We start from the raw sequence: 55,939 nt of genomic DNA, 5'->3' as shown, positions 1-55,939 counted from the left end.
AAGCCATCGACTGGGACCAGGCCCAGGCTGCGCAGGCAGCGTTCTCGGAACGTTACCTGTCGGAAGTGCGCTGACGGGCGACCCCCTCCCGGGAAGGGCTGGTCCCTTCCCGGCAGGATTTTCTCATCGATTTTCGCCGGAGGCTTCGTTGAACAGCAGGCGCTTTGATTTTTTCCTGATTCTGCCTCTCGCGATTTTCACGCTGGCCTTTCTCATTCTGCCCGTGGCTCGGCTGATCGCTGAGGCCGGCAGCGGGCCGCAAGGTCTCGCCGGGTTCTTGGTCATCCTGACCGAGGCCCGCTTTCGCAACAGCCTGATCGTGACCCTTCTGCTTGCAATCGTCACAACCGTCGCGACGCTGGCAGTGGCAACGATCGCCGCCCAGACGCTTGCCAACAGGCGATTCACCGGCCGTGGGTTGCTCCTGTCAATGCTGACATTCCCGCTGGCCTTTCCAGGCGTGGTGGTCGGCTTCATGATCATTCTGTTTGGCGGCCGCCTCGGACTTGTAGGCAGCGTCACCAAAAGCCTGGTCGGCACGAACGTGGTCTTCGCCTATTCGCTGTTCGGGTTGTTCCTCGGCTACCTCTACTTCTCTGTGCCGCGTGTTCTATTGACCATCCTCGCGGCGGCAGAGAAGCTCGATCCCTCGCTGGTCGAGGCCGCCCGCTCGCTGGGCGCCAGCCCCTTCGCCATACAGCGCGACGTCGTGCTGCCGGCGCTGTTCCCGGCCATGTACACCGGCGGGGCGCTGTGCTTCGCCACGGCAATGGGCGCCTTCGGCACCGCTTTCACGCTTGCCACCAACATCGACGTGGTGCCGCTGCTGATCTACACCGAGTTCACGCTCGCCACCAATGCCAGCATGGCCGCCGCGATCTCCATCGCGCTCGGCCTGATCACCTGGGCCGCGCTGGCCATTGCCCGCAACCGCGCCATGCGCGACGTGAAGGGGGGCTGAGATGCGCCGCCAGTGGACCTCGACCGCCGGCATCGTCATCACGGCCTTGCTCTCCCTGTTCCTCGTCGTTCCCGTGCTGCTTTCCGTCTATGCGGGCCTGGCCGTCAACTATGCCCGCGGGCCCTCCGCCGGATTTACCCTCGACTGGGTAGGCCAGGTCTGGGGGCTCTATGCCGATACCGTTTGGCGCAGCCTTGTCGTCGCGCTGCTGACGCTGGTGGTGACGCTGCTGATTGGCGTTCCCGGCGCCTACGCGCTGGTGCGCAAGGGCGGCCGTTTCGCGCGTGCCGTCGAAGAGATCGTGACGCTTCCGGTCGCCGTGCCCGGCCTTGCGCTCGCGCTGGCGCTTATCCTGAGCTACGGCGGCGCGGGCGCCTTCCGGCAATCGACGCTGTTCGTCGTGGTCGGCCACGTCCTCTTCACCCTGCCTTTTATGATGCGCTCGGTCATCGCCGTGCTCGAGACGATAGACTGGCGCACGCTCGACGAAGGCGCGGCAAGTCTCGGTGCTCCGGCCTGGCGACGCTTCATCGACGTGATCCTGCCGAACGTGCGGCCGGGCATCGTCGCGGGGGCGCTGACGGTCGTGACGCTCTCCATCGGCGAATTCAATCTCACCTGGATGATGCACACGCCGATGACCAAAACCCTGCCTGTGGGCCTGGCCGATGCCTATGCCTCGATGCGGCTCGAGATAGCCTCGGCCTACACCATCGTCTTCCTGGTCATGGTCATCCCGCTGCTGATCGGCGTCCAGCTGGTCGCCGACTTCACCGAAAAACGGACCGCATCATGAACACTCACGCCCCTATGGTGACCACTCGAAGCGGCGCGTCCATTGCGACGCGTCGGCTCAGCAAGAGTTTCAACGGAACGACGGTTCTGCACCCTACCGACCTGGAAATCCCCGCCGGCCAGATCCTGGTCCTGCTGGGTCCGTCCGGCTGCGGCAAGACCACGCTCCTGCGCCTGATCGCCGGACTGGAACAGCCCGACGGACCGGACATGATCCGCTTCGACGGTGAGGATGTCAGCGGCGTGCCGATCGAGAAGCGCAACGTCGGCATGGTCTTCCAATCTTATGCGCTGTTTCCGAATATGACCGTCGCCGAGAACGTCGGCTACGGTCTGAAGGTGCGCAAAGTGGAGCGTGCGCAGCGCGAGGCCGAGACCCGTCGCCTCTTGGCTCTGGTTGGCCTGGAGGAATACGCCGATCGCCGCATCTCGGCGGTCTCCGGCGGCCAGCGCCAGCGCACTGCGCTGGCTCGGGCCCTGGCGATCAAACCCCGTGTCTTGCTCCTCGATGAGCCGCTGGCCGCGCTCGATGCGGTGCTGCGCGAGCGGTTGCGCGTTGAGATCGGTCTTCTGCTGCGCGAGTTCGGGATTACTGCCGTTTATGTCACCCACGATCAGGCAGAGGCCATGGCGATCGGTGACCGCATCGCCGTCATGGAGAAAGGCCGCATCGCGCAGATCGACGTGCCGAAGGAGATCTACCATCGGCCGGCAAATGATTTCGTTGCCGACTTCGTCGGAACGATGAACCGGATCGCCGGGCGCGTGGAAAATGGGCTGCTCAACATCCACGGCGGCGAAACCATGGCGAGGCTGAATGTCGGCGGCCCGGATCGTGCGACCACGCTCTGCTTCCGGCCAGAGGCCGCGCGGCTGGCTTCCGCAAACGGAGCCATCAGCGCCCGTGTTGCCGCGACGACCTTCTTCGGCGCGACGCAACGGCTGGTCGCCGAGGTTTCGTCCGAATGCCGGCTGCAGCTCGATTTGCCGTCGAATGTTTCCGTCACACCGGGCCAGATCCTCGCTTTCGAGATCGACCCTGCTGCCATTATCGAATTCCAAACCGAGGCCTGAATGCTTATCGCCCAGATCTCTGACCTGCACATCCGGCCCAAGGGTCAGCTCGCCTATGGTGTTTCCGAAACCAACCTCTTTGCCGAGCACGCCATCCACGCCTTGCTTCGGCTGGACCCAAAGCCGGATTGCCTCCTGGTCACCGGCGACCTCACCGACTGTGGGTTGGACGAAGAATACGCCATCGTCGCGGAACTCCTGGGCCGCATGCCATGCCCGGTCTATGCGGTGCCGGGCAATCACGACCGGCGCGAGTCCTTCCGGCGGGCTTTCGCGCAAGGAGGCTATCTCCCCGTAAGCGGCCCCCTGAATTTTGCTGTCTGGTGCGGCCCGATCCACGTCATCGGCCTCGACAGTCTGGTTGCCGGATCGAGCCACGGCGCCCTTCGATCCGAAACGATCAGGTTCCTCGAAGAGACCCTGGCTGGATCTCCCGATGCACCCACCCTCATCATGCTGCATCATCCGCCTTTTGACACCGGCATTGCGCATATGGACGCGGCACGGCTGCTGGAAGGGTCTGAGCAGCTGGAAAGGATTGTTGCCGCCAACCGCCAGGTGCGGCGTATCCTGTGCGGGCACGTCCATCGCTCCGTCCAGCACATCTTCGGCGGCACGCTGTGCCAGATCGCGCCTTCGGTCGGGCATCAGGTGGCCCTGGATCTGCGGCCGGAGGGTCCGTCCTGTTTCGTGCTGGAGACCCCGGAGTTCCTCCTGCATCGCTTCGCACAGGGTGACGTTGTCACCCACACGGCGAATGTGAACAGGGCACCTGGCCCATTTCCGTTCATTCTGCCTGCCGATTACCCAGGACAAAGCCGGGAACGGTCGGCGTTTGCGTTGAGCTCGGACGCGTAGCGAATAGCGTCCGGTTCTACTTCATGAACAATGACCCGGATGGCACGCGGCGTTGAGGTGATCGCCTCGGCAACCTCTGTGATCGGGCTTGACGCTTCGATCCAGAACATCGTCCCTGTGGCTGCGCGGAATGTTCTCAGCATCGCTGATGAGGAATCGGGTCTACCCAACCTTGCGAAGAGCTGATCATGCAGATGCTTTAGGTCAGCTATTTGTGGGATCGTGATTCGATCTCCTTCTACGGTGACCGTGAATCACAGCTCAAGCGGAATTAATAAGTCCTGAGACCAGTCAAATGAGATCTCGAATATGTTCTTACTCATAGCACGTCGGCGGGATTTGCCGTGGTCGGTGCTATCATCGACGAATACCTCGGCTTCTCCGCCGGTCTCGGGCATCTCATCGCCCAGGCGGAGGGGAATTTTCGACACAGTCGAGGTTTTCGGCGGAATTCTCGTCCTCGCCGTCTTCGTGCTCCTGATCGACAGCATCCTCGACATGGTCGAGAAGCGCTTGATCAAGCGGCCAAACGTGGCGGAAAAGCCGGCGTGACGGGGAGGGGCCGCGCCAACGAACGCGCCACCCCACATGGGCGCTAGGCCGAATCCAGATTCAGCGCAGGACAGTCGTAACCCATGGCGAAGGGGCGGAAGTGCTTGAGCTTGTTGAAGCAGCGGATGCGGTTGCGCTGCGTGTGATGGTCTCGTCGTGCGGGATCGGGAGCTTGCGGGAGCGGGTCGAGGGGATTACAGCCTGAGCCTCCATCTCGGCGATTGTCCAGCGGACGTCCGGCGGACGTCCTCGTCGACGTCATGCAGCGCGGTTTCGGCAAGCCTGGACAGAAAGCGATCAACACGCTCTTGCGCGATCAAAAAATATCGCTACGAATCCGAGCGTGAAAATTTCTGATCATCCGCCGGTCGCGCCGGCAAGGTGAACGACCTGCGATGGCCACGGCTTTCGACGAACCCTCCATAGCGCAGCGCATTTCCCGCGCCGTTCTGTCGCCGTCGCATCGCCAGATCGCCAATTACGTCCTCGACCATCCGCTGCGCGTCGCGGCCATGCCCATCGATGAACTGGCGTCGATCGTCGGCGTGTCGGTCGCCACCGCCAACCGCTTCGCCCGCGCTCTCGGCTTCGACGGCTATGCGCAGTTCCGCACCGCGCTGGTGCTCGGCTTCGAGACGGCGCTGGCGCCGGTGGAGAAGCTGCGCGGAAAGCCGGAGCAGCCGGCGAGCGCCGCCGACATCCTGGCCGCGACCCTTGCAGAGACGGCGCACAACATCGACCGGACGCGGCAGGGCCTGGATACGGAGGCCTGCACGCGCGCCGTCGCCGCCATTCTCGGCGCCCGGCGCGTCTTCATCCTCGGCCTTGGCAGCAGCGTCTGGCTCGCCGGCCTTCTCCTGCGCAAGCTCGAACTCTTCTGCGACCGGGTGCAACTGCTCGCCAGCATGGAGGGTTCTTCGCACGCGGCCCGCATTCTCCACCGGGCAAAGCCCGGCGATCTCGTCATCACCATCGCCTTCCCGCGCTATCTGTCGGACACCTTGCTGCTGACGCGGCGCGCCCGGGAGGCGGGCGCCGACGTGCTGGCCCTCACCGAGAGCCCCAGCTCGCCGCTCGCCTCGCTCGCCACGGTCGCGCTTTTCGCCCATGGCGACAGCCAGTTCTTCGCCAATTGCGAGGCGAGCTCACTGGCTCTGATCGAGGCCTTGAGCAGCGCCGTCGCCCACGCCTCCGGCCGATCCGTGGAGGCGGCGGCCGAACTGGCAGAGGCCGTGCTGCCCTGGCTGCACGGCAACCATGCGGGGGCGCTGAGGCCATCAAGCGCGTGGGACAGGCAGGCGCCGTCTCCTCCCACGCCCCGGCGGGGCCAGAAGCCACGCCAGGGCCGCTGACCGTGCGCGACCACCCCCTTGCCATCTTCGCCAGCCCGGCCTTCGCCGGCCACCCAACTTCGTGAGCGAGCTCACCTTGCCATGACGTCCTCCGCGACCCTGATCGCTCCCGCGCCGGCCCCGACGCTTCACCTTTCGGACGACCGGGTCCTCGCCGTCGATGGCCTGTCGGTGAGCTTCTCGACCTCCGAGCGGACGGTCTCGGCCGTGCGCGATGTCTCCTTCCACGTCGACCGCGGCGAGACGCTCGCCATCGTCGGCGAGTCCGGCTCGGGCAAGTCGGTGACCTCGCTCGCCATGATGCGCCTCGTCGAGCACGGCGGCGGGCGCATCGATGCCGGGCGCATGCTCTTCCGCCGCCGCTCCGGCGCGGTGCTCGACCTCGCGACGGCCGGGCCGAGGACGATGCGCGCCATCCGCGGCGCCGACATCGCCATGATCTTCCAGGAGCCGATGACCTCGCTCAACCCGGTCTTCACCGCCGGGGAGCAGATCGCTGAATCGATCCGCGTGCACCAGGGCAAGGGCATGGCGGAGGCCCGCGCCGAGGCGCTGCGCATGCTCGACCTCGTGCGCATCCCGGAAGCGCGCAGCGTGCTCGACCGCTACCCGCACCAGCTCTCGGGCGGCATGCGCCAGCGCGTCATGATCGCCATGGCGCTGTCCTGCAAGCCTTCCCTCCTCATTGCCGACGAGCCGACCACGGCCCTCGACGTCACCATCCAGGCGCAGATTCTGCAGCTCATCCGTGCGCTGCAGGACGAGATGCAGATGGGCGTCGTGTTCATCACCCATGACATGGGCGTGGTCGCCGAGGTCGCCGACCGCGTGCTCGTCATGTGCCGTGGCGAGAAGGTGGAGGAGGGCGCCTCCGCCGGGCTGTTCGCCACACCGCAGCACTCCTATACGCGCGCGCTCCTCTCCGCCGTGCCGAGGCTCGGCGCCATGGCCGGCACCGACCTGCCGCGCGAGTTCGCGCTTTTGCGCATGGATGGCGAGGCGCCGGTCAAGGAGGCGGCCCCGCAGGCGACGGTGAAGCCGGATGCGGCGCCGATCCTGCGCGTCAAGGATCTCGTCACCCGCTTCGACATCCGCGGCGGACTCTTCAACCGCGTCACGCGCCGCGTGCACGCGGTGGAGAAGGCGAGCTTCGATCTCTATCCCGGCGAGACCCTGTCGCTCGTCGGCGAGTCGGGCTGCGGCAAGTCCACCACCGGCCGTTCGCTGCTGCGCCTGGTCGAGAGCCAGAGCGGCGCCATCGAGTTCGACGGCCGCAACATCCGCGAACTGCCGCCGAGCGCCTTCCGCGACTTGCGGCGCAACATCCAGTTCATCTTCCAGGATCCCTTCGCCTCGCTCGATCCGCGGCTCACCGTTGGCTATTCCATCATGGAGCCGCTCCTGGTGCACGGCGTCGCGAAAGGGGAGGCGGCGCGCCAGCGCGTGCACTGGCTGCTCGAGCGGGTCGGCCTCACGCCGGCCCATGCCCAGCGCTATCCGCACGAGTTCTCCGGCGGCCAGCGCCAGCGCATCGCCATCGCCCGCGCGCTCGCGCTCAACCCCAAGGTGGTCATCGCCGACGAGTCGGTCTCGGCCCTCGACGTGTCGATCCAGGCGCAGATCGTCAACCTGCTGCTCGAACTGCAGCGCGAGCTCGGCATGGCCTATCTGTTCATCTCGCACGACATGGCCGTCGTCGAGCGCGTCAGCCACCGCGTGGCGGTGATGTATCTCGGCCAGATCGTCGAGATCGGCCCGCGCCGCGCCATCTTCGAGAACCCGCAACATCCCTATACGCGCAAGCTGATGGCCGCGGTCCCCGTCGCCGATCCGGCGCGCCGGCACCTGCGCCGCGAGCTGGTGACGGACGAATTGCCGAGCCCTGTGCGCGCGTTGGGCGACGAGCCGACGGTCGAGCCCCTTGTCGAGGTCGGCCCCGGCCATTTCGTCGCCCGTCACCCGATCGGCGCCTTCGGCCGATGACTGCCCCTCTTGATCGCTTCACTGCAACGGGAGCCGTTCCAATGAAAAGTTCACTTCCACGAGGTTTGACAATCGCTTCCGGCCTTCTGGCCCTCATGCTCGGCACCGCGCCGGCGCTCGCCGCCAAGGATGTCGTGCTCGCCATCGGCGGTCAGCCGGAGACGCTCGACCCCTACAACACCAACACGACGCTGACGACCGCCGTCACCAAGTCGTTCTACCAGGGCCTGTTCGAGTTCGATAAGGACCTCAAGGTGCGGCCGGTGCTGGCCGAGAGCTACACCGTCTCGGATGACGGTCTCGTCTACACCTTCAAGCTGCGCGAGGGCGTCAAGTTCCACGACGGCACCGACTTCAACGCCGAAGCCGTCAAGGTGTCGTTCGAGCGGGTGCTCAATCCCGAAAACAAGCTCGCCCGCTACAACCAGTTCAACCGCATCGACAAGGTCGAGGTCGTCTCGCCCTACGTCGTCAAGATCACGCTGAAGGACGCCTTCGGGCCCTTCATCAACTCGCTGGCCCACGCTTCGGCCGCGATCATCTCGCCGGCGGCCCTTGCCAAATACGGCAACAAGGACATCGCCTTTAACCCTGTCGGCACGGGTCCCTTCGTCTTCGAGGACTGGAAGCAGACCGACTACGTCAAGGTGAAGAAGTTCGACGGCTATTGGAAGAAGGACTTCCCCAAGGTCGATTCCATCACCTGGAAGCCGGTGCTGGAGAACAATACCCGCGCCGCCATGCTGCAGACGGGCGAGGCCGACTTTGCCTTCCCGCTGCCCTATGAGCAGACGGCGGCCCTGCAGGCGAGCGACAAGCTCAACGTGACGATCAGCCCGTCGATCATCGAGCGCTACGTCAGCTTCAACACGCTGCAGAAGCCCTTCGACGACATCCGCGTGCGCCAGGCGATCAACTACGCCATCAACAAGGAAGCGCTCGCCAAGGTCGCCTTCAACGGCTTCGCCTCGCCGGCCGAAGGCATCGTGCCGGAGGGCGTGCTCTACGCCCACAAGATGCAGCCCTGGCCCTATGACCCGGCCAAGGCGCGCGAGCTGCTCAAGGAAGCCGGCTATCCGAACGGTTTCGAGTCGATCCTCTGGAGCGCCTACACCACCACGACGGCGCAGAAGGCCATCCAGTTCCTGCAGCAGCAGCTGGCGCAGGTCGGCATCAAGGTGCAGATCCAGGCGCTCGAGCCTGGCCAGCGCACCGAGTGGGTGCAGTCCGCGCCCGATCCGAAGACGGCCAAGGTGCGCATGTACTACGCCGGCTGGTCGTCCTCGACGGGTGAGGCCGACTGGGCGCTGAGGCCGCTGCTGTCGACCGAGGCCTGGCCGCCGAAGCTCAACAACACCGCCTACTACAGCAACGAGGAAGTGGACGCCTATATCGCCAAGGCCCTGCGCTCGGTGAAGGACGAGGAGAAGGCGGAGCTCTACAAGAAGGCGCAGGAGCAGATCTTCAAGGACGCGCCGTGGGCGCCGCTGGTGACGGAGAAGAACCTCTACGCCACCTCCAAGCGTCTCTCCGGCGTCTACGTCATGCCCGACGGCAACATCGAGGCGAGCGAGATCGCCGTTTCGGAGTAAAGGGTAGCCCCCTCCCCGCGCAAGTCGGGTTTACCCGACTTGCGCAAGAATAATTCGGATCTCGGGCAAGCCCGAGATCCGTTGCGGCGAGAGGGAGCGCCGCCCGCCCGCAACACTTCTCGTCCCTTGTCCACCCAGGCCGATCCGGAACCATGCTGCACTATTTCCTCAAACGGCTGTTGGGGCTCCTCCCCACACTCCTGATCGTCTCGGTGCTCGTGTTCTTCTTCGTGCACATGCTGCCGGGCGACCCGGCGCGGCTCGTGGCCGGGCAGGATGCGGACGAGCAGACGCTCGCCCTCGTGCGCAGCGAACTCGGCCTCGACAAGCCGCTGCCGCAGCAGTTCGTCACCTATTTCACCCATATCTTCGAGGGCGACTTCGGCCGCTCCATCCGCACGCGCCGGCCGGTCTCGACCGAAATCGCCGAGCGCTTCATGCCGACGCTGTTGTTGACGCTCACCAGCATGGTCTGGGCCGTCATCTTCGGCATGACGATCGGCATTGCCTCGGCCGTCTATCGCAACCGCTGGCCGGACCGGCTCGGCATGACATTGGCGGTCTCCGGCATCTCCTTCCCCGCTTTCGCGCTCGGCATGCTGCTCATGCAGATCTTTTCCGTCGGGCTCGGCTGGCTGCCCACCGTCGGCGCCGACAGCTGGAAGCACTACATCCTGCCGTCGCTGACGCTCGGCGCGGCGGTCGCGGCCGTCATGGCGCGCTTCACGCGCGCCTCCTTCGTCGACGTGCTGCATGAGGATTTCGTCCGCACCGCCCGGGCCAAGGGCCTCAACGAGCGCATCGTCATCCTGAAGCATTGCCTGCGCAACGCGCTCATCCCCGTCGTGACCATGATGGGCCTGCAGTTCGGCTTCCTGCTCGGCGGCTCCATCGTCGTCGAGGCGGTGTTCAACTGGCCGGGCGTCGGCCGCCTCCTCGTCGATGCCGTGGCGCAGCGCGACTATCCGGTGATCCAGGCGCTGGTGCTGATGTTCTCGCTCGAATTCATCCTCATCAATCTCGTCGTGGATCTGCTTTACGGCGTCATTAACCCCACCATCCGCTACAGTTGAGCCGGCCATGACCGATACCGCGACCGAGCTCGTCTCCCCCGCTTCCGCCACAACGGGCGAGGCCGTGCGCACGCCCCTGAGGGAGTTCTGGCGCCGCTTCCGCCGCCAGCCGGTGGCGCTCGCGGCGCTCACCTTCGTGGCGCTGCTCACGCTGCTGGCCGTGCTGGCGCCGTGGATCGTGCCGTTCGACCCGGAGAACTACTTCGACTACGACCAGCTCAATGCCGGCCCGTCGTGGTCGCACTGGCTCGGCGTCGACCCGCTCGGGCGCGACATCTTCAGCCGCATCCTGATGGGCGCGCGCATCTCGCTCGCCACCGGCCTTGCCTCGGTGGCGCTCGGCGGGCTCGTCGGCACGACGCTCGGCCTCCTCGCCGGCTATTACGAGGGCTGGTGGGACCGCATCGTCATGCGCATCTGCGACGTGCTCTTCGCCTTCCCCGGTATTCTTCTCGCCCTCGGCATCGTTGCCATTCTCGGCGGCTCGCTGTTCAACGTGGTCGTCGCCGTCTCCGTCTTCTCCGTGCCGGCCTTTGCCCGCCTCGTGCGCGGCAATACGCTGGTCCTGAAGCGCATGACCTATGTGGAGGCGGTGAAGAGCATCGGCGCTTCCGACTGGACCATCCTCGTGCGCCACATCCTGCCGGGCACCGTCTCGTCCATCGTGGTCTATTTCACGATGCGCCTCGGCACCTCGATCATCACGGCCGCGAGCCTCTCCTTCCTCGGTCTCGGCGCCCAGCCGCCGACGCCGGAATGGGGCGCGATGCTCAATGACGCGCGCGCCGACATGGTCAACGCGCCGCATGTGGCGCTCTTCCCGAGCCTTGCCATCTTCTTCACGGTGCTCGCCTTCAACCTGCTCGGCGACGGGCTGCGCGACGCGCTCGACCCGAAGATCGACCGCAAATGAGCATCATGTCCGTCCGGGATACCACCCCGCCGCATGTCGGCACGCTCACAGCCGGCCCGCGCAACGCGATCACCGACGTTGCCGGCGTCAGCGTCGGCCATGCGACGCTCGCCGACGGTCCCGTGCAGACCGGCGTCACGGTCGTGCGCCCGCACGCGGGGGACTTCTACCGCGACCGGGTGCCGGCGGCGGTAAGCGTGATCAACGGCTTCGGCAAGAGCATCGGCCTCGTGCAGGTGGAGGAGCTCGGCGTCATCGAGACGCCAATCGCGCTCACCAACACCTTCTCGGTCGCCGCCGTGGCCGAGGCGCAGATCCACCAGACGATCGCGGCCAATCCGCAATGCGGGCGGCGCCTGCCGACGGTCAATCCGCTCGTCTTCGAGTGCAACGACGGCTACCTCAACGACATCCAGGCCATGGCGGTCGGCGAGCCGCATTACCGCGACGCCTGCGCCGCCGCCGGCCCGGATGTGGCGGAAGGGGCGGTCGGCGCCGGGCGCGGCATGGCGAGCTTCGGCGTCAAGGGCGGCATCGGCACGGCCTCGCGCCGCGCCGAGGTGGCGAAGGGCCGCGTTTTCACCGTCGGCGCGCTGGTGTTGGCGAATTTCGGCCGGGCGGCGCAGCTCACCCTCGCCGGCCGTGCCATCGGACCCGTGCTCGCCGAGCGGCTCGCCGCCGTGAGGGAAGACGCCGCCGGAGGGGAGGGCGAGGCACAGGAGAAAGGCTCGATCATCCTCCTCATCGCCACGGACGCGCCGCTCGACACGCGCCAGCTCGGCCGCCTCTCGTTGCGCAGCGCCGCCGGGCTCGCCCGCACCGGCTCCGTCTTCGGCCACGGCAGCGGCGACATCGCGCTCGCCTTCTCCACCGCCTATACGCTGCCGCAGGATGCGGCTCGCCCCATGCCGGCCATCGCCATGCTGCACGATGCGCTCATCGATCCGCTGTTCCAGGCCGTTGCCGACAGTGCCGAGCAGGCCATCATCCATGCGCTGTGGCGGGCGGAGACGGTCACCGGCCGTGATGGCCACCGGCGGCAGGCGTTGCTCGAGCTGATGCCCGATCTTCCCTCCCTCCTTTCGGAGCGCACCGCATGAAGGTTCTCATCTCCGTCGACATCGAGGGCGTTGCCGGCGTCTACCACCCCGAGCAGACGCGCGCCGGCAACGGCGAATACGAGCGGGCTCGCCTGTTGATGGCGGAAGAGGCGAATGCGGCTGTCGCCGGGGCCTTCGAGGCCGGCGCGAGCGAAGTCATCGTCAACGATTCCCACGGCGGTTTCCGCAACATGCCGGCCGAGCGGCTCGACGCGCGCGCCCGGGTCGTGCAGGGCAAGCCGCGCTATCTCAGCATGGTGGCGGGCGTCGAGGAGGGGGTGAATGCCGTCTGCCTCGTCGGCTATCACTCGCGGGCCCACGGCCGCGGCATCCTCGCCCACACCATCAACAGCTTCGCCTTCGCCCGCATCGCATTCAACGGGCTGGAACTCGGCGAGGCCGGCATCTACGGCGCGCTTGCCGGCGAATATGGCGCGCCCGTCGTCATGGCGAGCGGCGATGACGTGTTCATCGGCGAGAACCGCGAGCTGTTCCCGCACACCGTCTTCGTCGAGACCAAGCGCGCCACCGGCTGCAACAGCGGCATCAGCCTCTCGCCGGAGCGGGCGCGCGAGGCGATCCGCACCGGCGTGAAGGAGGCGCTCGCCCGCCCGCCAGCGCCGCCGTTCCGTCTGCCCGGCCCCATCAAGACGCACATCCGCACGCAGACGCCGGCGCTTGCCGATCTCTTCTGTCAGTGGCCGACGCTGAGCCGCCTTTCCGGCGACGAGATCGGCTTCGAGGCGCCAACCGTCGAGGCGGCGGTGCGTATCGTCAATTCGCTTTCGGCGATGTCGACCATGCTGCGCTGACGCGCCGCATTCCCCTTGCAAGGACGCAGATCTTCCCTTTCCGCTCCACGCCCGCCAACAGATCGGACATTCCAGCCATGGCAGAGACTTCCGCGCCGCGCATTGTCTACGTCAACGGGGCCTTCCTCCCCATCGAGACCGCTTCCATCCCGGTGATGGACCGCGGCTTCCTTTTCGGCGACGGCATCTATGAGGTGACGGCGGTCCTCGATGGGCACCTGATCGACAACGAGCCGCATCTGGCGCGGCTCGAGCGCTCGCTCGGCGAGATCGACATTCCCAATCCGCATTCGCGCGAGGCGTGGACGGAGATCCAGCAGGCGCTCGTCGCCCGCAACAATCTCTCGGAGGGCCTCATCTATCTCGAGGTCACGCGCGGCGTTGCCGAGCGTGACTTCCTCTCTCCCGCCGGCCTCACGCCGACGGTGGTGATGTTCACCCAGGCAAAGTCCGTGCGCACCAGTGCAGCGCTGGCGAAGGGTGCCGCCGTCATCACCGTGCCCGACCTGCGCTGGGCCCGGCGCGACATCAAGTCGACCTCTCTCCTTGCCCAGGTGCTCGCCAAGCGCGCGGCGGCTGCCGCAGGCGTGAACGAGGCCTGGATGGTCGAGGGCGGGACGGTCACGGAGGGCGCCTCCTCTACCGCCTTCATCGTCACCAAGGCCGGTGAGATCGTCTCGCGCCCCCTGTCCCACGCCGTGCTGCCGGGTGTGACCCGCCGCGCCGTGCTGCGTCTCGTCGCAGAAAAGGGCCTGACCTTCGTCGAACGTCCCTTCACCGTGGAGGAGGCGCTCGCGGCTGAGGAGGCGTTCTTCACCAGCGCTTCCAGCCTCGTCATGCCGGTCACGTCCATCGACGGCCGGCCGATCGGCGGCGGCAGCCCGGGGCCGCTCACCCGCGAGCTGCGCCAGCTCTACATCGAGGCCGCGCTCGAGGGCCGGTGACCGGCCCCGCTCTCGCCCGGCCTCAAGGCCGGGCGAATTCTTCCGTCACCTCGAACACCTCTGCGTGGGACGCGACATGGAAGCGTCCCTCCGCCGTCACCCAGCCACGGAACATGCCGTCTGTGTTGTAGGGTGCCGTGACGGAGCCATCGGCCGCGACCGCGACGAGGCCGGCGCCGATGCCGTAGGGCGCGAGGTCCTCGTGGATGACCTTGGCCGCCGCAGCCGTGAGGCTTTCGCCGAGATAGGCCATGCGGCTCGCCACCTCGTGGCCGACCGCGTGGCGGATGAAATACTCCCCCTTGCCCGTGCCCGAGACGGCGCAGATGCCGTCGCGCGCATAGGTGCCGGCGCCGATGATGGGTGAATCGCCGACGCGCCCGACGGGCTTGTTGGTATAGCCGCCGGTCGAGGTCGCTGCGGCGAGGCGGCCAGCGCCGTCGCATGCCACCGCGCCGACCGTGCCGTGCTTCTCCGCCTCGCTCGCCAGTTGCGCCGTACCGGCCGCGGCGCGGGCCTTCATCCGGGCGAGCGCCTCGAGGCGCCGCTCGGTGGTGAAATACGAGGGATCGACGACGGCGAGGCCGGCCTCGCGCGCAAAGGCGTCGGCCGCTCCGCCGGCCAGCATCACGGCCTCGCCGCTCTCCATGACGGCGCGTGCGGCCTTCACCGGGTTGCGGATGCGCCTGGCGGCCGCCACCGCCCCCGCGGCCAGCGTGCTGCCGTCCATGACGGCGGCGTCGAGCTCATGCTCGCCCGCAGCGTTGAGCGCCGCGCCATGACCGGCATTGAAGTGGGGTGAATCCTCCATCACCACCACCGCGGCCTCGACCGCATCGAGCGCGCTGCCGCCGCCCGCCAGGACCGCCCAGCCCGCCTGCAACGACCGTGCAAGATCGGCGCGGGCGGCGACCCATTCCTGCTCGCTCAGGTCGAGCTTCGCCATGACACCACAGCCGCCGTGGATGGCAAGCGCGATCGGCCTCATCAGTGACCTCGTTGTTGGATGAATTTTCGGCAAGGGCCGGCAGCGGGCGCCAGCCGCGATTCGTCCCGCGACAATACTACTTCGGGCGCGGATGTTCATGACCGTCTGCGCGCGCAGAAGTGCCGACGCCCGAAGGCGTTGATCCTCATCGCCCGCGTTCCTGCGACGGCCGGCAGTTGATGCTTCAGGGAACAAAAGGTCCGTGCAGCCCGTTGGTTTCGGGCTGCATGGAGGTTGGAGGACGATATGGCTGATCTCATGAGCAGCGTGCCCCGGCCCATGCGGTTGGCGCGAAGGGCCTGGCTGGCGACTGCACGAATGGTGGCCGCTTACAGCATATTTGCACTGGCCTTCGGCTTTGCGCTTGCGATCATCCTCGGCGTCGTTCGCTGAAAGATAGCGAGGGCGGTCGCGGTTGCCTTGGGCTCACGAGCACGTCTGCGGCTCGCGCCCCGGGCCTCACCCCGCTATTGACCCGGCGCGCGGGCAAAGGCGTGCGGCAGTGCGGGATTGAGCCAGTGCATGCCAACGACATCACCTCTGTCGTCGCGCTCAAAGCGGATCCGGGTGAAGGGCGCATCGCCGGTCATGGCGATGATCGGTTCATAGACTCCCTCGGGTGACAGCCGCGCTGAAAAGACGTTCGGATCGTCCTTGCTGGCGTCGAGCTGGACGATCGCCTGCGTGGCTTCGAGCGTCATCCGGAGCTTGCCTTCGGCGATCGCCACCGACGCAGTACCCAGGACCGGCGAGACGTAGCGGCCTGCGAGGGTATTCGCATTGGCGGGCAACGGCCCCGTGGCAGATGACGCAGCGTCCTGCCGCTCCCGCTCCCGGCTCTCCCGCGCCGCCGCGGCAGCGAGCGCAATGTGGTCGACCTGCGGGTTGTCGAGAACACGGTCGTAGAACCACTGGGCAACGGCATCCGCCATCGCCGGGCTGCCGAGGTTGGTCAGGATGACGATGCCGGTCTTCGCATCCGGCAGGAAGCCGACATGGGCGCCAAACCCCGTGGTTCCGCCGTTGTGCCAGATCACGCGGCCGCGCGGCGTGGCGGCCACGGCCCAGCCCACGGCGTAGCTCGTGCGGTCGTTCATCGCGACGCGCGGCGTCCAGATCACGTCGAGATTGGCCTGCGAGACCAGAGCCTTGTCCCCGAAATGTCCGCGCCCGAGCTGCAGGCGAAGCCACTGCGCCATGTCAGGCACGTTGGAGTTGAAGGCGCCGGCCGGGCCGAGCGCATAAGGGAAGGACACATGGAAGGGGATCGCGATCGGGCGTTCGTCGGGCCTATGGCCCGTCGCGTGGTCCGCGGCCTGCATGATGGCTTCCGGGCTGGCCGTCGTCGACGTCATGCCGAGCGGGTCGAGCAGCGTCCGCTTGACCGACGCGAACCATGACGCCGCGGCGTCGACCTTTGCCACTACTTCGCCGCCGACCACGTGCGGGATGTTCAGATAGCGAAAATCCGAGCGGAAGATGCCTGTCTGCGGCGCAACGCGCAGGGATCGGATCAACGTCTTCGTGTCATAGCCGAGAAGCGCCAAGCTATCGTTGACGTAAGACGTGAGGCCGGAGCGCTGTGCCGCCAGGTCGAGAATACGAAAGTCGCGCGAGACCCAGGGGTCGGCGAGCTGGAAATCGGGCATGTGATCGGTGACGGGGTCGGTCCACTTCAGCTTGCCGGCATCCACCGCCTGGGCGAGCGATGTAGCGAGGAAGGCCTTGGTCGTCGAGCCGATCTGGAAAATGGTGCCGGGCGTGACAGCATCGCTCGTGCCGATCGTCTTGACGCCAAAACCCTTGCTGTAGATCAGCTTGTCGTCGAAGACGATGCCGATGGCGAGCCCGGGGACCGAGAGCGCCTCCATCCCGGCGGCAACCTGCTTCTCGAGCTCCGGCACGAGCGCGTGCAGCTTGTCGGCGGTGACTTCGGCTCGGGACGGATGAACGGCAGCGAGCGTGGCGAACGCGGCGGCGATCAGACCGCCGCAAGGTTTCGCGATGCTTCGCTTTCCCGGAATACGCGCAAGAATACGCGCTCGTGCGGCCTGTGACAGGATCATTGCAGCTCCCCAGCGCAATCGTGTTTCTGCAGCCTCAGGATGAATGTATCCGACGCTTGGCGCTTGGCGTCCAGCAGCAGAATTGCTCCCCGATCGATGGGCTGGGGGGTTCGAACGTTGCAATGTTCAGCCATGGCTGGCGGGCCGCTCTGGATCCGTCCCGGTGCGCGTGGTCACGGAGCCGTTTCCGCGGCAACTCACATCTCTTGCGGCGCAGCTGCTTTGAGCTTGTGGCCGACTTCGACGATGGCGTCCAGCGCTGGCACCAGTTGCTGGCCGAGCGGTGTAAGGGCGTATTCCACCGAAGGTGGCTTCGTTGGCTGGATGGTGCGCGTGATGACACGGCGGCTTTCCAGCTCACGCAGCCGCTGCGACAGCACCTTGGCGGAAATCGGCGGGATGTCGAGGCGCAGTTCGTTGAAGCGCCGCGGACCCGCGCGCAGGTGCCAGATCACGTTCGGTGCCCAGGCTCCGGCGATGATCGCCATGCATTCGGTCAAAGCACAGGTCTGCGGCGGCGGCGCACTTCGGTTCTTGCGGACTTTGAGGCTCATGCTCTCGACCGGTTACTGCAGGGAAACTCGTTTATTTAGTAACCAGCGGAAACTTGGTTGGCAAGGGTAACTACGCTGAATAGTGTCCGGCGATCCCCGCAACCAAGGAGGCTTTCATGCGGCTCTATTTCAAACCCGGCGCCTGTTCATTGTCGTCGCGGATCGCGCTGACCGAGATCGGCCTGGCCTACGATGCCTTGAGGGTCGACACCGAAGCCGGCCTGACGGAAACCGGTGCCGATTATCGTGCCGTCAATCCCAAGGGCTATGTGCCGGCTCTCGAACTGGACGACGGCACCATCCTGACCGAGAACCCCGCGATCCTTCAGTTCCTTGCCGACACCCATCCCCAGGCAGGTCTCGCGCCCGCCTACGGCACCCTGGAGCGGGCCCGACTGCAGGAATGGCTCAACTTCACCTCTTCCGAGCTGCACAAGGCATTCGGCCCCTATTTCCGGGGGCACCCGCTCGAGGAGGCGGAAAAGGAGCCGGTCCGACTACGCCTGGCCCGGCGTATGGGAGATGTGGAGCACGGCCTTGCCGATGGCAGGGAGTTCATCCTGGGTGACAGCTTCACCGTGGCGGACGCCTATCTGTTCGTCGTCCTGAACTGGTCGGGCTTCATCGGGTTTGATCTCGCCCGCTGGCCACATGCGGCGGCCTATGTGGCGCGCATCGCGGCCCGGCCCTCTGTCCGCGATGCCATGCGTCAGGAAGGACTTATCGCTGACGAGGTCGTGGCATGACCCAGGCCTTGAACGACATCTGCGCAGTCCTTCAGGACTATTTCGACGCACTCTATTTCTGCGACGTCGACAAGCTTCAGAGCGCCTTTCATCCTAGGGCGATCTACGCCACCGCTGACGAGACGCCGCTGCTCTATCGCACGATGGAAGACTATGTGCCTATCGTCGCCGCGCGCCAGTCGCCCGCCTCCCGCAACGAAGTGCGGGGCGATCATATCGACGCCATCGATCTGGCCGGCGAAAATACCGCGTTCGCCCGTGTGCGCTGCTCGATAGGCCAGCGCGATTTCGTCGATTTCCTCACCTTGGTGCGCACGGACGGCCGATGGCGGATCATCGCCAAGGTCTTTCAGATCATCGAACGCCAGCCATAGGAAGCGAGCGACATGCCGTATGTGAACATCAAGATCACGCGCGAAGGCGCAACGCCGGAACAGAAGGCCGAGCTCGTCAAGGGCGTGACCGACCTTCTGATGAACGTGTTGGACAAGGACCCGGCAACCACCTTCGTCGTCATCGAGGAGGTCGCGCTGGAAGATTGGGGAGTCGGTGGTCTTCCCGTCGCGGAATACCGGAAAACGCTCGCCGCGACCCCGGGCCCTCGGCCTCGATAAGCACGGCCATTCCGCGGTCACCCATGAGGGTGTAATCGCCGACGGAAAGGGGAGTCATGGATCCGAGGCGTGACTCAGCCTGATGCGGTGGCCGCCCGGCGGTACGGTTCGATCGTCACGCGCTGCCTTCGGCGGTTCTGATCAGCGGAAGTCCGCTCTCCTCATCCTTCACCCGATGCAGGTGGACGGGGGTCTCGGTGATCACCACTTCCAGGGTGGGCCTAACCTCGGCGCGCGCGAGATGCCCCGCGACGGCGGTACCGTCCCTCTTGCCCAGCACCGCGTGGATGTGGAGGACGGGCGAACGCTCGCTGTCGAGCGCAATGTTGCCGACCATGGCCGCCACCTCGCTCTGCTCCTCGACCGGGATCGGCAGGTATTCCTTCGTCTCCCATTCGAAGAAGGAGAGTTCAGCGCTTCTGAAGGCACCAAGTGCCGTCAGCTGTGCCGCTGAGAGTTTTTCAGCCTCTGCCAGACCCCGCAGGCTCTGCATCACCTCCTCGCCGGTTTTCAAGACGGCGAGGATGGTGCGCAAACCGGCCTGTTCATTAAGCAAGCGCGTCTGCATGTCTTTTCCCTTCCATGTGCTTCACCGGGGACGCGTGGCGGCATGGGTCCTGTAACGGGCCTCATCCCGTTTGGTTCCGCGCCAGGCGATCGAGGGTGTCCGATGACCGATGGCTGCGCACGAAGTGCCGAATGCTGCGATATCGCCTGGACGGATGCGGCGACTGATCGCCGATATGGCCGCGGAACTGCGCGCGCTGATGAGCGGGCCAAGCAGCTCAACCGCCGCTTGCCGCTCCCGGACCTTGTTCCTTGAGATCCGGCGGCATAACTTGAATGGTCGACTTGGAGCGCGTTCCGCCAGGTCCTGGCTCGCTTCGACGGCCGCGATCTTACGCCCCCTCAAGGCTCCGCCTGGGCCTGCGAACGACTCTCACTTTCCCGCTGTTTCCGCCGCCGCAGAAAAAGCGGTCGCCGCCGTCGGATTCCAGCCCTGAAACGCCGGTCCCCGGGGGCATGTCCAGCCGCTCGAGCACTTCACCCGTCTCGGGATCGATGCGGCGGACCTCGCTCTGGCTGTCTTCCCATGTGCCGTGCCAAAGCTCGCCGTCGACCCATGTGACGCCGGTGACAAATCGATCGGACTCGATCGTGCGCAGCACTTTTCCTGTCTCGGGATCCACCTGATGGATCTTGCGGCCGCGATGCTGCCCGACCCAGAGCGAGCCCTCTGCCCAGGCAAGACCCGAATCCCCGCCATTGCCGGGCGCCGGTATCGTGGCGATCACCTCGCCGGTCTTGGGATCGATCTTGCGGATCACGGCATCGGCAATCTGGAACAGGTGCTCGCCGTCGAAGGCGGTCCCGGCATCGGCCGCGATGTCGAGCGATCGTGAGACTTCTCCGCTTTCGGGATCAAGAGCATTCAGCCTGTCGCCGGTGGCGAACCAGACCTGATGGCCATCGAAGCTGACGCCGGCGACGTCATCGATATCGGGAAAGGGCCCATATTCCCGGATGATTTCGGCTGCCGAATGTCTCATGGGCCGATCCTAACCGGAAATTCCCGCGACGGGGAGCAACAAGCTTGTCGGGAATCCCGGCACGCGCGACGCGATCCAGCGGCAGGCCCGCCCGCGCCCGAAGGCCTCGACCTTGTTGTCCTGGGCAAGTTCTTCGAGCGCCCGCTGCACCGTACGCGGGCTCACGCCGAGCGCCAGCGCCAAAGCGGAGCTGGACCAGGCTTCGCCGTCGCCGAGCAAGGCGAGCACTTCGGCATGGTTGCCTTCGACGGGCGGCGCCAGCACGGCAACATCACCTGCCGCGTGAGGCTGCAGGACAAACCCTTGTTTGGTCGCGCTCAGGGCCGCCAGAGGCTTGATCGCCTCACGCAGCCGGGCGATTTCGACACGCAGCCGCGCACGCTGTGTCTCGTCGGCATGCCGCGCCCGGAACACACGTTCGAGAAGCGTTTCGCGCGGTACAACCTCCGGCCACCTCTCCGCAAGAGCGCGGACGAGGGCGAGCAGCACCGGGCGGGTAGCCAGCGGAAGGACCATCGTGCCTGCACGCACGACATTTCGGCAGGCGTCCACAAGCAGCGCATCCGAGGCCAATAGCGTTTCGACCTCGTCGAGATGGAGCAACCGCGCTCCGTCTCGCGTGATGCAACGCGCGGCCGGCGCCTCGAAGGTTCGCGCCGCCTGGTCGACCTCGGCCGCGAGCGCGGGAATGCGTGCGATGTCCGCTGCCCGCCGGGCCCGTTCCAGGGCGGCTCTTGCCGGCCCTGTCCTGATGCGCCGGATGGCTATGCCCGCCATCACCAGTTCGCGCCCGACGCGCGACGCGCGCGGCAGAATGTCGACGTCGACCTCGCCGAGCACCTCTTCGGCCTCATCGAGGCGGCCGATCAGGAGAAGGCGCCGGGCTTCGAGATAGCCGGCGTGCGCGGCGTTCGTTCGGTCACCCGACGCTGCGAGCACCGCCCGCGCTGCATCGAGCGTTTGCAGGGGCCGGCCCAGATCACGCGATACGAGCGCGATTTCGGCTTCGGCGACGATGCAACGCGCGCGGGCCACGGGCTCTTTCGGGCCGAAGGTACGGCCCGCGCGCCGCAGGAGTTCCCTGGCGCGCGTGAGGTCGCCGAGCTGCGCCATCGCGATGCCGCGTAGCGCCAGCGCCGGAGGATCATCGCGCAATGCGACCCTCTTCAACGCGGCGAGCGCGTCGCCGGCCGAGAGGGCGCGTGCCGCGGCCGTGATCAGCGAGTCCATCGAAATCCCGTCACACTTGTAACTCTCACCCGGCCCTTCGCCCGCGATAGCGTCTTCCTATCGCAACCGTCGGAAACGGCGAATTCGACGAGAGGGCCGGAAATGATGATGTTTGCAGCAACAGGGAAGATTGTTCCACGGCCCGGGCGGGCGGTCGATATCGCCGGCCGGCTCGGGCTCGCGGCTGCCCCGACCTTCGCGCTGATGGCCTCGATGTCCGCCATCGGCTCGCCGGGCATGGCGATGTGCTCCGCCGCCTCGGCCTTTGTGGCGATCAACGACATGGCGCTGATGTACCTGCTGATGAGCGTCTTTCACCTGTCGCCGTGGCTGAAGCTCCTTTGCGCCCGTTCGCAACGCTCCGGCACCCCCGTCACCCAAACCGAAGGAGACTGACAATGCAACACGCCGTTGTTTCACGCGAAGACTGGCTGACCGCCCGCCGGGACCTCCTGAAAGCGGAGAAGGAACTCACGCGTCTTCGCGACAAGGTCGCCCGACAGCGGCTCGCCCTGCCGTGGATGCGCATCGACAAGGAATACGTGTTCGACACGCCGGATGGCCCGCGCACGCTGGCCGATCTCTTTGACGGCCGGTCGCAGCTTCTGGTGCAGCATTTCATGTTCGCGCCGGGGTGGAAGGAAGGCTGCCCGAGCTGCTCCTTCATGGCCGACCACACTGACGGCATGAACGTGCATCTGGCAAATCACGACGTCACCATGATCGCCGTCTCGCGCGCGCCGCTGGCCGACATCGAGCGCTATCGCAGGCGCATGGGCTGGCAGTTCAAATGGGTGTCGTCCTTCGGCAACGACTTCAACTACGATTTCCGCGTCAGTTTCACACCCGAGGAGGTCGCCACCGGCCATATCGACTACAACTTCGGCGAATGGCGGGAAACTGGCGAGGAATGGCCCGGCGTCACTGCCTTCTACAAGAATGAGGCGGGTGAGGTCTTCCGCACCTACTCCACCTATGGGCGCGGCGTCGAGGTGATGATGGGCACCTATAATATGCTCGACCTCGCTCCGAAGGGCCGCAATGAAGTCGCGGGAATGGACTGGGTGCGCCGGCACGATCGCTACGCGTAGCCGTCCTGGAGAGCAGTGGCCGATGACAGGCTAGCAAGGGAGAAATGAGGTGATTGCCGGGCCCCACCAGGACCCGGCAATCGCGATTTCTGGTGCTTGAGGCAGACGGCGGCCCTCATACCCCCGACGATCCGCCGCGGACCACGTCCTCAGTCTGCCTGCGAGAACGCAAATGCTCCGCGCGCGTCGATCCATATCAGCTCATTTTCCGCGGCTTTCGTTCCGCCCGGGTTGTGGACCACGGTCCCGCAAAACCTCACGCCCTCTGACCAGACGTAACAAACCGCATCGTCGTCGATCTCGACCTTGCCGTTGATGATCGTGCCCCAGTCGCCGGACAATGTGGCGATGCCTTCCGCCGTGATCGACGCGGCACGTTCCTCGCCGGTCGCGAGCGAGCGTCCGTGCAATCTGTGACCGAGGAAAAGGTCGCGCACTGCAGCGGGCGGCAGCCTGTTCTTGGCGAGTTCGTCCAGAGACTTCGGCACACCGGCCAGAGCCAGGCCCTCTTTGAGGCGCTCGCGATCCCCGAAGGCGGTGTAGTCGAAGCTGACCGCTGTGGCGATGGTGACTGGAACGCCGCCGCGCCTCAGCCTGATATCGTTGAAACGAGACAGCGCAGACCTTGCGTCCTGTCCGCGGCCGAGATGCGCATAAGCGGCCGCCAGCAGCAGCAGGCACTCCGCATCGGGGCTATATTCGACGACGCGCTCCAGAGACGTCGCGGCTCCCGCGAAATCGTCCAGGCTGAACTGCACCAGCCCAAGCACGAACCAGAAATAGGGCGGAGAATGAGGGTCGAGCCGCATGGCCGTCCGCATATGCGGAACCGCGTCGCGCGGTCGACCGGCCGACGTCAGTATCAACGACATGACCGCATAGTTCCAAGGCTCTCCCGGGTCGAGTGCAATTGCTTGCTGGATTTCCTCGAGCGCCCGCGCGTGCTTCCAGTTCATCTGCAGCAGGGTTGCCGCCACCTGATGCGCCAGAGCCGTTGGGCGCTTCTGCGCCTCCAGAAGGTACCGCCTGGCGCGAGCCAGGGATTCGCTGGCCGGAATGCCCAGTCTGTAGCTCCAGAGCGCATTGGCGGCCTGTGCGTAGACGAGCGCGAGCGCGGCGTATGCACGCCCATAGTCGGGGTCCAACTCGATCGCCCGCTCGAAGTAGGGAACTGCCGCCGCATAACCCTCGGGGGTCGTCCGCCTGTAGTGGTTCCAGCCCTGCAGGAATGCGTCGTATGCCTCAGGCACGCCGGTTTCCGCCCGATGCAAGGTGGTGCGTTCGGCGTCGGTCAGCCGCAGCGACAAGACGCTGACGACGGCGCGGGTCACCTTGTCCTGCAAGGCAAAGATATCGGCGACGGGAGCGCTATATCGCTCGGCCCACTGCTGACCGCCGGTCGCAGCATCGACAAGGTGGACGTTGACGCGAACCTGGTCGCCCGCGCGCTGAATGCTGCCCTGCAGCACATAGCGCACGCCGAGCTCCTGCGCGACGTCCCGAATTTCGACCGGCTTGTCCTTGTACGCAAAGGTCGAGTTGCGGGCGATGACGAACAGACCAGAGACCCGGGACAAGTCCGTGATCAGGTCGTCGACAATTCCGTCGCTGAAATAGTCGTCGGTCCGGTCCAGGGTCAGGTTCGTGAACGGAAGGACGGCGATTGAGGGCTTGTCGGGCAGTGGCAAGCGCGGCTCGAAATCCTGGCTCCACGGGCGAAGCCAGCCCGCCGTGCCGGCCACCATAAAAAGCATGGCCAAGGCCATTGCCGCAGCGGTCGCTCGCCATTGCCACCGCCGCGGAATGGTGCTGGCCGGGGCGATCGTATGTCGGGCGACAGCCGGCTCGGTCGGCATACGGTCCATGGGCGCGGGCCCGGCAATCGCAGCGGCTATTTGCGCGCCCGGTGAAGCGGAGAGGTCCGGCTCAATATCCGCCGGCCGAGCAGGCGTGCTCGCAACCTCGCCTTCCTCAACCGCAAGCGGACCGGCGAACCGATAGCCGACCCTCGGGAAGGTCGCGATCCATTCCTCACCAAGCCGCTTCCGCAGTGCGGCGATCTGGACCGTGAGGTTGCTCTCCTCCACGCAGCTATTCGGCCATGCCGCGTCCATCAAGGCGGACTTGGTCACCACCTGCCCACGCGCTTCAGCGAGAGCCCGGAGCAGCGCCAGCGGTTTCCTTCCCAGGGAAACGGGAACGCCGCGCTCCAGCAGAACACCGCGCCCTGTATCGAGCAGAAAGGGACCGAACGAGAAGCGCTGAGACGCCATAGGCCATCATACCGCTTTCGGGAAAACTTCGGGATCATTTCGGAGGGATTTCAGGACGGGCCATGGCGGATGGCGGACCTTTGTCGACGGTCGGGCGGACGACGACAGCCGTCCGAATCCGTTCCTAACAACGCATGAGGTTGGCCATGATGAAGGAAGCATTCGCGACCATCGTAGCCGCCGGCATCACGGTCATGTCCAGTTCCGCGATGGCCGATGCGTCAAAGGGCGCTCCGATATACATCGGCGCCCGATCGACGGCACCCGAGCAGGAAACGTTCGGCTATCTAGTGAGACCCGGGGACACCCGCCGGCTGGCTTTCATTGGCCCCGCTCGCCATATCGATCGCGTCACAGGCGACCCCGAGAAGGACACGATCGCTTACACGCCCGTGCTCGAAGTGCTGGCGTCATTCTGTGTCGAGCGCGAGTAATCGGGGCCCGGCCAGAACGAATGGCTTGCCTAGCGCATGATCGCCAGGGCCATCGACAGAAAGGCGAGCGTGGCGAGGCAGGCACGTGCGACATGCGACCATTCCCAGATGTCGCGCATCTGCCGCCAGTCTGCATCGGGCGAGGCGAAGAGTCCGAAGAACAGCTTGCCCGCGCCGACAAGCTGCGTGTCCTTCAGCCAGGCATTGTTCACAGGGTGGGTAACGGCCCAGTAGACGGCGTGAGCTGCCAGCAGGAAACCGAGCGCTGCAGCGATCCACCAGAAGCGCTCGGTGGCGGCCGGCGTCAGGAAGAGCAGGACGGCGAGGGCAAGCATGCCCCCGAACTCGCCGATCAGACCGCCGATCGTAAATCCGGGATAGTAGATCGCCTGGACCGCGCGATAGGTGGGCTCGTCCAGGCGGGTTTTTCCAGGGAATTCGAGTGCATGAGCCAGGGCGAGGCCCATTGTCACCGCCACCAGGAGAAGCGCCAGCAGGGAGAAGGCAGACATGGCACCAGAACCGCTTTTCAGGGACCTCGACATGCAGTCTCGCAAGCCATTCTGCTATCGGAGCTGGCACGACAGCCGCTGCTTCAAGCACCCTAGCGAGCGAGCTGGCTGGCAATAATGACAAAAACACAGAGAATTCTGCCAAGTTCCGCGCAAATGAGGCGGCGGAAGGATTCTACGACTATCCTGATTGCGATCGCAGTCCTCTCCCGCGCGGATCATTCGGACGAATTACGCTGCTGGTCGATGCTGCCGATCCCATGCGCCGGCCGGTTCGGGCGAGGGAGGCGACCCTCGATGGCCGGGCGACGCCGCGACGAACGGCTTCGAGGGACTGGTCAGGAACGGTCGAGATCTTCCATGGACCGTTCCCGCTGTCCTTCGTCTGGCTGCCGGCTTTCCGCGAGGCGAAGCAAGGAGATGAGAGATGAGCAAACTCGTGACCTGTCTGTGGTTCGACTATGGCGAAGCACTCAAGGCGGCGGAATTCTACGCGGCTACTTTTCCTGACAGCCGCGTCGGTCGCGTCAATGCGGCGGCGGCCGATTATCCCGGCGGCCGCGAAGGCAATGAGCTGACCGTCGAGTTCACGGTGCTGGGGCGGCCGTTCCTGGGCCTGAACGGCGGCCCGAATTTCAAGGCAAACGAAGCCATCAGCTTCATGGTCCTGACCGAGGATCAGGAAGAAACCGATCGCTACTGGAACACGATCGTCGGGAATGGCGGCGCCGAGAGCGCCTGCGGCTGGTGCAGAGACCGGTGGGGCTTCTCCTGGCAGATCACGCCGAAGCGGCTGATGGAGCTGACCACGAGCTCGGACCGGGCCAAGGCCAAGCGCGCGATGGAAGCGATGATGACGATGCGGAAGATCGACATCGCCGCCCTCGAAGCCGCTGTGGGAGAAGCGACGTAGCACGGGGTGTCAGGTCATTTGCGCGCCGATCGTTCCCGGCGAGCGGCTCGTCGATAGCGCCGGCCGCCGGCTTGATCTGCCGGGGCGTCAGAACCTGTAGCCGATGACGGCCGAAACGGAAGGCTGCAGCTTCTTTTCCACGATCGGGCTGTCGGCGGCGTCGCCGGCCAAAATCCCAAGCCCTGTCTGGCCGCGCACGAGCCAATGTTCGTCCAGGAGATAGGTCGCGGATGCCGAGACATTGATGCGCTTGAGGCCGGCCTTGGCCTTGTACTCGGGCAGGCCGGAAGCTGCCGCCTGCATGGCATTGACGCCGAAATAGGCCTCCATGTGCTTGTCATTTGCCACGATCGCCTCGGCTTTGGCGCCAAGGATGAGCTTTTCGGTCACAGGGGCCGAATAGCCGATCCCCAATGTGCCGATAAGGCTTTCGCTGCCGTCGATCGTCTGATCGACTGTGGCATAGAACTCGAGCGGCCCCCACTTGTAGGCCGCCTTGAGCCCGACCGTGGCGGCAAAGTCGATGTCGCCCAGGCCTCGGAGCCGGGCATAATCATCGGCATCTCTGCCCGACTCGTAGCCGACCTTTCCGGACAGCGAGAAGCCGCTGTGCCTGACGGGTGTGACGGTGACTCCCTTGGGATCAATCTGGAGCCATTCGCCATAGGTCAGAAGGACGAGAGGAACGGGGCCGATCTCGAAATCACCGCTGCCTTCATATTCAGGTTCATACTCGCCGCCGCCCCCGATGATCAGGCTCCATTTCCGGCTGGTCTGCTTCTGGACGGGGCGTTGGTTGAACCGTTCCTGGTCGAAGACCGGTTCCGGTGCCCGTCCCGGAAGATCGGCGGCCGTTGCGCCGGCCGCCATCCCCATGACCCCTGCCGCAAGGCCGAATGCACGAGACGACAGGCGCCAATTGTTCCGAACGATCAAGGACATGGGTGCTCCAAAGCGAGATGCCGTGCCGCACGGGTTCCACCGGCGGCGACACGCGACATCACTTTTCACGGGGCACCCGCTCCAAGCGTGTCTTTATGTTTCGCTTTGTTGCGAAGGAGAAATCGGAGGCCGAGCCCAGCGGGTCGCAAGGCGTGCTCTGCCGTTCCGCGTGCTTCAGTCAGGCGGCCCACGCATTCATGAGGTCAGCGGCCGGCCTCGAAATAAAACTTAACAACCATCCTCGCTCGGGCGCGAACCCGTCGTGCTATAAAGCCCGAGCTTTTCCGAAGAAGCGGGCAGCCGACGAAGGGGTCGTGAGATTGCGTGTGCCTCCCGGCCTGAGGACCATCCATGGGCAGATCACGGCTCTCGCCATACTCGCTCTGCTGATCATCGTCGCCCTGGCGGGGCCCATGCTCGAGCGCTGGGTTCGGAATGACGACAGGGAGCTGGATATTGAACAGGTCGCTGAACATATCCAGGCCATAAGCGGGCTTTTGGCGGTCGCGGCACCAGACGAAAGAGACGTCATCCTTGGCGCCGCCCGGCGGGCGGGTTGGGAAACGACGCTGCAGCCTTTGTCTCTCAGCCAGGAATTCACGACGTCGTCGCCTCGGGAGGCCATCCGGGATCGGGCCATCGAATGGCTGTTTCCTCCCCATAGTTCGATCTCCCCGCTGGGGGGCTGGAGAACCTTTCTGAACGGAAATCGCGTCGTGGCGATGCAGGTGGACGATGCAACGATGCTGGTTGCGCCCATTTCGTCCGACCCGTTTCTGACGAGCGACTTCATCGGACGCGGATCATATTACCTGGTCGCGCTGGTCACCCTGATCTTCCTTTTCTCCGCCTTTGCCGTCTGGGCGATTATGCTGCCGCTCCGGCGGATATCCCTGGCAGCCATGAATGCCGATATCTCGCAGGACGGAGAGGTGTTCGAAGAGCGCGGCAGCATCGAGATCGTGGCGTTGGCCAAGGCTCTGAACAGCATGCGCAAGCGGATCGCCATCATGGTCGAATCCCGAACCCGCATGTTGCGTGGCATCAGCCACGACTTGCGGACGCCGCTGACGCGATTACGCCTCAAGGCTGAACGCTTGCCGGCGGACGCCGCTCGGGACGCAATGCTCTCCGATATCAGCCATATCGACCGGCTGCTGGGGGAAAGCCTCGATTATCTGCGCGACACTTATCGGAAAGAGGATGTCGAGCGGACGGACATCGCCAGCACCCTGCAGACGATCTGTAGTGAATTTGCCGACGTCGGCTTCGATGTCACCTATCGGGGGGCGAAAAGGCTGGTCGTGGACTGCAAGCCGCTCGCAATCACGCGTGCCGTTACGAACCTCTGCGACAATGCGACCAAGTTCGCGAATACGGTCAAGGTCGAACTGGGAACGCATGCCGGAAAGGTCATCATCGATGTCGTCGATGATGGCCCGGGTATCCCCGAAGCGGACCGGAGGCGTGTGCTGGAACCGTTCTTCAAGGGCGATGCCGCCCGCAATGATGCGAACAGCGGCTTCGGGCTGGGGCTTTCGATCGTCGCCGAGATCGTGCAGGCCCATGGGGGCGAACTGGAGCTTCGCGACCGCCAGCCCAACGGTCTTGTCGTCAGACTGATGCTGCCCACGCGTTAGGGCGTGGACCGTGCACCAGGTCCGCGAGCCGCCAGTCGCCGCTCACGCTTCTTCGACCGCCGCCGTGAACATATAGCCACCAAGCCTGACCGTCTGCAGCAGCGCTGGCGCTCTGGCGTTGATCTCGATCTTCTGTCGAAGACGGCTGATATGGACGTCGATACTGCGTTCGATCGGTCCGGCGAGGCCCGAATGCGTCAGCGAGAGAAGTTCCTCGCGCGTGATGACGCGGCCCGGGTTCCGGCAAAAGGCCAGCAGGAGGTCGAATTCCGTGGTCGTCAACGCGACGCGGGCATTGCTGGGGTCGTGAAGCTGGCGGCGCATGGGATCGAGTTGCCAGCCGTCAAACCGCAGCCTTCGTTGGCTGGTATTCTTGACCAGCCCATAGGACGCACGCCGCAACAGGCTGCGCACACGCGCGACGACCTCCCTGGGGCTGAACGGCTTCGTGACGTAATCGTCAGCGCCGACCTCAAGTCCCACAATCCTGTCGACCTCCTCGCCAAGCGCCGTCAACAGGATGATCGGGGTGGTCTTCTCGGCGCGAATTTTCCTGCAGATGTTCAGCCCATCCTCTCCCGGCAGCATGACATCAAGGATGATGAGATCAAATGAACCGTTGCGCAGGAGCGATTGCATCACCCGGCCATCTTCGGCAACGGTCGGGATCATGCCGTTGTCCTGCATGGTCAGGGCGAGCAGGTTTGCGATTTCAGGATCATCTTCAACGATCAGGATCTGCGCGTTGTCCATAGCCGGGTGCATGAAGCCTCTTGCCCTGTCCCATATGATGCACGCATCGACCAGAGTGCGCGTGTTTCGGTATATTAAGATTTGTTGCAGCGTTGCAGAACGCCCCGTGCCTCCAGGATGAGGCGGTTGAGGTTCTGCGCCCGATGGCTTGCCAGCCGGCAGCGACAGCTGGCGAATGGGATCGGCCGCAATACAATTTAATAAAAGGACATGCCCTCGCAGGGCGGCAAAGTGACACGATGCGCCATGACGGTGGTCGGGTTTGGCGCGACGTGAAGATCCTGAGTTGCGTTGATTCCTTTCCGTTCCGTGCCTGAGTTAGCTGTCCGGATCGGGGAAATGATGAGCGCAAAAGCTGTCAATATACTTGTTCGTGTTTGTGTCTGTGCTCTTCTCATGCCCGCGATATCGCCGGCACAAGATGTTGGCGGGAACCTCGCAACGGGCGGGACGCTTCCAACCGGCCCGACAGCGGGCGATATGGACCTGTCGCCGTTCTATCGATGGGCTGCGGCATTCCCCGCCAAGCCCGGCGCGATGCTGCGTGAGGAAGCGGTGGCGAGCCAGCCGGAGATGACTTCAGCCAAGGAGGCGTTCCGTATCCTCTATGCTTCGAGCGATGCGCGCTGGCATTCCGGACGCATCCCGGTCAGCGGCATGCTCTATCTTCCCGACGGTGCTGCTCCGAAGGGAGGCTGGCCGCTCGTCGCCTGGGGGCATGGCACGCTGGGCATAGCCGACATATGCGCCCCGTCGTGGACGGGCTTCAAGCCGCGGGATGCTTCGTACATCAATCGCTGGCTCGAGGCGGGCTTTGCAGTCGTCGCGACCGATTATCAAGGTCTCGGAGGGCCCGGCCCTCATCCCTATCTGCATTGGGGGGCAGAAGCCCGTTCCCTGCTGGACGCGGTCCGTGCAGCGCTTGGGGCGAAGCCAGGCCTGATCGCGAATGAGGTGCTGGTCGCTGGGCACTCGCAAGGATCCGGTGCTGCCCTGGGTGCTGCGACGATCTGGCGTGACTATGCGCCCGAACTCAACATCCTGGGGGCCGTCGCAACCGCGCTCAACACCACTTTTCCGGAAGGCCCTGTGTCGCTTCCGGTCCGCAACTCCAGCAACATGTTCCTGAGCCTCGTGGCCGGTGGTCTTCATGACGACGGGCCGCGGATCGACGACATCGTAAGTCCTGCGGGAAAACAACTCCTCGATATGGCGCGGCGCGGTTGCAGCAGGCAGATGGGGGAACTCGCTCGCGAACTGAAGGTTCGGTCCCTGGCCGAGACCCTCTCCATCTCGCAGGAGGAATTGGACGATCTGCGTATTCCTGTCACCGATATGCCGATGGGATCGTTGAGCGTCCCGCTGTTCATCGGGACGGGATTGGCCGACACCACGCTCCCTCCGCATCGGCAGTATGCCGCGGTCTTGGCCCTATGCGCGTCCCGGAATATCGTCGCCTGGCATCGCTACGAAGGTTTGACGCACGATGGTGTCCTGCATGGATCGTTTGCGGACGCGCTTGCCTTCGCGCGCACCGTGATCGAAGGCGGGGAGGCGAAGTCTCAGTGCCACGATGTCGTCCCGCCCGGACCTCCCGGTGATGCCAGGCCGGGGGCGATCTTCAATTCGGACTGACGCGGGACCGCGACGCTACAGGCCGGCGTCGACTGGTTCGGGCCGGAGCGGGCCTCATGGTAGCCCGAACCGCTCCGATCGACGTGACCGCAGCGCGCTCGTTCCGATGACCGTCGCCATCATGACCCTCTTCGTCCTGATGGTCGCGCTGCTCATCAAATTTGCCTGAGGTCGTCGGCGGAGCGGAAACCACGACGTCCATTTCGGAGTTGTTCATCCATGGGCTGAGCTGGAGAAAGCCATGCTGAACGACCTGCGTACCCGGCCCAAACCTGTGACGACCCGGGCCCAGTCCGAGGCCCGGGAGAATGCCTTCAGGCGTTTTTTGTTCGACACTCACCCGGCCTACCATGAGTGGCGCGAGAAGCGCGATGCTGCGAGCTTCGAGTTCCAGATTGAGGCTGAGAGGAAGTTCCCGAACCCAGCGTCCGCCGACAAAGCGGAAAAGGAACACCTGCGCCTTCTGCGGGCTTGGGTGCGTCGGAATCCGAACCCTCTCTATCAGGAGGAAATCGAGCGCTTAAGGGAGGAGTTCGACCGAGCCTACCGGCCGACCAGGTGGGATGCCATTGGATGAACGCTGCTCCTTTCCAAAGGGCGGCCTTCGCCCTGCGCATCCCGAAGGGTGCGCAACTGCCTTGTTACGGCACGACCTCACCCAGAAAGTCGCGCTCGTCTTCGTCGACAGCCGCGCGCCAAAGACCGCCGATCATCGCATAGGAGGTGGCTCGCAACGCTCGCCCGCGCCCGGCGAAGCAGGGCGTTGTCAGGCCGGCAGCCCGTTCTGCTTCCGCAGGCTTTTGTCGAATGCGGCCTCGGGGACGAAGCGGCGCAGGAAGCTGACCTGGCGCGCCATTTTTCCCGCCGCGTAGCGCCGCCTCGGAACGGCAGCGGTCGCGGCTTCCAGGACTGTTCCGGCGACGATTTCGGGTGCATCGCCTGCTGCGATCGCTTTCCGCATGATCACATCCATGCCGGCGCGCGCGGAAGAGTAGACATCGAGCAACTGATCCGGCCGGACGAGATTGTCGTCGAACGACGTACGGGTATAGGCCGGCTCGACCAGCACGACGCGGATGCCGAACGGGCGCAGTTCGTGGTCGAGCGATTCGGAATAGCCTTCGACGGCATGCTTGGTCGCTGCATAGAGCGCGGAATAGGGCGCTGGAATGAAGCCGAGCACCGAGCTCACATTGACGATCCGGCCCTTTTGCTGGCGCCGCATGGCCGGCAGCACCGCGCGGGTCACGCGCAGGACGCCGAAGACGTTCACGTCGAACAGTGCCTGAGCCTGGGCAAGCGAGGATTCCTCCGCGCCGCCGACGAGGCCGATGCCGGCATTGTTGACGACGAGGTCGATGCGTCCGGCCCTGGCCAGCACCTCATCGACCAGCGTCGTAACGGACGCGTCGTCCGTCACGTCGCAGGTCAGCATGGTGATGCCGTCGGAGCGTTCGGTAGCCGCGCGACGGCTGGTTCCGAACACGCGATAGCCGGCATTCCGCAGGGCCTTGGCCGTGGCGAGTCCGATGCCGGAGGACGCGCCCGTCACCAGGGCGACGCCGGGATTGGTCTTGTCCATGGAAGTCACGTCTTTCCTAGTTGGCGAATGTGATGGATCGCTTGCCGCTCGTCCCTGGCCTGCCCGTTGCCGGCTTTTGATGGGTCCGAAAGCGGAACGAGGTTTCAGTGTTGCGCGCTTCGGGCGCTCGCGCCGCCTTCCGTCCAGCGCCGGAACAGTGCGCTGGCGTTGACGCCGCCGAAGCCGAAGCCGTTGGCGATCGCGTAGTCCATCGCCAAGGGCCGGGCCGCGTTCGCGACGAAGTCGATCCCGTCGCCGGCCGGATCGGGCGCCTCCAGATTGAGCGTCGGCGGCGTCATCTGATCCCTGAGCGCCAGGACCGCGAAGATGGCGCCGAGCCCGCCGGCGGCGCCGAGCAGATGTCCGGTCGCCGACTTGGTGGCGCTGACGGCGATGGCGGAATCCATGCCGAAAACCCGCTTGATCGCCGCGATTTCCCCGAGATCGCCGACCTGCGTCGAGGTCGCATGCGCATTGAGGTGGCGTATCGCGCGCGGCGAGATCCCGGCCTGGGCAATCGCGATCTCCATGGCCCGGCGCGCACCGTCGCCGTCCTCCGGGCCGGAGGTGACGTGGTGCGCATCCGCCGTCGTGCCGTAGCCGACGAGCTCGGCGAGCGGCCTCGCGCCGCGCCCCAGCGCGTGGCCCAGTTCCTCGATGACGAGGATGCCGGCGCCTTCCCCCATGACGAAGCCGTCCCGTGCCATGTCGAAGGGGCGTGAAGCCTCTGCCGGCTCGTCATTGAAGCTGGTGGACAGGGAACGCGCCGCGGCGAAGCCGCCGAGGCTGACGGTGTTCATGCAGGCTTCGGTGCCACCGCAGACGGCGATATCGGCTTCGTTGGCACGGATGAGCCGGGCGGCGTCGCCGATCGCCTGGATGCCGGCGGCGCAGGCCGTCACCGGCGCCCCGAGCGGCCCCTTGAGGCCGTGGCGGATCGAGATATGACCGGCCGCGAGATTCACGAGGAAGGAGGGGATCGTGAAGGGCGACAGGCGGCGAACACCGCGCTGGTCGACCGTGCGCACCGCCTCGGTGATGGCGGGAAAGCCGCCGATGCCCGAAGCGATGATCGTCGCCGTGCGCAGGCGCTCCGCCTCCGAGGTTGGCGCCCACCCTGCCTGGGTGAGTGCCTCCTGGGCAGCGGCGAGCCCGAAGAGGATGAACCGGTCGACCTTGCGCTGGTCCTTCGGCGCCATGACGGCATCCGGATCGAAGCCGGCGTCAGGGTCTTCCTCCAGGGTGGGCACGACGCCGCCGACCTTCGCCGGCAGGTCTCCCACCACCTCGTCCGGAAGCCTGCGGATGCCGGAGCGCCCGGCCAGGAGGCGCGTCCAGGAGGTTTCGACATCGGCGGCAAGCGGCGTGACCGCACCGATGCCTGTGACAACAATCCGTCGCATCTATTGTCCTATCGATCCGGGTGTATGGGCGGCGTCACGTTGATGCGTCTCATGCCTGCACCTCCGCTTTCGGCTGACGCATGGCGACGGGGAGAAAGGCAAGAATGGCGAGCGCCGAACCCGTCGTGAGGATGACGGCGAGGGACACAGTCGGCTGAAGAGGCAGAATGCTGGCGACCGCCGCGCCGACGGCGGCGCAGCCCATCTGCAGGAAGCCGAGCAGCGCGGACGCGAGCCCGGCCTGCCTTCCGAAAGGATGGAGCGCGATGGCGGTGCCGAGCGGATTGATCAATCCCATGCCGAGCAGATAGAGCGCGATGGCCGCGGTGAAGGGGATGAAGGCCGGCGCGGCGGCGAATGTGAGCAGAAGGAGGCTGCCGGCCAGCGCGATGAAGAGGCCGACCATGCCGATGGTGCGCTGGCCCCAGCGATGGGCGAGGCGTGGCGCGAGAAAACCTGCCGCGAAGACGATCAGCACCGTGGTCGCGAAGTTCAATCCGAGCTGAAAGGCCGTGAGGCCGAGCTCGCTCATCAGGATGGCGGGCGCCGCTGCGAAGAAGGTGTAAAGCCCCCCGATGACAAGGCTCACCGAGAGGGCGGGAAGGACAAAGCGCGGATCGGCCGCCAGGCGGCCATAGGCGGATGCCACCGCCGAAGCCGCCAGGGATGTCCTGCGGTCGGCCGGATGGGTCTCGCCGGCACTCGTCGCATAGTGGAGCGCCAACACCATGCCGAACGCCGCAACGACGAGGAAGGTGAACCGCCAGCCGAGCAGGCCGTCGAGCGCGCTGCCGATGAGCGGCGAGAAGCCCGGCGCGGCCGCCATCGCGATCATGGTCAGCGCCAGAGCCCGCGCCAGCGCCTCGCCGTCGAAGAGGTCGCGTGCGATGGCGCGCGACAGGACGGAGGCGGCGCAGGCCCCGAGCGCCTGGATGACGCGGCCGAGGACCAGCAAGGGCAGGCTGTCGGCGAAGGCGCAAACGACACTGCCCGCGGTGAAGACGGCAAGGCCGCCAAGCACCAGCCATCTGCGGCCGAAACGGTCGGAGAGCGGTCCGACCAGAAGCTGCCCGAACGCGAAGGCGACGAAGAAGCTGCTCAACGTCAGGCCGAGTTCCTGGGAAGAAACGCCAAGGCTGGCGCCAATCCGTGGAAAGGCGGGCAGGATGATGTTGGTGGCAAGTGCGCCGAGCGCGGCCAGCCCGGCGAGGAGGAAGAGGATCTTTCCCGTCAGCCGGCGCTCCGAAGGCGCGCCGCTCGTGATGGGAATCGCGGAGGCAGGCGCGGCCGCGTCGCGCACCTGCGCCGGGGAGACGATCGTCATTGGAGCGGCCTTTCCCGGTTGTCTCCGGCGGACAGCCCCGGCTGCACGCTTTCGGCGGCCGCTTGCAGGAACTGCTTCGACAGCTGCTCGTCGTTGACCGCCCGCGAGAGGACGAGCGCACCGACCATCGTCGAGAGAATGGCCATCGCCTTGCCGGCGGGCTCGCCGCCGCCGGCATCACCGATCCAGCTGCCGAGCAATGCGAGATATTCCCTGATCCCGGCTTCGAACGACGCCTTCACGTCGGCGCCCTGCCGGGCCGCATCCGCACCGAGCGCGACGATCGGGCAACCGTCCATCCTTTCCGCGCGATGCTCCATGCTGAGGTAGAACGCGATCACCGCGCCAAGCGGGTCCTGCGGATTGGCCGCGGCAGCGGCTGACCACCGGCTGAAGGCGCTCTCCAGTGCTCGCCGGGACGCCTGCGCCACGAGGTCGTCCTTCGACGCGAACTGCTTGTAGAACGCGCCCTGGGTCAGCCCGGCGCCTTCCATCAGGTCCTTGAGGCCGATGCCGTCGAAGCCGTGTTCCCGAAAGAGCCGGCTGGCGACATCGATCACGGTTTGCCGGTTCTTCTCCGCCTGAATGCGACTTACCCGCATTGCCGACCTCCGTAATTAGATTGTGTTTAACATCCATATCTGATATAGAGTGTGAACGCAATCTAATTTGACGAGGCCACGGCCATGAGAAAGAAGCCCGCCATTGTGCTGGGAGGTGCCCTGATCGCCGGGGTTGGGGCGGCCGCTTTCGCCGCGCTTTCCCTGCGCACGCAGGAAGCCGCGGCCGTGAGCGACCCGAGGCTGGAGCCGCCGATCGTCAGGCTGGCGACGGCCGCCCGGGTGAGCGGGGCCGAACGCGGCTTCACCGGCATCATCGGGGCGCGGGTCGAGAGCAACCTCGGTTTCCGCGTCCCCGGCAAGATCGTGGAACGGCTCGTGAATGTCGGCGAGCAGGTCAAGGCCGGCCAGCCGCTGATGCGGATCGACGAGACCGACCTCCGCCTGGCGCTCACGGCGAAGCGCAACGCCGTTGTTGCGGCGCGCGCAGCCGTCGTTCAGGCCGAAGCGGACGAGCGGCGATACGCCAAGCTCGTGAGCGACGGATGGTCCTCCCGGCAGCGCTACGAGCAGGCGAAGGCCGCCTCCGATACGGCCGCGGCGCAGCTCGCCGCCGCTGAAGCCGATGCGCGGGTCGCGGAGAACGAGGCGATCTATTCCCTGCTGGTGGCGGACGTGGATGGTACGGTGGTCGAAACGCTCGGCGAGCCGGGACAGGTCGTCTCCGCCGGCCAGGCCGTGGTCCGGCTTGCCCAGGCGGGGCCCCGCGAAGCGGTGGTTGCGCTGCCCGAGACGATCCGGCCGGCGATCGGCTCGACGGCCGAGGCCAGCGTGTACGGGGGTGATGGACGCCGCCATGCGGCGCATCTGCGGCAGCTGTCGGATTCCGCCGATGCCCAGACCCGCACCTACGAGGCCCGCTATGTGCTCGACGGCGAGGCGGCGCAGGCGCCGCTCGGCGCGACGGTGACCATCCGGCTGGTGAGCGAAGCGAGCCAACCGGAGGTGGAGGTGCCGGTCGCGGCCGTCCTGGACAACGGCCAGAGAACTGGCGTGTGGGTGTTCGACGGCGCGACCTCGAGCGTGGTCTTTCGGCCCGTAAGGCTGGTGCGCGTGACCAGCGAGACCGCCGTGATCTCCGGACTGGACTCGGGGGATTCGGTCGTTTCGCTCGGCGCCCACCTCCTGCAGGAGGGCGCGCGCGTGCGGACCGCTTCTGACATCAGGGGCAAGTGATGAGCCTCAACCTTTCCGCGATCGCCGTCCGCGAACGCGCCGTCACCCTCTTCTCGATCCTCCTTCTGGTGGCCGCCGGCGCCTACGCCTTCCTCATGCTCGGCCGGGCGGAGGACCCGAACTTCACCATCAAGACCCTGACGGTCACGACGGCGTGGCCGGGCGCGACGGCGCGCGAGATGCAGGACCTCGTCGCCGAGCCGCTGGAGAAGCGGCTGCAGGAGCTCACCTGGTATGACCGGGTCGAGACGACCACGCGGCCGGGCTACGCCTATATGACGGTCACGCTGAAGGACAGCACGCCGCCCTCGGCCGTGCAGGAGGAGTTCTATCAGGCCCGCAAGAAGCTCGCGGACGAGGCCCGCAACCTGCCGTCCGGCGTCTACGGCCCCTTCGTCAACGACGAATATTCGGACGTCAGCTTCGCCCTCTATGCGCTCAAGGCCAAGGGCATGCCGATGCGCGAACTGGTGCGGCAGGCCGAGGTGATCCGCCAGGACCTGCTGCACGTGCCCGGCGTCAAGAAGATCAACATTCTCGGCGAGCGCCCCGAACAGATCTTCGTCGAGTTCTCCCATGCCAGGCTGGCCACGCTCGGCGTGTCGGCGCAGGACATCGTCGCCGCCCTGCAGCGGCAGAACACCGTCACCCCGGCCGGCTCGATCGACACGCGCGGGCCGCGCGTCTTCATCCGGGTCGACGGCGCCTACGACAGCGTCCAGGCGATCGCCGACACGCCGATCGTCGCGGCGGGGCGGACGCTGAAGCTCTCCGACATCGCCGAGGTTCGCCGCGGCTATGAAGATCCTCCGACCTACCTCATCAGGCGCCAGGGCGAGCCCACCATCATGCTCGCGGCGGTGATGCAGGAGGGCTGGGACGGCCTTGCGCTGGGCAAGGCGCTGGAGGACAGGACGGCGGCCATCGCGCAGACGCTGCCGCTCGGCATGACGCTCGACAAGGTCACCGACCAGGCCGTCAACATCACCTCGGCGGTCGACGAATTCATGATGAAGTTCGCGATGGCGCTCGGCGTCGTGCTGCTGATCGCCCTGGTTAGCATGGGGTGGCGCGTCGGCATCGTGGTGGCGGCCGCCGTGCCCCTGACGCTCGCCGTCGTCTTCCTCATCATGCTGGAGACCGGCCGGTTCTTCGACCGCATCACGCTCGGCGCCCTCATCCTGGCGCTCGGCCTGCTCGTGGACGACGCCATCATCGCCATCGAAGTGATGGTGGTGAAGATGGAAGAGGGCATGGACCGCATCAGGGCGGCGGCCTATGCGTGGAGCCACACCGCGGCGCCGATGCTGTCGGGAACGCTCGTGACGATCGCCGGCTTCCTGCCGGTCGGCTTCGCGCGCTCGACGGCCGGCGAATATGCCGGCAACATCTTCTGGGTCGTCGGTTTCGCGCTCATCGTCTCCTGGATCGTCGCGGTGGTCTTCACGCCCTATCTCGGCGTCAAGATGCTGCCCGCGATCAAGCCGGTCGAGGGCGGCCACCACGCGATCTACGACACGCCGAACTATCGGCGCCTGCGGCGGCTCATCGCCTTCGCCGTGCGCCACAAGTTCGTGACCTGCGCCATCGTCGGCATCGCCTTCGCGCTGTCCGGCGTCGACATGGGCGCCGTCAAGCAGCAGTTCTTCCCGACGTCCGACCGGCCCGAGGTGCTGGTGGAGGTCCGCCTGCCGGAAGGCTCCAGCATCGAGACGACGACCGCCACGGTCGAGAGGCTCGAACATTGGCTGGAGAGCCAGCCCGAGGCCAGGATCGTCACGAGCTATGTCGGCCAGGGCGCACCGCGCTTCTTCTTCGCCATGGCGCCGGAGCTGCCCGATCCCGCCTTCGCCAAGATCGTCGTGCTGACCCCGGACGCCGAGGCGCGCGAGGCGTTGAAGCACCGGCTCCGGGCGGCGGTGGCGGAGGGGCTCGCCCCCGAGGCCTATGTCCGCGTCACGCAGCTCGTGTTCGGCCCCTATACGCCATTCCCGGTCGAGTTCCGCGTCATGGGCCCCGATCCGGCGCAGCTCTACAGCATCTCCGAGAAGGCCCTCGAGATCATGCGGGGCGTTTCGGACGTGCGGCAGGCCAACCGTGACTGGGGCAATCGCACACCCATGCTGCGCTTCGTCCCGGATCAGGACCGGCTGAACCTCATCGGCCTCTCGCCGGCGGAGGTGGGCCAGCAGCTGCAGTTCCTCCTCACCGGCGTCGCCGTCACGCAGGTTCGCGAGGACATCCGCAACGTCCCCGTCGTGGCGCGCAGCGCCGGCGGCGAGCGGCTGGATCCGACGCGCCTGGCGGATTTCTCCTTGATGAGCCGGAGCGGACGCTCGATTCCGCTCGACCAGATCGGCCATTCGGAAATCCGTGTGGAAGAGCCGATCCTGAAGCGTCGCGACCGCACGCCCGTCATCACGATCCGCTCGGACATCAACGAGGCGACGCAGCCGCCGGAGGTCTCCAAAGAGGTCATGACGGCGCTCCAGCCGCTGATCGCCTCGCTGCCGGCGGGCTATCGCATCGAGACGGGCGGATCGATCGAGGAGGCCGGCAAGGCCAACGCCGCGCTGGGCAAGGTCTTCCCGGCCATGATTGCCGCCACGCTCATCGTCATCATGCTGCAGGTGCGGTCCTTCTCGACGATGACCATGGTCATGCTGACGGCGCCGCTCGGCGTTGTCGGCGTCGTGCCGGCCCTCATCATCTTCAACCAGCCCTTCGGCTTCAACGCCATCCTGGGGCTGATCGGCCTCGCCGGCATCCTGATGCGCAACACGCTGATTCTGACCGAGCAGATCAAGGAGAACCGCGCGGCCGGCCTCGACGATTATCACGCCGTCATCGAGGCCACCGTGCAGCGCACGCGGCCCGTGATCCTGACCGCGCTTGCCGCCGTGCTCGCTTTCATCCCGCTCACGCACTCCGTCTTCTGGGGCTCCATGGCCTACACGCTGATCGGCGGCACGGCGGTCGGCACGGTGCTGATCCTGCTCTTCCTTCCTGCGCTCTACGCCGCATGGTTCCGCATCAAGCCGACCGCGGACGAGAGCCATGAGGTTTCGATCGGGGAACCGGAACTGCAAGCGGCGATGGCTGCGGAGTAGAGCCCTACCTGCGGAGGCGTCACCCTCCGCGGGGGCCCCGCGGACGTTGGGGAAGTCCGTGGTTCTTGGCGGGCATCGTCCGACTGGTCGCCGGCGACCTCACCGAGAAGCGTGCGATCCAGGTGCTAGCGACGCTCGCGGGCGCGATCCTGCTGGCCAGCGCACGGGGCGATCCGGCCATCTTCGATCGCGCCACCGCCGATCTCGGCTGAAGCAGCTATGCAATCGAACGACACGGCGAAGGCACCAGGTGCCTGGCCGGCTATGCGGCTATAGGGCAACAGGCAGGCGGGGCCCGAAGACGCCGCCTGCCTGTTGCTGCCGCCCGGTCTGCCGATCACCGCACGGCGCGTCCGGCGCTCTGCGCGGCCTGGTCGATGACGCCGGAGACCACCTCCGGCTGCGTCATGAAGACCGCATGGCTGGCCGCGACTTCCGTGATCGTCGCGCCGATCCGCTTGGCCATCCCGAACAGCATCTTCTGGTCGAAGGCCTTGTCCTCGGTGGCGATGACCGCCCAGCTCGGCTTGGTCCTCCAGGCCGCATGCTCGAGGCGGGTGCCGAAGGCCGACATGTTGATCGGCACCTGCGAGTCCCGCATGAACGCGGCATCGGCATCGCTGACGTCATGAGCGAAGCCGGCCTGGAATGTCTCAAGGTTCAAGAAGCCGAAGCCGTCCGCCTGCGTGTCGATGACGAACTCGGGCGGGGTCGTGAACCCGTCGTACTGCTGCGCCGTCGTCTCGCCGGCGTCGGGCGCCAGCGCGGAGACATAGACGAGGCCGGCCACCTTCGGGTGGACGCCTGCTTCGGTGATGACGGTGCCGCCCCACGAGTGCCCGACGAGGATGGTGGGGCCGGCCTGGCGATCGAGAGCCCGCTTGGTCGCGGCAACATCGTCGGCAAGCGAGGTCAGCGGGTTTTGCACGATGGTGACGCGGTATCCACGCTTGCTCAGTTCGTCATAGACCCCACGCCAGCCGGAGCCGTCGGCAAAGGCACCATGCACCAGGACGACGTTTCTGACCGCTTGGTCCGCAGGAAGCTCGGAAGAATGCGCGACAGTGGCGGCGGCAATGCCAGCGCTGAGGGCCGTCGCGGCCAGGAGGGTTTGCGTCATCGTGCTCATCGGTCTCTCCATATCTGGTGCGCGACAATTGTTATCGCGATAATTATCATTAGCGCGGCGAGTGCCGACTGTCCAGCATAATTTTTATCGCGATATTCATTTTCGTGCGCCGGGCCGCTATATGGATTACGGAAGGAGGCCGCCATGAGCCGGAAAACAACCGACCCTCTGCCGCTGGACGATCAGCTCTGTTACGCCATCTATTCGGCGGGGATCGCCATTCAGCGCGTCTACAAGCCGCTGCTCGACGCGTTGGGGCTGACCTACCCGCAATATCTCGTGCTCAATGTGCTGTGGCGCGAGGACGGGCAGACGGTGGGCGGCATCGCCGAGAAGCTGGCGCTGGAATCGAGTACTCTGACACCCTTGCTCAAGCGGCTGGAAGCCGCCGGCCTCGTGCGCCGCACGCGAAATCCCGACAATGAACGGCAGGTGGTGGTCGCCTTGACCGACGAGGGTCGTGCGCTCCGGTCCCGGGCCGGCTGCCTGGGCGATGCGCTGCTTTCGGCCTCGGGGCAAAGTCCGGCAGACCTGGGCGAGCTCAATCAGGATGTCCGGGCGCTTCGCGACGCGATCTATGGTCACATCGGCGGCTGGAATGTTCCGGCCTGACCGCCGGCATCGGACGAGCTTTCCGGCAGCGGACGTTGGCCCGCTACCGGGCACCCTCAATGGCATGGGCGCGCGAAACGCCGCGGCGAACACCGGAGGCGCTGGCGAGACGCCGTGCTGGGTCGAAGCAGGAGATCGGCGGCGGTCTGTGCTGCGATCCGCAGCAGGGACTGGGGCTACTCTTCCTTCCGGGCCAGCATCTGCATGCCGCGCTTGGTCAGGCTGCCGTCCTTGCGCATTGCGGTCTTCAGGCTGGTTAGCGCTACATCGTTTTCCTGCGCAAATGCATCGCGTGACTGTCCGGCCGCGACGGCGGCCTGAGCCTGCCGGAGGATCTCGGGGGTGGCGCCCTTGAGGTGCCCGCCTTTCACGCCGCCGGCCACCAGCTGTTCGCCAAGGACGGTCAGCGTGCTGTCGGAGTGAATGCAATGCCGCAGGCTGTTCAGCGAGATGTTATTCGCTTGCGCGAACTCCGCCAGCGTCTGGCCTGTCGCAATGGCGGCCTGGGCCTGTCGGAGGATCTCGGCGTTCACCCCCCGGAGTTGTCCGCCCTGCACGCCGCCAGCCAGCAGCTGCGTGCCATAGAGAGTTGGTGTCCCGTTGGTGCGCACGGAATGCCGCAGACTATGAAGGGATACGTTATTGGCTCGCGCAAACGCGTCCAGCGATTGCCCGGCCGCGACCGCAGCCTGGGCCTGCCTGACCACCTCCGCGGTGACCGGCTGAAGCTGGACTCTCGGCTGCCGCTGCTGGAGGTAGTTCGAGGTGAGGCTGCCATCGGCATGCAGGACCAGCTGCAAGCTGCTGAGAGAGACATTGTTCGCCAGCGCGAATGCGCTCAACGACTGCCCCGCCGCGATGGCGGCTTGGGCCTGCCGCACCGTCTCCGGCGTGACGCTCTGAACCTGCCCGCCCTGCACGCCGCCGGCCAGCAGCTGCGTTCCATAAACCGTCAGGCTACCGTCGACATAGATGGAATGCCGCAACGAGTTTATGGACACACTGTTTATTTCCGCGAACTCGCCCAGTGACTGTCCGGCGGCAACGGCCGCCTGGGCCTGCCTCACGATCTCGGCCGTGACGCCGCGGAGCTGTCCGCCCTGCACGCTGCCGGCCCGCAGCTGCGCGCCGCGCAGGGTCAGGCTGCCGTTGGCGCGAACGTAGGTCTGCAAGGTCGCCAGATTGACCCCGGCGCCGTCTGCGAACTGCGCCAGGGTCATTCGTCCCGGCCCGCTCCCGACCCAGTCCTGCGCGAGGCGCAGCATCTCGGCCGTGACGCGTGGTGCGGCCTGATGGCTGGTGCCGGGCATGGCATCCTGCAGTCCGAGAGCGGCAACGGCCGCCATTCCCCCAGCCGCGGACCCCGACGGGCCCGCTTGCGACTGTGCTTCGTCACCGAGCGCGGCAAAGAACTCGTCCACGCCCTCAATCACCGGCAGATCCGCTGTGGGCCGTGCGCTGCCCTCCGCGCGCCCAGCCTGCGTCGGCGCTGAAGCCGGAGACATCCCACCGGCACGCGCGAAGGAACGAAATGCCTGCTCATCGGCGTGCCGGGCCGGGGATGCGGGCGGCGCCGGGCTGACGGATCGACTGTCCATAAACAACTCCCGAAGTATTGGAGAAGACGTTAAGTTCTTATCTGGCAAATTTTTCAGCGGCCATCGCGTGGTAATCGAATTCTGTATGTCTGAAACAGCAACATACTGAGAGCGTGCATCAGGCACCTGCAGGCGGCCTGTTGTTCGGCGTATTCTTAAGAATGGCTGGGTGCCGGCGTTCTTTAGGCGCCAGATTCTCAGCGTGCTCCACAAGTATCATATATTTCGAACATGGGTTCTACGCGGTGAACTTTGAAACTCGCACGGGCGCGCCTTGTTTGCTCCGTGTTTCGGGAGTTGTTTATGGACAGTCGTTCGATCAGTCCCTCGCCGCCGGGGCCGCCGGGCCATGGCGCCGACGGGCAGGTATTTCGCTCTTTCGCGCGCGCCGCAGAATTGTCCACTGTCCTGCAGCCACCGGCCGAGCGGGCGGAGGGCAGTGCATGGCCCAGCGCTGATCTGCCCGTGATCGAGGGCGTGGACGAGTTCTTTGCCGCGCTCGCGGATGAGGGATCGAAGCCGCAGGTGGGGCGGATCGCTGATGGGGGACGGCCCGTCGCGGCCGCTCTCGGGCTGCAGGATGCCATGCCCGGTCCCAGTCGTCAGGCGGCGGCGCGTGTCACGGCCGAGATGCTGCGGCTCGCGCAGGACTGGGTTGGAAGCTGGCCGGGACGAATGACCCTGGCGCAGTTTGCAGACGGCGCCGGCGTTCCCTTGACGACCTTGCAAACCTACGTACATGCCGATGGCAGCCTGACCCTGCGGGGCGAGGAACTGCGCGCCGGCGGCGTGCAGGGCGGACAGCTCCGCGGCGTCACGGCCGAGATCGTCAGGCAGGCTCAGGCCGCCATTGCGGCCGGTCGGACACTGGGAGAATTCGCGCAGGCGAACGATGTGTCCGTCAGCAGCTTGCGGAACTTTGTATACGCGAACGGCAGTCTGTCCGTGTTCGGCGCACAGCTCCTGGCGGGCGGCGTGCACGGTGGGCAGGTCCAGGGCGTCACGTCCGACACGGTGAGGCAGGCCCAGGCCGCGGTCGCGAGCGGCCAGTCGCTGAGTGCGTTCGCGCTGGCGAACAATGTTTCCTTGAACGGCTTGCGGTCGGCCCTTCATGCCGATGGCACGCCGGTTGCGGGGCGCGTGCAGCCACCCGGCCTCAGGCTTCAGCCGGCGAACGCGGAGGTCGTCAGGCGAGCCCAGACGGCCGTCTCGACGGGGCAATCACTCGAGGCGTTTGCGCAGGCGAACAATGTCTCCTTGCGCAGCCTGCGGCATTTCGTTCGCAGCGGCGGCGCTCTGACCTTGGCGGGCACGCAGCTGCTGGCAGGCGGCGTGCAGGGCGGACAGCTCAGAGGAGCCAATGCCGAGAACATCAGGCGGGCCCAGGATGCTATCGCCGCCGGACAGACGCTCGAAGCATTCGCGGGGGAGAACGGCGTCTCCCTGAACAGCCTGCGCCATTGCATTCACGCCGACGGTACGCTCACGGTGCTCGGGGCGCAGGTTGTGGCTGGCGGGGTGCGGAGCGGGCACCTCAAGGGCGCCACCGCTGAGGTCGTCCGGCAGGCTCAGGCTGCGATCGCAGCCGGGCAGACACTGGCCGAATTTGCGCAGGCGAACGATGTGGCTCTGAGCAGCTTGAAGAGTGTCCTGCGCAACGACGGCACTTTGACGAAAAGAGGCACGCGGCTGCTGGCCCGCCGTGAGGGCCAGCCATGAGGGCCAGCCATGACCTGATGAGGCGAGGGGCAATCCGTCCCCGCGCCGCCGCAGGCCTCGTCCCGCTGGGAGCTCTTCGTGGTCTTCATGCGTCCATCCCGGCGGCGCTTCCAGGGTGCAACAATGCCAGCCTTCGTGACCCGTATCGTATGAAGAACTCATTTAAGCGGCCATGTGCCATCAATTTTACTGTAATAAGCGAGAGTAAGTCATAAAAATGCTTTCGACATCTCTTTTCGGTGCTCCGGCAAGCGCCTCGACGACTATTGCTCACCAGCCGCCATTCCCGCTGAAGAAGCCGGGGGCGAATTTGTTCTCACCCGCCTACGATCCTCATGATCCAAAGGCGGCAGCCAGGATCGCCAAGGAGATCCGGCAGGCCAACAAGTTCATGCACGAGATGTTTCCCGAGATGCGCTCCGACCCGGACGTTGCGGGTGATGCTGCGCCACGTCGGGAGAGGGCCGCGGACGGCGCCCCCAGCCATCGGGGGCACCACCGCAAGAAGTATCATGTTTCCCGCAAGGCCGACGATGCTCCCGGCAGCCTGCCGTCACGGGACGCCGGGCTCGGCGATCCGATCTTTCGAATCGATGCCAACGGCAAGCCCCGCCAGGTCGGATGGCGCGCCCCTGACGGTACGGTGACGAAGACTGGGCCGGAGCTCGATGGGCCGAAGGGAGCCGGGCACAACGATTCGGCCGGCGCGGTCCAGCCTCAGGGCAAGCCGGACGGTCGTCCCGTCTCCCGGACAGCGGCCGACGGCAGGATCAGCCAGGCGGGTTGGCGCGACCTGAGGCAGGCCGAGGCGATCAAGCGACAGCTGGACCATCCCGAGCCGAGGCAGTTCATCGGGCCAAAGGACAGTATTTTCCTCGTGCATCCCAACGTCGCCAAGGCGTTCGGCGGTCAAATCGGCGATCCGTCGATCCAAAGCAAGATCATAGACGCTATCCAGAAGAAGGGGATCGAATCCGTCGCCAACGACTTCGGAACATTTGCGCCCAACGTTCCGATGAGTTGGGACTTCAAGTTCGATTTTAATGGCCGCGCGCCGACAGGGGTGAAAGAGTTTGCTCGGGCGGATATGCGTCTCTTCAGGGATGAGCTAGCCTGGTATATCCATCGAAATAACGAGAACGCAAGCAAACGCCCCTTGGTTATCGACTCGGCAACGACATATATACTTGTCTCAGATGTCGAGCATGGCGTTATCGGTCAGGCGATACCCGGCGCGGCTTATATGATCATTTCCTTCAATCACCTTGATGATGGTGTCTTGAAGCATGAGTTCGGCCATAAGTTCGATCTGATGCACGATGATGAGCACGATGGAGATGGAGCAGGTGTCATGTATCCCTCCGTCCGCAGACATCAGAACACCAACTATACGGACAAGAACAAGGACGACATGGTCGGCCCGCTGACAAGGGCAATAGGCTACGATCCGAAAACGGGAAACGCCCTGCCGGGCAAGTAGTCGTCGTAAAGGCGCCCGTAGAGGCCTGGCTCCCGGACGATGGTGTCCGTCACGAAGCGGGGCATCGTCGGCGGACGGGCGCCATCTGCCCAGCCTGAGCCAAGGGGTGAGAGCGCATCGCCCCGCAGATGCCCGAGCCGGTCGACAGGACCGGTTCGGACGTCACGTGTTGCGCGTTGCTCCATGCGGTGACCCCGGGAGTTGTCGGCGCCTCACGCCATCCACACCCGCGAGCGCAGCAATTCGTCGGCGGCCCTGCGCCGCCGCTCGACGGCGGGCGGCTCGGCAAGCACGACCATTCCGATCCCGCCGAGGATCCTGAACTCGGCCGGGAGGCCCTCGGCGCCCAGTGCGGCCACCGCAATGTCGATCTCGCTGCTCGCGCCGGTCCGCACGGCATCTGCGATCCTCGCCGAGAGGGCGGCGCGCAGGTGCGCCGGCAGGCCCCGCCGAGCATGGTGAAACGCGCCGTTGATAAAGGCCATTGCCGCGAAGGCGCGGCGCTCGCTGGTATTCATGGTCATGCTCCGAGAAGGAGCGGACTAGAACATAACGGGAACAGAATGGCGAGTCTTTTTTCCACCCGCGTGGTGGTTCCGCGCCACCGCCGAAATCGGGGAACCGCCATCCCTCAGCCTTTGCCGGCAGCCGCCGCGAATGCCGCAAGCTCCTGCCCATACCGAAGCGGCTCCTCATAAAACGGGCTGTGGCCGCTTTCGGAGAAAAGCGAGAGCCGGCTGTTCGGGTGAACAGACTTGATTCGCTCCGACATCGCGACCCGCACCAGCCGGTCGTGGACGCCGTGCGTCAGGAGGATCGGGCCGGCATAGGCCTTGAAGACGGGCTCGAGATCGGTTGTCCGCGTCTTGACGAAGCCCTCGTTCACGGCGCGGGCCGTCATGCCGTTGACGACCAGCATGCGCTGCATCTGCGCCTCGCTCGGCGGCTGGTGGAAGCAGGCGGCCAGGAAGTCGGCCGTGGCCGCGGTCCGTTCGGCCAGGTCGTGCGAGGTGGTGGTGCGTGTAAACGTCGCCGCCTCCTCGGTGAGGAGATCCGGCGACAGCCTGGTGACGGCATCGACCAGATTGATGCCGGCAATGCCGGAGCCGCCATATTTGCGCAGATAGGCGCCGGCCACGAAGCCGCCGAGCGACCAGCCCACCAGCACCGGCCGGCGGAGCCTGGCGCCGGCAATCACGGCGGCAATGTCGTCCGCCCATCGATCCGCATCGGAATAGGCGTCGAGGGTGTTCGGCTTGTCGGAATCGCCGTGGCCGCGCAGATCGAAACCGACCAGGCGGAAGCCCCCCAGCGCCGGGTCTGCGAACTGCTTCTCCCAGCTCAGCCGGCTCTGGCGCAGGCCGTGGATGAAGAGGATCTCCGGCGCCTGCACGTCTCCCTGCGCCTCGCCCGCCAGCATCGTGCCGTCCGCCGAGCGGACGACGAATGGCTCGCGCGCTGCCCGGGGTCTGTCCGGAGCGGATTTCGCTTTGTCGGCGGAGACCGCCTGTGCTCGGGAAGCCGTATAGGCGCCCTCGGCCGCCAGGGCGGCGAGGCCAACGGCGCCGGCGAGGAACGTGCGTCTTGTTCGGTCCATGGTTTGCCTCCTTGTTGTTTAGTGATCGCTATTCATCATTGCTTGACTCCGCCTGTCAAGGATTGTTTAGTGGGCGCTATGGAACGGGAGGCGAAATCACGTGGCGGCCGGCCCTGGAGCTTCGACCGGGAGAAGGCGGTCGAGACGGCCATGCGGCTGTTCTGGCGGCACGGTTACGAGGGGGTGTCGGTCGGCGACCTCACGAAGGCGATCGGGATCGCGCCCCCAAGCCTCTACGCAGCCTTCGGCAGCAAGGCCGGGCTCTATGGAGAGGTGCTCGACCGCTACGAGGAGAACTTCGGCTCGTTCGATGTCGCTTCGGTGCGTTCGGCCGCCTCGCTGGCGGAGGCGGTGCGGGCGCTGATGCAAGGGGCGGTGGAGGCTGTGACGCACCCCGACCGCGAGCGCGGATGCATGATCTCCAGCGGCATGGCCGCGTGTCATCCGGGGCACGCTCCACTCGCGCGCGATGCGGCCGCCCGGCGCAACGTCATGCGCGAGCGGATTGCTGAGGCACTGCAGCCGTTTGCCGGTCCAGGCGTTGTGGATCGCCTGGCACGCCATCTGGCGGCCGTCCTGCAGGGCATTTCGATTCAGGCGCGGGACGGCGCGACGCCGGCGGAGTTGCAGGAGATTGTCGAGGACGTCGTCTCGGGCGTTGCGGCACGGTTTCCTGAAGGGGTGGGGTAGTCCGGCAGCCCGGCAGCTCTTAACGGGTGATCGGTTAGTCTAGCGGCGTGACACCGTGGCAGGCCTGCCGGTCAGCCGATCCACCCCGCCGGACTGCCCGAGCCGCCTGCTGCCTCATGGCCGTGAGGTGCGTCGCGCATGTTGGCGCAGGCCATGGGCTGCGCGCAGGCATGCCCCGCCGACGACGGGCATCGAGGCGACATGAAGGATGACCGCGCCGATCCGGCGGCGGTGCGGCCCGAGATGGGGCAGAAGTTCCCGCAAGCCCGCCCGGGCGAGCGCGGCCGCTTCCCGGTTGCCGGCCCGCTCGGCCATGGCCCAGCGGGCGAGGAGGGTGCGGCAGAAGCGCGGGGCGATCAGGTCCCGGGACGGGAAGCGGCCTTCCTGCGGGCGGTCGGGAAAGCCGGCAAGAAGCTTTCGCGCATAGATCATCAGCGATCGCTCCATGCGGATCGAGCGCGAGGCCGCCGCCGCATGGCTGCGGCGCAGGACGGTGGGCTCCTCGACATGGAGGCTGTGGAAGCCGGCGCACAGGAGGCGCAGGAACAGGTCGTCGTCCTCATAGCCGCTGAGGCGCTCGTCGAAGCCGCCGACAGCGAGAAAGGCGTGGCGGGCGACGAGCGCCGCCGACGGGAGCACGAACATGTCCTGCGCCAGGCATTCATCGACGCTTTGTTTCGGATGCCGCCCCGGCCGGTGACGCAGCAGGGACGGCGCGAGGAGGCGCCCGGCCGCATCGACGACGCTGACGTCGCAATAGGCCCAGCCGGTCTGGGCCGGGCCGTTGTCCGCCGCCGCCCGGAGATTGGCGAGATGCTGCGGGTGCCACACGTCATCCTGGTCGAGGAAGGCGATCCAGTCGCTGCACGCTTCGGCGACGCCGAGATTGCGGGCCGCCGACTGCCCGCCGTTCGCCTTCTGCAGGATCTTCAGCGGCAGCCGCCCGGCAAAGCGCCGGGCCCGGTCCGGGCCGTCGTCGGTCGAACCGTCGTCGACGACGATGACCTCCTGCGGCGGTGCGCTTTGCGCGCAGACGCCCGCCAGGGCCTCTTCGATATGCGCCGCGCCGTTGAAGAGGGGGATGACGACGGCCACGGAGGGGCTATGCGCAGTGCTCGGCATTGTTCCAGCTGACCCGACCGCGGATGCATCCGGAACAGGAATAAGCCAATCGCCCCGGCTGTCCATCGCCAGGCGGGATGGCTGGCTGTCGCGCCGCTTGCAATCGGTGCGAGCAGCCGGCAAATGCCTGTTGCAGCTGGTACGGAAGCAGCTTGGCGTTGCGAACGTGCGCCGTTCCGGTGCGGGTTGGGCGATGTCGCAGCTTGCCTGCCGCAGTGGCGGGGCGTACCCCGGCCGGAGGTGACGAGGGTACGGATGCGGTGATTCGGCCGGGCGGCCTCAATCTGCCTGCTCATCCGATGTGAATCGCGGAGCGGAGCTTGCTGCAATTTCCTCCACCATCCGGCCGCTGGCACATCATCGACCGGCTGCGCCGTGCGGCCAAGGCGCTCCCTTTCGCCATCAAGGCTAAGCGCCGGCTCGACGCCGCCGTCGCGCGCCGCTGGGGAGCGGACGCCCGCTATGCCGCATGGGCAGCGCGCCACAGCCCGGGGCCGCAGGAGTGGGCGCGCATGGCGGCCGAGATCGCCGCCATGGCCGAGCCGCCGCTCATCTCGGTGGTGATGCCGGTCTACGAGACGGACCCGCGCTGGCTCGGCGCCGCCATCCGGTCGATCCAGGCCCAGGTCTATCCCCATTGGGAACTGTGCCTGTCCGACGATGCCTCGACGCGCGCCGACGTGCGCGCCATGCTCGCCGAAGCCGCGGCCGCGGACGGGCGCATCAAGGTGCATGTCCGCCCCGAGCGAGGCCACATCAGCGCCAATACCAATTCCGCACTCGCCCTGGCGAGCGGCGAATTCATCGCGCTCGTCGATGCCGACGACGAACTGCCCCCGGACGCGCTCTACTGGATTGCGCGCGAGATCCTGGCCCATCCGGACGTCGACATGATCTTCTCCGACGAGGACAAGATCGATGCCAAGGGCCGACGCTTCGGCCCCTATTTCAAGGGCGACTGGAGCCCGGCGCTGATGCTCGGCCAGAACGCCTTCTCGCATCTCGGCGTCTTCCGTCGCGCGCTCGTCGCGGCCGCGGGCGGGCTGCGCGAGGGCTTCGAGGGCGCGCAGGACCACGACCTCGCCCTGCGCTGTGCCGAGCTGACCGAGCCGGCGCGCATTCGCCACGTGCCGCGCGTGCTCTACCACTGGCGCGCCCTGCCGCAGTCGACGGCGACGGCGCCGGAGGTCAAGCCCTATGCCTGGCAGGCCGGGCGCCGGGCGATCCTCGAGCACCTCGCTCGGCGGGGCATCACGGCCGAGGTCGAGCCCGGCGTCGGCGGCTTCTACCAGGTGCGTTATGCCCGGCCGGAGGAATGGCCGCTCGTCTCCATCATCGTGCCGAGCCGCCTCGGCGCGGTCGCCCGCCGCTCGCTTGAGGCGCTGCTCGCCGGCTCCACCTATCCCCGCTTCGAGGTGCTGCTCGCCGTCGGGGCGGGCGATGCCGCCCGCCCCGAGGCTGCCGCCCATCTTGCCGCCCTGGGCGGGGACGAGCGGGTGCGTGTCGTCGCCTACGAGCGCACGCCCTTCAACTATTCCTGGGTCAACAATCACGCCGCGCGAGAGGCGCGGGGAGACTATCTCTGCTTCCTCAACGATGACGTGACGCCGATCACGCCCGGCTGGCTGGAGGAGATGGTGCTGCGCGCCCGGCTGCCCGGAGTAGGGGCGGTGGGGGCGATGCTCTATTACCCCGACGACACCATCCAGCACGCCGGCGTCATCCTCGGCATCGGCGGCGTGGCGGATCACGCCCACCGGCACGTGCGGCGCGGCAGCCCGGGCTATTTCGGCCGGGCGGCGCTCGACCAGGACCTGTCCTGTGTCACTGCGGCGGCGATGGTGATGCCGCGGCGCCTCTTTGAGGCGCTCGGCGGCTTCGATGAGGCGCTGCCCTGCGCCTTCAACGACGTCGACCTGTGCCTGCGCATCCGCCGGGCGGGCCAGCGTATCCTGTGGACGCCGCAGGCCGAGCTCTACCACCACGAGTCGCTGACCTTCGGCCCGCACGATTCACCCGAGCGCACCGAGCAGTTCCGCAAGGATGTCGCGGAGATGCGTCGCCGCTGGGCGGCGGAACTCGACGCCGATCCGTTCTACAACCCCAACCTGTCGCGCGACATCCGCCGGCAGTGGCAGGTGGCGGGCTGATCCGGTCTCGCTGCCGGAAGCGCGCTCTCAGGAGCGGTCCTGCGCGAAGGCGGCCAATTCGGCGCGCAGCCGCGCGACCTCGGCTTCGTGGTCCTTTTCGCGCTCGCTCCGGCCCTGGGCGGCGAAGGCGTCGGCGCAGCCGCGGCCAAGCCGGGCGAAGGCCTCCCGCACCGCCTGGCGTGCGGCGGGATGCGTGTCGGCCTCGAACAGCTGGCGCAGCAGGTCCTTCTGCTGCGCGCCAAAGCCGATCACGCCGAGCCCGTGGCCGTGCACGAATTCGAAGGCCGGATAATGCGCCCTGAGCTCCTCGAACAGCCGGAAGACGCCGAAGCCACGCTCGCGCACGTTGGTGTCGTGGAAGATCACCACGGCCTCATCGGTGAGCTTGCCGCGCCAGCTTGCGAAATCATGGCTCACGGCCTCGAAGGTGTGCAGCCCGTCGATATGCAGGAGGTCGATGGAACTGTCGGAAAAATGGCCGAGCGCCTCGTCGAAGGTGGAGCGGACGAGGCGCGAGAAGCCCGAATAATGTGCCTCGTTATGAGCCCACACCGCCGCATGGACATCCTCGCCGTAGAAGCCCGCATGCTCGTCGCCGACCCACGTGTCGATCGCATAGCAGTGCGTATCGAGGCAAAGGCGCTCCACCGCCTGGCAGAAAGCGAAATAGGAAGTGCCGTAATGTGCGCCGAGCTCGACGAAGACGCGCGGCCGGTGCGCCTCCACGAGCCAGAAGGCGAAGGGCAGATGTTCCAGCCAGGCCGACGTCGCAAGATAGGCCGGGCGCCAGAACATCGAGCGCAGCATCAGCGACCGCAGCACGTCGGGCGACTCAGCGGGAACCGCCTGGCTGGCCGGGGAGGGCGGGATCGTCTCGTTCACGCCCGTATCGTGGATCGATCGTCCCTCCCGAGCAAGGGAGCGCTTCGCGTCCCGCGAGGCATCGGATGCAGCCTTCCGAGGGCTTGCCCGCATGCCGGCGAGATGCCAAAAAAGCCGCCCGCGTTGCGTAGGGAATGAGATTTCCGCCCGACTTTGTGCGCAATCTGAAGCCCTTGTGTAAGCCATGCGCGCTCGTCTCGCGAGCGCCAAGGCCGTTCGGGAGAACACATGGCACGACGCTTTCTCGTTACCGGCGGTGCCGGTTTCATCGGCTCGGCGGTCGTGCGGCGTCTCATCGCGCAAACGGAGCACGAGGTCCTCGTGCTGGACAAGCTGACCTATGCCGGCAATCTCGATTCGCTGGCGCCGGTGGCGGGCAGCAACCGCTTTCATTTCCTCAAGGCCGATATCTGCGACCGTACGGCCGTGGGCGCGGCGATGGCGGATTTCTCGCCCGATATCGTCATGCATCTCGCCGCCGAGAGCCATGTCGACCGCTCCATCGACGGGCCGGCCGCCTTCGTGACCACCAATGTCGTCGGCACGACCAGCTTGCTCGAGGCGGCGCTCGCCCACTGGCGCACCCTGCCGGAGGGGCGCCGCCGGGATTTCCGCTTCCACCACATCTCGACGGACGAGGTCTTCGGCTCGCTCGGCCCGGAGGGTTTCTTCACCGAGGCGAGCCCCTACGATCCGCGCTCGCCCTATTCGGCCTCGAAGGCGGCGAGCGACCATTTCGTGCGCGCCTTCCACCACACCTACGGCCTGCCGGTCGTGGTGACGAACTGCTCCAACAACTACGGGCCCTACCATTTCCCCGAAAAGCTCATCCCGCTGATGATCCTCAACGGGCTCGAGGGGCGGCCGCTGCCGGTCTACGGCACGGGCGACAACGTGCGCGACTGGCTCTATGTCGACGACCACGCGCGCGCCCTTCTCATCGCCGCGGCAGAGGGCGCCGTCGGCGCCACCTACTGCATCGGCGGTCACAACGAGCGCAGCAACATCGACGTCGTGCGCACCATCTGCGCCCTGCTCGACAAGATGGCGCCCGATGCCGCCATCGGCCCGCGCGAGACGCTGATCACCTTCGTCGCCGACCGGCCGGGCCACGACCGGCGCTATGCCATCGATGCGGGGCGGATCGCCGCCGAGCTCGGCTGGCGGCCGGCCGAGAGCTTCGAGAGCGGCCTCGCCAAGACGGTGCGCTGGTATCTCGACAACCGCGACTGGTGGCAGCGCGTGCGCGACGGGATCTATCGCGGCGAGCGGCTGGGCACGGGCGCCTGAGAGCAATAACGGATCGAGGAGCCATGCTGACCATCGAAGACACCGCCATCCCGGCGGTGAAGATCATCACCACCCGGCGCTTCGGCGACGAGCGGGGCTTCTTCACGGAGACCTGGAACCGCCGCCGCTTCGCCGAGGCAGGGATCGATCTCGATTTCGTGCAGGACAACCACTCGCTCTCCGGTCCCGCCGGGACCGTGCGCGGGCTGCACTTCCAGAGCCCGCCCTTCGCGCAGGACAAGCTCGTGCGCGTCGTGCGCGGCCGCATCCTCGACGTCGCGGTCGACATCCGCCGGTCTTCGCCCACCTATGGCCGCCACGTGGCGGTGGAGCTGTCGGCCGAAAACGGGCGCCAGCTCCTCGTGCCGGTCGGCTTCGCGCACGGCTTCTGCACGCTCGAGCCGGACACCGAGGTGATCTACAAGGTCACCGCCTATTACGCGCCCGAGCACGACCACGGCCTCGCCTTCGACGACCCCGGTCTCGCGATCGACTGGCCGGTGAC

At 66.2% G+C, this 55,939-nt stretch carries 54 protein-coding genes and 1 pseudogene (2 of these 55 only partly in view); 35 read left to right on the top strand and 20 right to left on the bottom strand.

Going from position 1 to position 55,939, the window contains the following annotated elements:
• The 14 genes and pseudogenes from GGR16_RS22405 to GGR16_RS22345 all read left to right on the top strand — a co-directional run.
• Positions 1-74: the end of an ABC transporter substrate-binding protein gene (locus tag GGR16_RS22405; protein ID WP_183318273.1), read on the top strand. 952 nt of this gene lie to the left of the window's left edge; 74 of the gene's 1,026 nt are visible here — the last part of the coding sequence; its start codon lies beyond the left edge, outside the window; its stop codon occupies positions 72-74.
• A gap of 74 nt (positions 75-148) precedes the next feature.
• Entirely contained in the window at positions 149-961 is an 813-nt protein-coding gene (locus GGR16_RS22400; protein WP_183318272.1) for an ABC transporter permease, read from the top strand.
• Position 962: 1 nt separating this feature from the next.
• Positions 963-1,757 carry an ABC transporter permease gene (locus GGR16_RS22395; RefSeq protein WP_183318270.1) on the top strand — a complete coding sequence of 265 codons (795 nt, stop codon included), beginning with the start codon at positions 963-965 and terminating at the stop codon, positions 1,755-1,757.
• Entirely contained in the window at positions 1,754-2,830 is a 1,077-nt protein-coding gene (locus GGR16_RS22390; protein WP_425486595.1) for an ABC transporter ATP-binding protein, read from the top strand. Before GGR16_RS22395 ends, GGR16_RS22390 begins: the two co-directional genes overlap by 4 nt.
• Positions 2,831-3,688 carry a phosphodiesterase gene (locus tag GGR16_RS22385; protein ID WP_183318268.1) on the top strand — a complete coding sequence of 286 codons (858 nt, stop codon included), beginning with the start codon at positions 2,831-2,833 and terminating at the stop codon, positions 3,686-3,688. It begins immediately after the preceding gene.
• 326 nt (positions 3,689-4,014) lie between these two features.
• A pseudogene (locus tag GGR16_RS26315) lies at positions 4,015-4,240 on the top strand (ABC transporter permease); the annotation flags it as partial.
• Between the two features lie 395 nt (positions 4,241-4,635).
• Positions 4,636-5,592: a MurR/RpiR family transcriptional regulator gene (locus tag GGR16_RS22380; protein WP_019404205.1), complete on the top strand. Its 957-nt coding sequence runs from the start codon at positions 4,636-4,638 to the stop codon at positions 5,590-5,592.
• Positions 5,593-5,673: 81 nt separating this feature from the next.
• A complete protein-coding gene (locus GGR16_RS22375) occupies positions 5,674-7,575 on the top strand; it encodes a dipeptide ABC transporter ATP-binding protein (RefSeq protein ID WP_183318266.1) in 1,902 nt (633 codons plus the stop codon).
• 65 nt (positions 7,576-7,640) lie between these two features.
• On the top strand, positions 7,641-9,167 hold the full coding sequence (gene gsiB, locus GGR16_RS22370; protein WP_246373252.1) for a glutathione ABC transporter substrate-binding protein GsiB: 1,527 nt from the start codon (positions 7,641-7,643) through the stop codon (positions 9,165-9,167).
• A gap of 152 nt (positions 9,168-9,319) precedes the next feature.
• Positions 9,320-10,240, top strand: coding sequence for a glutathione ABC transporter permease GsiC (gene gsiC / locus GGR16_RS22365; RefSeq protein WP_019404202.1), 921 nt, complete (start codon positions 9,320-9,322; stop codon positions 10,238-10,240).
• A 7-nt stretch (positions 10,241-10,247) separates the two neighbouring features.
• Complete coding sequence (gene gsiD / locus GGR16_RS22360; protein ID WP_019404201.1) at positions 10,248-11,153, top strand: glutathione ABC transporter permease GsiD; 906 nt, start codon at positions 10,248-10,250, stop codon at positions 11,151-11,153.
• Positions 11,150-12,253: a DmpA family aminopeptidase gene (locus tag GGR16_RS22355; RefSeq protein ID WP_425486594.1), complete on the top strand. Its 1,104-nt coding sequence runs from the start codon at positions 11,150-11,152 to the stop codon at positions 12,251-12,253. Before gsiD ends, GGR16_RS22355 begins: the two co-directional genes overlap by 4 nt.
• Positions 12,250-13,065 (top strand): M55 family metallopeptidase, encoded by an 816-nt coding sequence (locus GGR16_RS22350; protein ID WP_183318262.1) that lies wholly within the window; start codon positions 12,250-12,252, stop codon positions 13,063-13,065. Before GGR16_RS22355 ends, GGR16_RS22350 begins: the two co-directional genes overlap by 4 nt.
• A 77-nt stretch (positions 13,066-13,142) precedes the next feature.
• Positions 13,143-14,009, top strand: a complete 867-nt coding sequence (locus GGR16_RS22345) for a D-amino-acid transaminase (protein ID WP_183318260.1) — start codon at positions 13,143-13,145, stop codon at positions 14,007-14,009.
• A gap of 22 nt (positions 14,010-14,031) precedes the next feature.
• On the opposite strand, the gene GGR16_RS22340 is transcribed toward GGR16_RS22345, so the two are convergent.
• The gene (locus GGR16_RS22340) at positions 14,032-14,997 is read right to left on the bottom strand and encodes an isoaspartyl peptidase/L-asparaginase family protein (protein ID WP_183318258.1); all 966 of its coding nucleotides are present in this window, start codon (positions 14,995-14,997) and stop codon (positions 14,032-14,034) included.
• A 246-nt stretch (positions 14,998-15,243) separates the two neighbouring features.
• Between GGR16_RS22340 and GGR16_RS22335 the strand changes: the two genes are divergently transcribed.
• A complete protein-coding gene (locus tag GGR16_RS22335) occupies positions 15,244-15,390 on the top strand; it encodes a hypothetical protein (RefSeq protein ID WP_156332734.1) in 147 nt (48 codons plus the stop codon).
• A gap of 74 nt (positions 15,391-15,464) precedes the next feature.
• Here GGR16_RS22335 and GGR16_RS22330 read toward each other — a convergent pair whose 3' ends face one another.
• Positions 15,465-17,063 (bottom strand): serine hydrolase domain-containing protein, encoded by a 1,599-nt coding sequence (locus tag GGR16_RS22330; protein WP_183318256.1) that lies wholly within the window; start codon positions 17,061-17,063, stop codon positions 15,465-15,467.
• Positions 17,064-17,260: 197 nt separating this feature from the next.
• On the bottom strand, positions 17,261-17,617 hold the full coding sequence (locus GGR16_RS22325) for a winged helix-turn-helix transcriptional regulator (RefSeq protein WP_026015483.1): 357 nt from the start codon (positions 17,615-17,617) through the stop codon (positions 17,261-17,263).
• A 116-nt stretch (positions 17,618-17,733) separates the two neighbouring features.
• Between GGR16_RS22325 and gstA the strand changes: the two genes are divergently transcribed.
• From gstA to GGR16_RS22310, 3 genes are read left to right on the top strand one after another with little or no spacing between them, the layout of a single operon-like run.
• Complete coding sequence (gene gstA / locus GGR16_RS22320; RefSeq protein ID WP_183318254.1) at positions 17,734-18,363, top strand: glutathione transferase GstA; 630 nt, start codon at positions 17,734-17,736, stop codon at positions 18,361-18,363.
• Positions 18,360-18,737, top strand: coding sequence for a nuclear transport factor 2 family protein (locus tag GGR16_RS22315; protein ID WP_183318252.1), 378 nt, complete (start codon positions 18,360-18,362; stop codon positions 18,735-18,737). Before gstA ends, GGR16_RS22315 begins: the two co-directional genes overlap by 4 nt.
• Before the next feature lie 12 nt (positions 18,738-18,749).
• A complete protein-coding gene (locus tag GGR16_RS22310) occupies positions 18,750-18,977 on the top strand; it encodes a tautomerase family protein (RefSeq protein ID WP_183318250.1) in 228 nt (75 codons plus the stop codon).
• 115 nt (positions 18,978-19,092) lie between these two features.
• On the opposite strand, the gene GGR16_RS22305 is transcribed toward GGR16_RS22310, so the two are convergent.
• The 3 genes from GGR16_RS22305 to GGR16_RS22295 form a co-directional block, all read right to left on the bottom strand.
• A complete protein-coding gene (locus GGR16_RS22305; RefSeq protein WP_019404190.1) occupies positions 19,093-19,545 on the bottom strand; it encodes a PPC domain-containing DNA-binding protein in 453 nt (150 codons plus the stop codon).
• A 331-nt stretch (positions 19,546-19,876) separates the two neighbouring features.
• The gene (locus GGR16_RS22300) at positions 19,877-20,527 is read right to left on the bottom strand and encodes a Vgb family protein (protein WP_183318248.1); all 651 of its coding nucleotides are present in this window, start codon (positions 20,525-20,527) and stop codon (positions 19,877-19,879) included.
• Positions 20,528-20,536: 9 nt separating this feature from the next.
• Complete coding sequence (locus GGR16_RS22295) at positions 20,537-21,757, bottom strand: helix-turn-helix domain-containing protein (RefSeq protein ID WP_183318246.1); 1,221 nt, start codon at positions 21,755-21,757, stop codon at positions 20,537-20,539.
• A 102-nt stretch (positions 21,758-21,859) separates the two neighbouring features.
• Between GGR16_RS22295 and GGR16_RS22290 the strand changes: the two genes are divergently transcribed.
• Positions 21,860-22,153 carry a hypothetical protein gene (locus GGR16_RS22290; RefSeq protein WP_019402369.1) on the top strand — a complete coding sequence of 98 codons (294 nt, stop codon included), beginning with the start codon at positions 21,860-21,862 and terminating at the stop codon, positions 22,151-22,153.
• Positions 22,154-22,155: 2 nt separating this feature from the next.
• Complete coding sequence (locus tag GGR16_RS22285) at positions 22,156-22,848, top strand: DUF899 domain-containing protein (RefSeq protein WP_019402370.1); 693 nt, start codon at positions 22,156-22,158, stop codon at positions 22,846-22,848.
• A gap of 149 nt (positions 22,849-22,997) precedes the next feature.
• Here the strand turns inward: GGR16_RS22285 and GGR16_RS22280 are convergent, their stop codons facing one another.
• Positions 22,998-25,121, bottom strand: a complete 2,124-nt coding sequence (locus GGR16_RS22280) for a winged helix-turn-helix domain-containing protein (protein ID WP_183318245.1) — start codon at positions 25,119-25,121, stop codon at positions 22,998-23,000.
• A gap of 146 nt (positions 25,122-25,267) precedes the next feature.
• Here GGR16_RS22280 and GGR16_RS22275 point away from each other — a divergent pair, with 146 nt between their 5' ends.
• Positions 25,268-25,555: a hypothetical protein gene (locus GGR16_RS22275; protein ID WP_019402372.1), complete on the top strand. Its 288-nt coding sequence runs from the start codon at positions 25,268-25,270 to the stop codon at positions 25,553-25,555.
• A gap of 29 nt (positions 25,556-25,584) precedes the next feature.
• Here GGR16_RS22275 and GGR16_RS22270 read toward each other — a convergent pair whose 3' ends face one another.
• Entirely contained in the window at positions 25,585-26,100 is a 516-nt protein-coding gene (locus GGR16_RS22270; protein ID WP_183318243.1) for a DUF1772 domain-containing protein, read from the bottom strand.
• Between the two features lie 394 nt (positions 26,101-26,494).
• On the opposite strand from GGR16_RS22270, the gene GGR16_RS22265 reads away from it, so the two are divergent.
• Entirely contained in the window at positions 26,495-26,980 is a 486-nt protein-coding gene (locus GGR16_RS22265) for a VOC family protein (RefSeq protein ID WP_183318241.1), read from the top strand.
• An 87-nt stretch (positions 26,981-27,067) separates the two neighbouring features.
• On the opposite strand, the gene GGR16_RS22260 is transcribed toward GGR16_RS22265, so the two are convergent.
• Positions 27,068-27,922, bottom strand: coding sequence for a MipA/OmpV family protein (locus GGR16_RS22260; RefSeq protein WP_246373251.1), 855 nt, complete (start codon positions 27,920-27,922; stop codon positions 27,068-27,070).
• A gap of 2 nt (positions 27,923-27,924) precedes the next feature.
• On the opposite strand from GGR16_RS22260, the gene GGR16_RS22255 reads away from it, so the two are divergent.
• Complete coding sequence (locus GGR16_RS22255) at positions 27,925-29,562, top strand: ATP-binding protein (RefSeq protein ID WP_343059911.1); 1,638 nt, start codon at positions 27,925-27,927, stop codon at positions 29,560-29,562.
• A 42-nt stretch (positions 29,563-29,604) separates the two neighbouring features.
• Here the strand turns inward: GGR16_RS22255 and GGR16_RS22250 are convergent, their stop codons facing one another.
• On the bottom strand, positions 29,605-30,327 hold the full coding sequence (locus tag GGR16_RS22250; RefSeq protein ID WP_019402378.1) for a response regulator transcription factor: 723 nt from the start codon (positions 30,325-30,327) through the stop codon (positions 29,605-29,607).
• Between the two features lie 468 nt (positions 30,328-30,795).
• On the opposite strand from GGR16_RS22250, the gene GGR16_RS22245 reads away from it, so the two are divergent.
• Together GGR16_RS22245 and GGR16_RS22240 are read left to right on the top strand one after the other, a co-directional pair.
• The gene (locus GGR16_RS22245; RefSeq protein ID WP_183318239.1) at positions 30,796-31,950 is read left to right on the top strand and encodes a lipase family protein; all 1,155 of its coding nucleotides are present in this window, start codon (positions 30,796-30,798) and stop codon (positions 31,948-31,950) included.
• 241 nt (positions 31,951-32,191) lie between these two features.
• On the top strand, positions 32,192-32,527 hold the full coding sequence (locus GGR16_RS22240; protein WP_019402380.1) for a hypothetical protein: 336 nt from the start codon (positions 32,192-32,194) through the stop codon (positions 32,525-32,527).
• Between the two features lie 189 nt (positions 32,528-32,716).
• Here the strand turns inward: GGR16_RS22240 and GGR16_RS22235 are convergent, their stop codons facing one another.
• The 4 genes from GGR16_RS22235 to GGR16_RS22220 form a co-directional block, all read right to left on the bottom strand.
• A complete protein-coding gene (locus GGR16_RS22235; RefSeq protein ID WP_183318237.1) occupies positions 32,717-33,532 on the bottom strand; it encodes an oxidoreductase in 816 nt (271 codons plus the stop codon).
• 104 nt (positions 33,533-33,636) lie between these two features.
• A complete protein-coding gene (fabF, locus tag GGR16_RS22230) occupies positions 33,637-34,935 on the bottom strand; it encodes a beta-ketoacyl-ACP synthase II (RefSeq protein ID WP_183318235.1) in 1,299 nt (432 codons plus the stop codon).
• A gap of 49 nt (positions 34,936-34,984) precedes the next feature.
• Positions 34,985-36,259, bottom strand: a complete 1,275-nt coding sequence (locus tag GGR16_RS22225) for a multidrug effflux MFS transporter (RefSeq protein WP_210289674.1) — start codon at positions 36,257-36,259, stop codon at positions 34,985-34,987.
• Positions 36,256-36,861, bottom strand: a complete 606-nt coding sequence (locus tag GGR16_RS22220) for a TetR/AcrR family transcriptional regulator (protein WP_183318233.1) — start codon at positions 36,859-36,861, stop codon at positions 36,256-36,258. Before GGR16_RS22220 ends, GGR16_RS22225 begins: the two co-directional genes overlap by 4 nt.
• Before the next feature lie 84 nt (positions 36,862-36,945).
• Between GGR16_RS22220 and GGR16_RS22215 the strand changes: the two genes are divergently transcribed.
• The 3 genes from GGR16_RS22215 (at position 36,946) to GGR16_RS22205 (ending at position 41,377) form a co-directional block, all read left to right on the top strand.
• Positions 36,946-38,055 carry an efflux RND transporter periplasmic adaptor subunit gene (locus GGR16_RS22215; RefSeq protein ID WP_183318231.1) on the top strand — a complete coding sequence of 370 codons (1,110 nt, stop codon included), beginning with the start codon at positions 36,946-36,948 and terminating at the stop codon, positions 38,053-38,055.
• Complete coding sequence (locus GGR16_RS22210; protein ID WP_183318229.1) at positions 38,055-41,165, top strand: efflux RND transporter permease subunit; 3,111 nt, start codon at positions 38,055-38,057, stop codon at positions 41,163-41,165. Before GGR16_RS22215 ends, GGR16_RS22210 begins: the two co-directional genes overlap by 1 nt.
• A gap of 65 nt (positions 41,166-41,230) precedes the next feature.
• The gene (locus tag GGR16_RS22205; protein WP_019402387.1) at positions 41,231-41,377 is read left to right on the top strand and encodes a hypothetical protein; all 147 of its coding nucleotides are present in this window, start codon (positions 41,231-41,233) and stop codon (positions 41,375-41,377) included.
• Between the two features lie 125 nt (positions 41,378-41,502).
• On the opposite strand, the gene GGR16_RS22200 is transcribed toward GGR16_RS22205, so the two are convergent.
• Positions 41,503-42,294 (bottom strand): alpha/beta fold hydrolase, encoded by a 792-nt coding sequence (locus tag GGR16_RS22200; protein WP_040404498.1) that lies wholly within the window; start codon positions 42,292-42,294, stop codon positions 41,503-41,505.
• Between the two features lie 144 nt (positions 42,295-42,438).
• On the opposite strand from GGR16_RS22200, the gene GGR16_RS22195 reads away from it, so the two are divergent.
• Positions 42,439-42,906: a MarR family winged helix-turn-helix transcriptional regulator gene (locus GGR16_RS22195; RefSeq protein WP_019402389.1), complete on the top strand. Its 468-nt coding sequence runs from the start codon at positions 42,439-42,441 to the stop codon at positions 42,904-42,906.
• A gap of 176 nt (positions 42,907-43,082) precedes the next feature.
• Here the strand turns inward: GGR16_RS22195 and GGR16_RS22190 are convergent, their stop codons facing one another.
• Positions 43,083-44,504 (bottom strand): hypothetical protein, encoded by a 1,422-nt coding sequence (locus GGR16_RS22190; protein WP_245258891.1) that lies wholly within the window; start codon positions 44,502-44,504, stop codon positions 43,083-43,085.
• Between the two features lie 303 nt (positions 44,505-44,807).
• On the opposite strand from GGR16_RS22190, the gene GGR16_RS22185 reads away from it, so the two are divergent.
• Positions 44,808-46,223 (top strand): hypothetical protein, encoded by a 1,416-nt coding sequence (locus GGR16_RS22185; protein ID WP_246373250.1) that lies wholly within the window; start codon positions 44,808-44,810, stop codon positions 46,221-46,223.
• A 217-nt stretch (positions 46,224-46,440) separates the two neighbouring features.
• Positions 46,441-47,703, top strand: coding sequence for a hypothetical protein (locus GGR16_RS22180; RefSeq protein WP_183318226.1), 1,263 nt, complete (start codon positions 46,441-46,443; stop codon positions 47,701-47,703).
• Between the two features lie 212 nt (positions 47,704-47,915).
• Here GGR16_RS22180 and GGR16_RS22175 read toward each other — a convergent pair whose 3' ends face one another.
• Both GGR16_RS22175 and GGR16_RS22170 read right to left on the bottom strand, forming a co-directional pair.
• A complete protein-coding gene (locus GGR16_RS22175; protein WP_183318225.1) occupies positions 47,916-48,221 on the bottom strand; it encodes a hypothetical protein in 306 nt (101 codons plus the stop codon).
• 113 nt (positions 48,222-48,334) lie between these two features.
• Entirely contained in the window at positions 48,335-49,300 is a 966-nt protein-coding gene (locus tag GGR16_RS22170; RefSeq protein WP_183318223.1) for an alpha/beta fold hydrolase, read from the bottom strand.
• Positions 49,301-49,378: 78 nt separating this feature from the next.
• Here GGR16_RS22170 and GGR16_RS22165 point away from each other — a divergent pair, with 78 nt between their 5' ends.
• Positions 49,379-49,990 carry a TetR/AcrR family transcriptional regulator gene (locus GGR16_RS22165; RefSeq protein ID WP_183318221.1) on the top strand — a complete coding sequence of 204 codons (612 nt, stop codon included), beginning with the start codon at positions 49,379-49,381 and terminating at the stop codon, positions 49,988-49,990.
• A gap of 114 nt (positions 49,991-50,104) precedes the next feature.
• On the opposite strand, the gene GGR16_RS22160 is transcribed toward GGR16_RS22165, so the two are convergent.
• Complete coding sequence (locus tag GGR16_RS22160) at positions 50,105-51,112, bottom strand: glycosyltransferase family 2 protein (protein ID WP_183318219.1); 1,008 nt, start codon at positions 51,110-51,112, stop codon at positions 50,105-50,107.
• Between the two features lie 320 nt (positions 51,113-51,432).
• Between GGR16_RS22160 and GGR16_RS22155 the strand changes: the two genes are divergently transcribed.
• Positions 51,433-53,262: a glycosyltransferase family 2 protein gene (locus GGR16_RS22155; RefSeq protein WP_053193649.1), complete on the top strand. Its 1,830-nt coding sequence runs from the start codon at positions 51,433-51,435 to the stop codon at positions 53,260-53,262.
• A gap of 27 nt (positions 53,263-53,289) precedes the next feature.
• On the opposite strand, the gene GGR16_RS22150 is transcribed toward GGR16_RS22155, so the two are convergent.
• Positions 53,290-54,144 (bottom strand): class I SAM-dependent methyltransferase, encoded by an 855-nt coding sequence (locus tag GGR16_RS22150; protein WP_019403465.1) that lies wholly within the window; start codon positions 54,142-54,144, stop codon positions 53,290-53,292.
• A gap of 228 nt (positions 54,145-54,372) precedes the next feature.
• On the opposite strand from GGR16_RS22150, the gene rfbB reads away from it, so the two are divergent.
• Together rfbB and rfbC are read left to right on the top strand one after the other, a co-directional pair.
• Complete coding sequence (rfbB, locus tag GGR16_RS22145; protein WP_019403464.1) at positions 54,373-55,434, top strand: dTDP-glucose 4,6-dehydratase; 1,062 nt, start codon at positions 54,373-54,375, stop codon at positions 55,432-55,434.
• A 23-nt stretch (positions 55,435-55,457) separates the two neighbouring features.
• Positions 55,458-55,939 carry the 5' portion of a dTDP-4-dehydrorhamnose 3,5-epimerase gene (gene rfbC / locus GGR16_RS22140; protein ID WP_183318217.1) on the top strand. It continues 76 nt past the right edge of the window, so 482 of the gene's 558 nt are visible here — the first part of the coding sequence; the start codon lies at positions 55,458-55,460; its stop codon lies off the right edge, out of view.

The organism is Chelatococcus caeni (assembly GCF_014196925.1).
Classification (GTDB): domain Bacteria; phylum Pseudomonadota; class Alphaproteobacteria; order Rhizobiales; family Beijerinckiaceae; genus Chelatococcus_A; species Chelatococcus_A caeni.
The sequence above is the reverse complement of the archived record's forward strand: the minus strand, read 5'-3'. Positions and strand labels throughout refer to the sequence as shown.

Bases quoted from the DNA above. Each gene is read 5' to 3' on its own strand.
- GGR16_RS22355 (WP_425486594.1), top strand. From the start codon at position 11,150: ATGAGCATCATGTCCGTCCGGGATACCACCCCGCCGCATGTCGGCACG.
- GGR16_RS22265 (WP_183318241.1), top strand. From the start codon at position 26,495: ATGAGCAAACTCGTGACCTGTCTGTGGTTCGACTATGGCGAAGCACTC.
- gsiC (WP_019404202.1), top strand. From the start codon at position 9,320: ATGCTGCACTATTTCCTCAAACGGCTGTTGGGGCTCCTCCCCACACTC.
- fabF (WP_183318235.1), bottom strand. From the start codon at position 34,935: ATGCGACGGATTGTTGTCACAGGCATCGGTGCGGTCACGCCGCTTGCC.
- GGR16_RS22285 (WP_019402370.1), top strand. From the start codon at position 22,156: ATGCAACACGCCGTTGTTTCACGCGAAGACTGGCTGACCGCCCGCCGG.
- GGR16_RS22325 (WP_026015483.1), bottom strand. From the start codon at position 17,617: ATGAGCCTCAAAGTCCGCAAGAACCGAAGTGCGCCGCCGCCGCAGACC.
- GGR16_RS22340 (WP_183318258.1), bottom strand. From the start codon at position 14,997: ATGAGGCCGATCGCGCTTGCCATCCACGGCGGCTGTGGTGTCATGGCG.
- GGR16_RS22210 (WP_183318229.1), top strand. From the start codon at position 38,055: ATGAGCCTCAACCTTTCCGCGATCGCCGTCCGCGAACGCGCCGTCACC.
- gsiD (WP_019404201.1), top strand. From the start codon at position 10,248: ATGACCGATACCGCGACCGAGCTCGTCTCCCCCGCTTCCGCCACAACG.
- GGR16_RS22385 (WP_183318268.1), top strand. From the start codon at position 2,831: ATGCTTATCGCCCAGATCTCTGACCTGCACATCCGGCCCAAGGGTCAG.
- GGR16_RS22315 (WP_183318252.1), top strand. From the start codon at position 18,360: ATGACCCAGGCCTTGAACGACATCTGCGCAGTCCTTCAGGACTATTTC.
- GGR16_RS22180 (WP_183318226.1), top strand. From the start codon at position 46,441: ATGCTTTCGACATCTCTTTTCGGTGCTCCGGCAAGCGCCTCGACGACT.
- GGR16_RS22250 (WP_019402378.1), bottom strand. From the start codon at position 30,327: ATGCACCCGGCTATGGACAACGCGCAGATCCTGATCGTTGAAGATGAT.
- GGR16_RS22240 (WP_019402380.1), top strand. From the start codon at position 32,192: ATGCTGAACGACCTGCGTACCCGGCCCAAACCTGTGACGACCCGGGCC.
- GGR16_RS22280 (WP_183318245.1), bottom strand. From the start codon at position 25,121: ATGGCGTCTCAGCGCTTCTCGTTCGGTCCCTTTCTGCTCGATACAGGG.
- rfbB (WP_019403464.1), top strand. From the start codon at position 54,373: ATGGCACGACGCTTTCTCGTTACCGGCGGTGCCGGTTTCATCGGCTCG.
- GGR16_RS22345 (WP_183318260.1), top strand. From the start codon at position 13,143: ATGGCAGAGACTTCCGCGCCGCGCATTGTCTACGTCAACGGGGCCTTC.
- GGR16_RS22305 (WP_019404190.1), bottom strand. From the start codon at position 19,545: ATGCAGACGCGCTTGCTTAATGAACAGGCCGGTTTGCGCACCATCCTC.
- GGR16_RS22225 (WP_210289674.1), bottom strand. From the start codon at position 36,259: ATGACGATCGTCTCCCCGGCGCAGGTGCGCGACGCGGCCGCGCCTGCC.
- GGR16_RS22380 (WP_019404205.1), top strand. From the start codon at position 4,636: ATGGCCACGGCTTTCGACGAACCCTCCATAGCGCAGCGCATTTCCCGC.
- GGR16_RS22195 (WP_019402389.1), top strand. From the start codon at position 42,439: ATGAGCCGGAAAACAACCGACCCTCTGCCGCTGGACGATCAGCTCTGT.
- GGR16_RS22310 (WP_183318250.1), top strand. From the start codon at position 18,750: ATGCCGTATGTGAACATCAAGATCACGCGCGAAGGCGCAACGCCGGAA.
- GGR16_RS22170 (WP_183318223.1), bottom strand. From the start codon at position 49,300: ATGGACCGAACAAGACGCACGTTCCTCGCCGGCGCCGTTGGCCTCGCC.
- GGR16_RS22200 (WP_040404498.1), bottom strand. From the start codon at position 42,294: ATGAGCACGATGACGCAAACCCTCCTGGCCGCGACGGCCCTCAGCGCT.
- GGR16_RS22295 (WP_183318246.1), bottom strand. From the start codon at position 21,757: ATGGACTCGCTGATCACGGCCGCGGCACGCGCCCTCTCGGCCGGCGAC.
- GGR16_RS22275 (WP_019402372.1), top strand. From the start codon at position 25,268: ATGATGAAGGAAGCATTCGCGACCATCGTAGCCGCCGGCATCACGGTC.
- GGR16_RS22270 (WP_183318243.1), bottom strand. From the start codon at position 26,100: ATGTCGAGGTCCCTGAAAAGCGGTTCTGGTGCCATGTCTGCCTTCTCC.
- GGR16_RS22335 (WP_156332734.1), top strand. From the start codon at position 15,244: ATGGCTGATCTCATGAGCAGCGTGCCCCGGCCCATGCGGTTGGCGCGA.
- GGR16_RS22160 (WP_183318219.1), bottom strand. From the start codon at position 51,112: ATGCCGAGCACTGCGCATAGCCCCTCCGTGGCCGTCGTCATCCCCCTC.
- GGR16_RS22330 (WP_183318256.1), bottom strand. From the start codon at position 17,063: ATGATCCTGTCACAGGCCGCACGAGCGCGTATTCTTGCGCGTATTCCG.
- GGR16_RS22390 (WP_425486595.1), top strand. From the start codon at position 1,754: ATGAACACTCACGCCCCTATGGTGACCACTCGAAGCGGCGCGTCCATT.
- GGR16_RS22220 (WP_183318233.1), bottom strand. From the start codon at position 36,861: ATGCGGGTAAGTCGCATTCAGGCGGAGAAGAACCGGCAAACCGTGATC.
- GGR16_RS22395 (WP_183318270.1), top strand. From the start codon at position 963: ATGCGCCGCCAGTGGACCTCGACCGCCGGCATCGTCATCACGGCCTTG.
- GGR16_RS22235 (WP_183318237.1), bottom strand. From the start codon at position 33,532: ATGGACAAGACCAATCCCGGCGTCGCCCTGGTGACGGGCGCGTCCTCC.
- GGR16_RS22190 (WP_245258891.1), bottom strand. From the start codon at position 44,504: ATGGACAGTCGATCCGTCAGCCCGGCGCCGCCCGCATCCCCGGCCCGG.
- GGR16_RS22185 (WP_246373250.1), top strand. From the start codon at position 44,808: ATGGACAGTCGTTCGATCAGTCCCTCGCCGCCGGGGCCGCCGGGCCAT.
- GGR16_RS22350 (WP_183318262.1), top strand. From the start codon at position 12,250: ATGAAGGTTCTCATCTCCGTCGACATCGAGGGCGTTGCCGGCGTCTAC.
- GGR16_RS22215 (WP_183318231.1), top strand. From the start codon at position 36,946: ATGAGAAAGAAGCCCGCCATTGTGCTGGGAGGTGCCCTGATCGCCGGG.
- gstA (WP_183318254.1), top strand. From the start codon at position 17,734: ATGCGGCTCTATTTCAAACCCGGCGCCTGTTCATTGTCGTCGCGGATC.
- GGR16_RS22175 (WP_183318225.1), bottom strand. From the start codon at position 48,221: ATGAATACCAGCGAGCGCCGCGCCTTCGCGGCAATGGCCTTTATCAAC.
- GGR16_RS22375 (WP_183318266.1), top strand. From the start codon at position 5,674: ATGACGTCCTCCGCGACCCTGATCGCTCCCGCGCCGGCCCCGACGCTT.
- GGR16_RS22260 (WP_246373251.1), bottom strand. From the start codon at position 27,922: ATGTCCTTGATCGTTCGGAACAATTGGCGCCTGTCGTCTCGTGCATTC.
- GGR16_RS22165 (WP_183318221.1), top strand. From the start codon at position 49,379: ATGGAACGGGAGGCGAAATCACGTGGCGGCCGGCCCTGGAGCTTCGAC.
- GGR16_RS22290 (WP_019402369.1), top strand. From the start codon at position 21,860: ATGATGATGTTTGCAGCAACAGGGAAGATTGTTCCACGGCCCGGGCGG.
- GGR16_RS22300 (WP_183318248.1), bottom strand. From the start codon at position 20,527: ATGAGACATTCGGCAGCCGAAATCATCCGGGAATATGGGCCCTTTCCC.
- GGR16_RS22245 (WP_183318239.1), top strand. From the start codon at position 30,796: ATGGACCTGTCGCCGTTCTATCGATGGGCTGCGGCATTCCCCGCCAAG.